The organism is Streptomyces sp. MUM 203J, assembly GCF_022414595.1.
Classification (GTDB): Bacteria; Actinomycetota; Actinomycetes; order Streptomycetales; family Streptomycetaceae; genus Streptomyces.
The window spans coordinates 1-57,671 of the sequence record NZ_JADWYO010000037.1 but is presented as its reverse complement, the minus strand read 5'-3'; the positions used below and the strand labels follow the sequence as shown (position 1 = coordinate 57,671).

Sequence of the window (57,671 nt, the reverse complement as noted above, 5' to 3'; positions counted from 1 at the left end):
CTCCTGCGGCGGCCGACCACGACGAGCCCGGCGCCGCGGCCGGCCTTCAGCAGATGCGGCACGGGGCGGCCCAGGCGGCAGTCGTGGGTCACCTCGACGTCGGGGTACCTGTGGCTCCACCCCCGCACCGACTGCGCCAGCGCCTCGTTCTTCGCGGCGGCCAGTTCCTCCTGGAGCGCGACCGCGGGCGCCACCGGCTCGGGGCCGTACAGCATCGGGAGGTGCCAGTCGTGCACCACGTGGAGTGCCGTGCGGTGCCGGTCGGCGTGGGCGAACGCGAACTCCAGCAGTTCGTCGCAGGGGTGGTCGATGTCCACGCCGAGCACGACCCGGCCGTCGGCGGGGCCGGGGCCGGTACGGGTGTCGTCCGCCGCGGCCGACACCCCGCCGACGGGCCCGTCGGCTCCGCCCGCGCGGACCAGGACGACCGGCCGCCCGCTGCGGGCCACCAGGGGCAGGGACACGGAGCCGGTGATGAAGCCGGCGAGGGCGCCGAGCCCCCGGGATCCGACGACCAGCAGCTCGGCGGCCTCGGCGGCCTCGCAGAGGACCTCGGCGGGGTCGCCGGGCAGCCACCGGGGCTCGACCTCCAGGTCCGGGTGGTCCTTGCGCACCCGCTCCGCCGTCTCGCGCGGGATGCGCTCGGTCCAGTGGCGCCGGGTGCCGGGGCTGACGACCGGAGTGTGCACGTCCGGTCCGAGGTCCCCCACGTGGAGCAGCCGCAGCGGCACACCTCGGGTACCGGCCTCTCGCGCGGCCCATTCGACGGCGGCGAGACTCTCTCGGGAACCGTCGAGACCGACGGTGACGGGACGGGACATGCGGGGACCTCCTGATCGCGGGCGGTACGACACGCCCAGCGTGGCGGCCCGCGCGGGATGGGCGGAGGGCCGCAGGTCCCCGATGGCGGGGCCAGGCAGGCCCGTGCCAGAAGGAAGGGCAAGAAGTCCCGCACTCCTCGCCACTCTCAACGTATAGCTCACCAGGGGGCTTGCGGCAAGGCCCCGGTGGTGGCGCAGAATCGTCGGCCGAAGCCAGGACCTGCGAAAACGGGGGCTGTTCATGCAAGACGTCATCATCGTCGGCGGCGGACCGACCGGCTTGATGCTGGCCGCCGAACTGCGGCTGCACGGCGTGCGGGTGCTCGTGCTGGAGAGGGACCCGGAGCCGTCCGCGTCCGTGCGCGCGCTCGGTCTGCATGTGCGCAGCATCGAGGTGATGGACCAGCGCGGTCTGCTGGAGCGGTTCCTCGCGCTCGGCACGCGGTACCCGGTCGGCGGGGTCTTCGCCGGCATCACCAAACCGGCTCCCGAGCGGCTGGACACCGCCCACGGCTACATCCTCGGCATCCGGCAGCCTGTCGTCGAGCGGCTGCTGGCCGAGCACGCCGTCGAGGCCGGCGCCGAGGTCCGGCGCGGCTGTGAACTCGTCGGGCTGAGCCAGGACGACCGGGGGGTGACCGCCGAGGCGGCCGACGGCACGCTGCTGCGGTCGCGCTATCTGGTCGGCTGCGACGGCGGGCGCAGCACGGTGCGCAGGCTGCTGGGCGTCGGTTTCCCCGGCGAGCCCGCCAGAGTCGACACGCTGCTGGGAGAGATGGAACTGACCGCGGATCCGGAGACGCTGGCCGCGGTGACGGCCGAAGTCCGCAAGACGCATGTGCGGTTCGGCGCCATGCCGCTCGGAGACGGCGTGTACCGGGTGATCGTGCCCGCCGAGGGCGTGGCCGAGGACCGTTCGGTCCCGCCGTCCCTCGACGCGTTCAGGCGGCAGCTGCGGGCGGTCGCCGGAACCGACTTCGGGGTGCACTCGCCGCGATGGCTCTCCCGCTTCGGGGACGCCACTCGGCAGGCCGAGCGCTACCGGGTCGGCCGGGTGCTGCTGGCCGGCGACGCGGCGCACATCCATCCGCCGACCGGCGGGCAGGGCCTGAACCTCGGCATCCAGGACGCGTTCAACCTGGGCTGGAAGCTGGCCGCCGAGGTCGCGGGCCGGGCGCCGGAGGGGCTGCTGGACAGCTACCACTCCGAGCGGCACCCGGTGGCCGCCGACGTGCTGGACAACACCCGCGCGCAGATGGCGCTGCTGTCCCCCGGTCCGGGTGCCTGGGCGCTGCGCCGGCTGCTGTCGGAGCTGATGGAAGTCGAGGAGGTGAACCGGCGCCTGATCGAGAAGGTCACCGCGATCGGGGTCCGCTACGACTTCGGTGAGGGCCACCCGCTGCTCGGCCGCCGGATGCGGGACGTGGCGCTGGGGCGGGGCCGCCTGTACGAGCTGATGCGCGGCGGGCGGGGGCTGCTGCTCGACCAGACCGGGCGGCTCTCGGTGGCGGGCTGGGCGGACCGGGTCGATCACGTCGTCGACGTGAGCGAGGACCTGGACGTGCCCGCGGTGCTGCTGCGGCCGGACGGCCACGTGGCGTGGGCCGGTGCGGATCAGCGGGAGCTGGAGGCGCGGCTGCCGAGGTGGTTCGGCGCGGCGGTCGGCTGAGCGCGGGCGAAGAGGGCCGTTCGGCGCTCCTCCACGGCAGGGAGGCCCTTCAGCAACTCGCCGCGCCGGGGCAGGGTGGTAATGGAGGCGAAGCGGCCGAGGAGGTTCTCATGAGCGCAGCACCCCGTGTCGTGAGCGACGTGATGACCCAGACGGCGGTGGCCGTGGGCAGCCGTGCGTCGTACAAGGAGATCGTCGAGCTGATGAGCCAGTGGGAGGTGAGCGCCCTGCCTGTGCTCGCGGGCGAGGGGCGGGTGATCGGCGTGGTCTCCGAGGCGGACCTCCTGCTCAAGGAGGGGTACCGGGAGGAGGACGCCGCAGTCCCGGACGGACGGCCGTTCGCCCGCGTGGCCAAGGCGGACGCGGTGTACGCCGAGGATCTCATGACGAGTCCGGCCGTGACCGTCCACGCGGACGCGCCGATCGCGGAGGCGGCACGGATCATGGCCCGGCGGCACGTCAAGCGGCTGCCGGTGGTGGACCGGCTCGGGATGCTGGAGGGCGTGGTCAGCCGGGGCGACCTGCTGAAGGTGTTCCTGCGCTCGGACGAGGACATCGCGGCGGAGGTCCGGGAGACGGTGCTGTCCGAGCTCCCGCGTGGGGCAGATGTGCGGGTGTCGGTCGAGAACGGGGTGGTGACGCTCGGCGGCAGGCTGCCGGAGCCGTCGTCGGCGCCGTTGCTGGCACGGGCGGTGCGGGCGGTCGAGGGTGTGGTGGACATCCGCGTGGCCCTGCGGAGCGGCGACGGATAGCTGGCGGGACAGACGCAAGCCGTCCGAGGGGCTGCCCCGCCCCTCGGACGAGCCGGGACTCCGCCCCGGACCCGGACGGCGCTCGCCCTCACACGCCGGACGGCCCGAAGAGACGGGTCCAGCCGGACTCAGCTCTCCCGGCGGGTGCGGCGCGGGCGCCCGGGGGCGGCACCCCCGGCTTCGGGACGGGCCGGGGCAGGGAGGAAGACCAGGTACGTCGGGCACCCGGCGTCCCAGTCCCGGTGCAGGGGGTCCCGTAGCAGCCGCACGCACGCCCCGGCAGGCGTCAGTACCGCGTAGTACAGGAGCGCCAGGGCCAGGTGCCCCGGCCGTCCGCGCCCCTCAGTCCATCGGGATCGCCGCACGCCAGTCGTCCTCCTCCCGCCACTCCGGCTGCTCCCGCTTGTCCAGCAGGAAGTCGCCGAGGACCAGCAGATCGATCCGGGTGCGCATGAAGCAGGCGTACGCCTCCCCGGGAGTGCGCACGATCGGCTCGCCCCGCACGTTGAAGGAGGTGTTCACCAGCACGGGGCAGCCGGTCCGGTCCCGGAAGGCCGTGAGGAGCGCGTGAAACCGCGCGTTGTGGTCGGCGGTCACGGTCTGTACCCGCGCCGACCCGTCGACATGGGTCACCGCGGGGATCGTGGAGCGCGGTACCCGCAGCAGGTCCAGGCCGGTCACCCCTGCGGCGGGCGCCTCTTCCTCCCGCCGCCGCGCCGCGGCGACCTGCGCGGTCAGCAGCATGTAGGGGCTCTCCTGCGGGAGGTCGAACCAGTCTCCGGCCTCCTCCGCGAGCACCGCCGGCGCGAACGGGCGAAAGGACTCGCGGAACTTGGTCTTGAGGTTGAGCGTGGACTGCATGGCCGGATCGCGCGGGTCCGCGAGGATCGACCGGTTGCCCAGGGCCCGCGGCCCGAACTCCATCCGGCCCTGGAACCAGCCCACCACCTTGCCGTCGGCCAGCTCCGCCGCGACCCGGGCCGCCAGTTCCGGCCCCGGCAGCCTGGTGGCCGGGGCGCCCCGGCCGTCCAGGAACGCGGCGATGCGCCCGGCCGGGTAGCCGGGGCCCAGCAGCGCACCCGCCATGGCGTCCGTACCGCGCTCCACGTGGGCCCGGGGCGCGCCCCGGCGGTGCGACTCGGCCAGGGCCGCGCCCAGCGCGCCGCCCGCGTCTCCGGCGGCGGGCTGCACCCACAGCTCGTCGCAGACCCCCTCGGCCAGTATCCGGCCGTTGGCGACACAGTTGAGGGCCACCCCGCCCGCCAGGCACAGCCGCCGCTCCCCGGTGCGCCGCAGCGCGGTACGGGCCAGCCGCAGCACCACCTCCTCGGTGACCTGCTGCACGGAGGCGGCCAGGTCGAACTCGCGCTCCGTCAGCGGGCCTTCGGGGAGCCGGCGAGGGCCTCCGAACAGTTCCTCGAAGGCCCGCCCGACCATGGTCAGCCCGTACTGGAAGGTGAAGTACCGCAGGTCCAGCCGAAAGGAGCCGTCCGGACGGACGTCGATCAGGCGCTCGCGGATGAGCGGCGCGTACCGGGGTGTGCCGTAGGGGGCGAGCCCCATCAGCTTGTACTCGCCCGAGTCGACCTTGAAGCCGCAGAAGTAGGTGAACGCCGAGTAGAGCAGGCCCAGCGAGTGCGGGAAGCGCAGCTCCGCGAGGGGAGTCAGCCCGGTGCCCCTGCCGTGCCAGAGGGTCGTCGTCGCCCACTCCCCGACGCCGTCGACACACAGCACCGCCGCGGTCGGGTAGGGGCTCGGGTGGAACGCCGACGCGGCGTGCGAGGCGTGGTGGCGGTGTGCCACCACGGGCGGAAGCGATCCTCGCGCCCGGTCCCGCAGCCGTGCCCGTACGTCGTCGAGGGCCCGGCGTTTCCAGGCCGTCCACTGCGGAAACGTCCGGCGGAACACGGGGAAGCCGTGCGGGGCCGTGGCCAGCCAGGTGGCCAGGACCCGGCGGAACTTGAGCGCCGGGTCCTCGTGGAACGCGATGGCCGCGAGGTCGTCCAGACGCAGCCCGGCCTCCGCCAGGCAGTAGTCGACGGCCTGCGCCGGGAAGCCCGGATCGTGGCGGCGCCGGGTGAAGCGCTCCTCCTGTGCCGCCGCGACCGGGACTCCGCCGGCCACCAGGGCCGCCGCGCTGTCGTGGTAGTAGGCGGAGATACCGAGGACCGGCCCGTCGGTGTCGGCGTGGCTGCCGGCTGAACGGCCCACGTCAGAAGAGCGGGTAGACGGAGGCGTCGTCCTCGGGCTGCCGCCGCAGCCGTGGGGCCGGGGCCACCCGCGCCCCGGTGGAGGACGGCCGTGCCTCCGCATCCGGCGACGGCTCCGGGCCGGAAGGCCCCGCCGTGGCGGATGGCGGCCCGGGCTGTGAGGTCCGCGTCGAGGCGGACGCCGACTCGGAACCGGGCGCCGGGGCGGAGGCCGGTGGCGGGACGGCGCGGCCGCCACCGGTGTGGTCCGGTTCGGCCGCCGACGCGGAGGGCGGTACCGGACCCGGGGGCCGGGGCGGGGTCGGCTTGCGGCGGCGCAGCCAAGGGACGAGGCTCCACCGCGCAGAGGTGTCCTCGGGCATCGGTCCGCTCCTCAGGTCAGGTCGAGACGGTGTGCCAGCTGCCGGGCGATCAGGTCATAGCCCAGGTCGGTGCAGTGCACGCGGTCGATGAACAGCCAGTCCTCGGGACCTGCGGCCTCGGCCAGCGCGGGGTTCATGTCCAGGAACGGCACCCCGAGCCGTGCGCACCCGGCGGCCAGCTTCCGCGCGTAGGAGCGGCCCACCGCCATGGTGGAGATGTCGTTGTGGAAGCGCCGGAAGTTGGACACCTCGTCCAGCTCCTCGAACAGCAGCCGCTCGCGGGTGAGCGGCTCCTCCCGCACCCAGGGCGCCAGCGGCTGGAGGACGAAGGCCAGCCTGGCACCCAGGGCGTCGGCGCAGAGCTTCCAGCCCCGTAGATGACGAAGCGTCAGTTCGCTGGCGTGCGCGACCCGGTGATCCGGTGGCGGTACGGCGTCGGGGGCGGGGCCGCAGTCGAAGAAGGCCCCGTGGCGTCCCTGCTGCTCCTCGGGGAGGCGGCTGAGTACCAGGTTGTTGACTCCCGACATCACCACGATGTCCGTGACAGCAGGGAGTTCGTGCTGGAAGAGAGTGAACAGCAGCAGCTCTTGTATGGAGTTGTGGCTCTGTCCCGCGAAGTTCAGCCATGGCAGCCGCGGCGCGTACCTGTTCCACAGCCGTGCGGTGACCGTGGCCGCGTCGCTCGTGGCGCCGACGCCGAACACCGCGGAGCTGCCCGCGAGCAGCCGCACCGGGCCGTCCGGGCGGTCGTCCCCGACGGTGGCCGGGTGCCCGCCGGGGCCGGGGGTGACCCGGAAGCCGTGCCGGTCGGTGGTGTAGACGGGGGTCTTCTCGTTGCCGTACTGGAAGTACCCCACATAGGGCTGGTCCTCCAGGACGAAGGTGTAGTGCTCCATATGCGGGGTGAACTCTGCGCGGGGCGAGGTCATCGCGGCGGGGCTCCCGTGTCGGAGGGCCTGTGGTGCCTTCTGGTGCTTCCGTGTGCTCAGGGCGCGGGCGAAGGCGCCGGGGGCGGGGGCTCGGGCAGCGAGCCGGGGCGGTCCTCGCGGATCAGGTCGGCATTGATGGCCATGCCCGCCAGTCCCCCGCTCGCCGCGGCCATGGCGGCCTGCTGCATGGTCCGCCCCAGGTCGCCGGCGACGTACAGGCGGGGCACGCTGGTGCGTCCGCGCTCGTCCGTCTGCACCGACTCCAGGTCGGGCGCCCGGAGCCAGGGGCGCAGCGGTTCCACACGCGGCTCGGTGTCCATGTGCAGGAACAGCGCCCCGTAACTCGCGCTCCGGCCGCCGTCGAAGACGACCTCGACGCCCTCGGGGTGCGGCCGGACCTCGTCGACCCCGTCGGTGACGACCGGGACCCCGGCGGCCGTCAGCCGGTCCCGCTCGCCCCCGGGCAGGTCGCGCCGGTCGGTGAGGTAGGTGAGGGAGTCCGACCACACCGTCAGGGTCGCGGCCAGGCACTCGCTGGGGACTCCGCCGCCGTACACGGCGAAACCGCGGTCGCGCACCTCCCAGGCGTGGCAGTAGGGGCATTCGAAGGCGGCCTTGCCCCACACCTGGTCCAGGCCCGGCACGGGGGGCAGCACCGAGCGCACACCTGCCGCGTACAGCAGGGTACGGCCCCGGAAGGTGCCCGACTCCTTGGTGGTGACCAGCACGTGGTCGCCGTCGGGTTCGGCGGACAGCACCTCGTCGTCCCGGAAAGTCACATCGTAGGACCCGAGTTGGGCACGCGCCCGGGCGCGGAAGTCGGAGACGGGCACACCGTCGTTGGTCAGCACGTTGTGCATGACGCCCGCGGCCATGTTGCGGGCGTCCCCGGAGTCGATCAGCAGGACGCGGCGGCGGGAACGCCCGAGGTAGAGAGCCCCGTTGAGGCCGGCCGGGCCCCCGCCGACGATCACCGCGTCGTAGGGCTGGGTGTCCATGGTCACTCCTTGTCGGGTAGGTCGCCGTGCGGAGAGGGGTCGGTGCGCAGGGGTGCGAGGAGCAGCAGGGCGCCCGCTGCCAGGACCGTGCCGCTCACCACGAAGGCCGCGGGCACGGACAGCCCCTTGGCCAGCAGCCCGCCGAGGGTCGCGCCGACCGGCATGGCGCCCCAGGCACACAGCCGGGACACGCTCATCACCCGGCCCTGGAGGTGCTCGGGGGTGAGTCGCTGGCGCAGCGACATCACGGGGATGTTCCAGCCCATCATGAAGACGCCGTTGGCGGTCAGGGCCAGCGCGGCGAGCACCGGGTGCCGGGCGAGTCCGAGCGCGGTGTACGCGAGCCCGGAGGCCACCAGGGACCAGCGGGCCAGCGGGACCACCGGGACCCGGTCCGCGGCGCGGGGGGCGAGCCAGCTGCCCGCGACGGCGCCCGCGGATCCGGCGGCGAGCAGCAGTCCGTACCCGGCCTCGCTCAGCCCCAGGGTCCGGGTGCTGAGCAGGACGAGCATGGAGAAGGTGGCCGAGAACACCAGGCCGTACAGGGTGCTGGCGGCCAGGGTGAGCCGGAGCGCGCGACGGCCCAGGACGAAGCCGATCCCCTCGCGGATGCCGTGCAGCACACCGCCGTCCCCGGCGCGGGGCGGCGCCCCGTCGTCACTCGTGCCCGCCCGGTCGCCGCCGCCCCCGCGTGCGAGCGGGGCGAGGCCCAGCAGCAGCAGTGCCGCCAACGCGTACAGCAGGCCCCCGGTGGCGAGGGCGACGGCGGCGGTGAGCCCTGCCAGGAGTCCCGCGACGGGGGGCCCGGCCGTCTCGTTCAGCACGATCTGCGCCGCCGAGAGCCGCCCGTTGGCCCGTTCCAGGTGCCGCCGGTCGACCAGGCGCGGCAGCATCGCGGGCGCCGCCGTGTCGGCCAGGGTCTCCGCGATGCCCAGGACGAAGGCCAGCGCGTACAGCGCCGGAAGCGGGCGGTCTCCGGTCAGCACCAGGGCGGCGCCGAGCAGCGCCGCGGCGCGGACCCCGTTGCTGACCAGGACGATCCCGCGGCGGTCCACCCGGTCCACGAGGACGCCCACGGGGAGGGCGAACAGCAGCCACGGCAGCATGTTGACCGCCGTGAGCCCGGCGACCGCGACCGGGTCGGGGTGGCCCGCGACCACCAGCAGGGGCAGCAGTGTACGGGTGATGCCGTCGCCCGCGTTGGAGGCGGCCGTCGAGGCCCACAGCCAGCGGAACGGGCGGCCCAGGTTCCCCCGGCGGGCCGGGCGGGTCCCGGAGGGGGCGGTGCTAGCCAACAACGCTCCCTTCGCCCCAGGTGCGCAGCCCGAGCAGCCGCTCGCCCAGCCCGGTCAGGCGAGCGGGCCCGTACAGCCGGGCCTCGTCCTTGCGTACGCCGCCCTCCGGCGGGTGCGGCGGGATCCGGTCACGCCAGAACCGCACCCTGGCCTCCCTGAGCCCGTCGTTGTCCTCCCAGGCCGGCGCCATGGTCAGGTACTGGGCCATGCGCACCCGGCGTTCGGACACATTGGGATGTACGCCGTGCGGCAGCAGGCTGTTGAAGATGACGAGGTCCCCGGATGCGACCCGGGGGGTGGTGATCTTGTATCCGGTGATGTCCGGGGTGAAGGGGTCGCGGTCCGCCAGCTGGCGGCTCACCCATGCGTCCCACTCGGTGAAGATCTCCGGCACACACTGGAAGCCGCCGATGTCCTCGTCGCCGTCGGTGAGGGACAGCACCGCCTGGCAGCTGACCGGCAGCGGGCGGGTGGAGGTGTCCACGTCCCAGTGGATGAAGCCGTCGAAGGCGCGCGGGCCCCGGTTGGGCGGGTTGACGTTGGCGAAGTCGATGGTCACCCACAGGTCGGTGCGGTCCCAGACGTCCACGAACGCCTCGTACACCCGCCGGGTCTGCCGGATGTCCCACTGGGCCTGGTGGTTGTACATCTCGACGAGCCCGCTGTGTCCGGGCAGCCGGTCGTTGCCGGTGTGCGGCGAGGTCCAGGTCGCGGGGTCGTCGGGGTCCATGTCCAGGAAGGAGCGCAGGCCCGCGGCGAGCGAGGCGGCAGTCGCGGCGGACACCGCCTGCCGGACGATCACATATCCCTGGGTGACCCACTGTTCCCAGTCCTGAAGGGACAGGACGCGCAGCGGTTCGGTCTTGCGGATGTCTCGCAGCTGAGCGGCGTGCGGCACGGGCACTCTCCAGGTGTGCGACGTCTGTACATGGTCCGTTGCGGCCGGCAGACGTGGACATCGCCGTTTCGGACAATCTGCCGGACCCGGGGACGGAGGCGGCGGAAGGCGTGACGGTACGGATCACTCGATGATCAGCCGGCTTCCGGGCAGCGCCACGGCGTCCAGCGCGGTTCCGTGGAGCAGCTCCAGTGCCTGGTCGAGGTGGTTGAGAATGGGACGGCCTCCGCTGTTGGCGCTGGTGTTGATCAGCACGGGCAGGCCGGTGCGCTCCCCCACCGCGTGGCAGAGCCGGTGCAGCAGGGGCTGGGTCCCGGGCCGTACGGTCTGGAGCCGGGCGGTGCCGTCGATGTGCCGCGCCTCGGCCAGCAGCTCGGCCCGGTCGGGGCGGACCCGCACGGCGAACAGCATGGCCTCGGTGTGGTCCAGGGGCCCGGTGAAGTACCGGTCGGCCAGCTCCTCGGGACAGATCGGCGCGACCGGCCGGAACCACTCCCTCTGCTTGATCGTCTCGGAGACATGGCGGCGGGCGCCGCTCCAGTGCGCCGAGACCAGCAGCGAGCGGTGCCCCAGGGCGCGCGGGCCGGTCTCCAGGCCGCCCTCCAGCCAGGCCACGCACCGCCGGTCGGCCAGCAGGCCGGCCACCGCCCGGACGAAGTCCTCGTCGTCGGCCGGGCGGCGGGTGCCCAGTCCGGCGGCCGAGGCTCGGAGCCGCACCGCCGGGTCGCCCGTCCGGCCCGCGGCGCCCTCGTCACGCTCCTCGCCGCCCTCCTCGTCGACTCCCTCCAGGGGCGGGCCGGCGTAGGCGAGCGGCGCCCACCCGGTGCGCCCGAGCAGGGCGGGCCGGTCGGCGGGGTCGGCGGCGGCGAGCGCCGCTCCCAGCGCGATGCCCGAGTCGTCGCAGCAGGTCGGCACGTACACGCGGGTGAACTGGCCGGACTCGACGATGCGGGTGTTCGCGGTGATGTTGAGCGCGCAGCCGCCCGCGTAGCAGAGCGTGGCGTACCCGGGGAAGCGGCGGCTGATGCCGGTGACCAGCCGGAGCAGGTCCTGTTCGACGGCCGTCTGGAGCGTGGCCGCCAGGTCCCGGCAGGTCCGGTCCTCGGGGCCGGTGCCGACCAGCGTCGTACGGCCGTCCCCGGTACGGATCTCGTCGGGGAAGACCGACCCGAAGGAGTGCACGACGTCATCGTCCGAGGAGTCGGCCAGGCCAGCGTCCAGGTATCCGCCGCTGTCCGGGTCGTACGTCCACCAACTGTCCGCGTACCGCAGGGCGGTGCCGGCCAGCCGGGCCTCGTCCAGCGGCTCGTACAGGCCGGGCGCGGCGCGGCGGGTGGACTGCGGCACGAGCATGGCGCGCAGCACCGGCAGCAGGGAGGGATCCGTCTCACCGGTGGCCGTGAGGCCGAGCAGCTTGCCGGTGTCGAACTGGCTGCCGTGGACGCGGCGGGCGAGCGCCTCGTAGACCAGGCCGAAGCGTGGGCCCGTCCGGTTGGTGAACGACATGACGGGGGTGAGCTGGTCGCCGTCGCCGAGACATACCATGCCGCACTCGGCGTAGTTGCCCGTCCCGTCCAGCGCCAGCACCAGGGCCCTGCGGGCGCCGGAGGTGTGGTAGGCGAGCGCGGCGTGCGCGTAGTGGTGACGGACGGCGGTGAGGGTGACGTCACCGAACTCCCGGGCCAGGGGCCAGTCCAGGGGCTTGATGACGCGGGTGACCGCGTCGGCCAGGCCGGTGCCGTCGGTCGCCGTCCAGCGGGCGTCCTCGTTGACCAGTTCGACGAGGGACGGGGGCAGTGTCCGGCACACCGGCGTGTACCAGTCGGCCACGGCGATCCCGGTGACCGGGGTCTCCGCCCGCTGCCGCAGCTCAGCGAGCCATGCGGCGGCGGCCTGCGGGAAGTCGCCGTTGCCGCCGCACACATGGCGCAGCCCGAGGCGCCGTTCGGCCTCGATGACGTGGTAACCGCCGGCCTGGGTGAGCGCGGCACCCGCGTCGTGGCCGAAGTGCATCCCTATGGTTGCCATGGGGTCGGTCATCCTCCGCCGGTCAGGACAGGGCCGCGAGGCTCTGGGTGTGGTGGCGTTCCAGCAGGCCCTGGACCACTTCGCGCATGTAGCCGCAGTAGCCCGGCGACATCACCTGGATCGAGCCGTTCTCCTCCTCCAGCGCGCCCGCCGAGCCGCCCGAGCAGGTGCCCTGGAGTTCGCACCCCTGGCAGCCGGGGCCGTTGGTGTAGGCCCTCATGCCGTAGTCCTGGTAGGCGGGTGAGGAGAAGATCCCGCGCCAGTCGTCGATGGTGCCGAGCTTGCGGGCGGTGGCCTTGCAGGCGAAGACGCTGCCGTTGGGCTCGATGGAGAGCTGGCGGCCGACGGCGGGGCAGGTCTTGTAGTCGGCCTGTTCGGCCCACTTGGCCTCATCGATGATCATCTGGAAGGTCTGGTACCAGTAGCCGCTGAGCTGCACGCCGCGTTCGCGTCCGTAGTCGACCGCGGCCAGCAGCCGCTGGGCGACCTCGTGCGGGCTGTGCTTGTCGAAGAACTCGCGGGCCTGGAAGGACACGATCACGTCCAGGGTGTCCAGACCCGCCTCCGCGACGAAGTCGATGAGCGGGGTGCCCCACTTGTCCCAGGTGTACTGGGAGAGGACGGTCGTGATGCTGACCGGGACGCCCGCTGCCTTCATGTCGAGGATCGCCTTGCGGACCACCGCCCACGGGGTGCGCTGCTGCTGTCCGCCGCGGAACTCCCCGGTCTCGGGGACCAGGTAGTCGATGGAGACGGTGGTGTCCACCCGGTGCCGGGCGAGCGCCTCCAGCAGTTCGTCGTCGATGCGCGAGCCGTTGCTGGTCAGGTCGTAGGAGAGGGTCACCCCGTCATGGCGGTCGCCGAAGGTGCGCAGCACGTGCAGGATGGTGCCTCGGGCGAGAGTCGGCTCGCCGCCGAAGAACGACACCGTCAGATGGCCGCCACCGTTGGCCTTGCGCAGCGCGATGGCCTCCTCGACGGTCTTCTCGGCCACCTCGCGCGACATGTGCATCGAGGGGTTGCGGCCCTCGTCCGAACCGTGGTTCCAGTCGCCCCTGGCCAGCGTGGGCCCCGAGTCCGGGCGGCCCGGCTCCGGGCGGGAGCGGCGCAGTTCGAGCAGGACGGGGCCGGGTTTCACGGATTCTCCGGAGGTGTTGCGCTCCTGGACACCGCCGTCGAAGTTGTAGGCGAAGCAGCCCTGACAGGAGAAGTTGCAGGCGTTGGTCAGCACCAGCTGGATCGAGGAGTGGAACACGCCGGTGCCGAGCGCGTTCTGCCGGTTCTCCAGCAGTTCGTCGATCTCGCGCGCCTCGTCGTGACCCGCCTCGACGAGGAACCTCGCTTCGAGGAGGTCGCGCAGCGAGTCCTCGTCGAGGCGCCCGCGCAGCCGCTCCCAGCTGACGCCCTCGGAGGCGTCCCGGAGAAGATCGACGACATCCCGGTCGATCAGCCGCGCATTCCCGAAGAGCGAATGGAAGGCCATGGTCCGGTCATCGCCCTCATAGGAGTCGAGCCGCCCTCCGAACGACGAGAAATCACGGTCGCCCGCGGCACGGAGAGTACGCACGTATCGCGAGGACTGATACAGGGAATTCTGCATGGCTGAAGACTTCTCCAATGCGGCATTGCGGCGACATAACGCCGGAGAAAAGGACCATGACGCGAAACCGCGCGAGACGGGCCGGTCCCCGGCCCGGGGCGCGCGGCTGAACCGGGGCCCGGCCGCCGGGCGGGGCCCCGGGGAACCTCAGCCCCTAGCGCTGCACGTGCGCTTTCCGCTGCTCAGCAGGGGCGGAGACGCTGTCCGCCTGTTTATGGACGGGCGTGATGGTCGGGGCGTTGCCCTTGTCCGGCGACACGAACGCGCACGGGCGGGACGACGCGGTGACCGCGGGTCGGGTGACCTTCTTGACTTCGGCCATGTGGCCTCCTCGGTAGGTGCGACACACGAGGCCATCAGTAAAGCAGCGGGTCGGATACGCGAAAAGGACTCCATCCGGACAAGAACGTAGGTCCGTCAGGGCCATTGATCCGCTTCCGCTTTCCGGAATCCCCTCCGGAGGGATTCCCGTCCGGGGATCATTTCCGGAGCCGCCCCGGAGGCCCCCGGACCTCCGCGAGCTGTGCCTTCTGCCCGGAGGGCGCCCGAACGGAACGGCCTTCGTGCCCGTACATGACGTCAGGCCGGCCCGGTAAGGACGGGGCGCGCGTGACGAGAGGCGTGATGGAGATGGCTGCGATCAACGGAACAGGGGTGCCCCGGCGGTGGCTCAGGAGCACCGCCCTGCTCGCGTGCGGAGCGGTGGCTGCCGGAGGCCTCACGGCGGCCGGCGTGGCCCTGGCGCAGCCGGAGACGGCGAGTGCCTCCAGCCACCGGGAGGCGCCGCTGATCTCCGCCCAGCCGCAGTTCGACACGACGGACCTGTACGCGTTCGTGAGCCCCGACCATCCCGACTCGACCACACTGGTGGCGAACTGGCTGCCGTTCCAGGAACCGGGTGGCGGGCCGAACTTCTACCCGTTCGCCCAGGACGCGCGCTACACGTTCCACGTCGACCAGGACGGGGACGCCCAGGACGACCTGGTGTACCGCTTCACGTTCGAGGACCATCGCAAGAACGAGGACACGTTCCTCTACAACACCGGTGTGGTGGAGAGCCTGGATGATCCGGACCTCAACTTCACGCAGACCTACGACATCGAGCTGATCCGGCTGAAGCACGGGAAGGCCGCCTCCCGGCATGTGCTCGGTCGGCGGCTGCCGGTCGCGCCGTCGAACGTCGGCAAGGCCTCCATGCCGGACTACAAGGCGCTGCGCGACCAGGCGGTGCGAGAACTCCCCGGCGGCCTCAAGGCGTTCGCCGGGCAGGCCGACGACCCGTTCTTCCTCGACCTGCGGGTCTTCGACCTGCTGTACGGCGGCGATCTGAGCGAGGTCGGAAACGACACGCTCCGGGGCTACAACGTGAACACGATCGCCCTCCAGGTGCCCAGCGCCTACCTCCGGGAGTCGGAGCGGCAGCCCGTCGTCGGTGTGTACACCACGACGGAGCGCAAGAACGCCCGGGGAGACTGGACGCAGGTCTCCCGGCTGGGCATGCCTCTCGTCAACGAGGTGGTCAACCCGCTGAAGGACAAGGACAAGTTCAACGCGTCCTCGCCGCAGGACGACGCGGACTTCCTGAAGAACGTCACGGAGCCGGAGCTGCCCAGGCTCATCGAGCAGATCTACGAGATCAAGGCCCCGGAGGAGCCGCGCAACGACCTCGTCTCGGTGTTCCTGACGGGAGTGGAGGACCTGAACCAGCCGCCGCACGTCACGCCTTCGGAGATGCTCCGGCTCAACACCTCCGTCAAGCCCGTCGCGGAGCCGAAACGGCTCGGTGTGCTGGACGGGGACAACGCGGGCTTCCCGAACGGGCGGCGGCTCACCGACGACGTGGTCGACATCGCACTCCAGACCGTCGAGGGCGAACTTCTCGGCGCGAAGAACGATCTGGGCGACGCGGTCGACGCCAACGACAAGGAGTTCCTCGGCCACTTCCCCTATGTGGCGCTGCCCCACGCAGGGTCCGACGTCCGGGACACGGCGGCGTCGGCGAAGTCCGGCGTCACGGGGCTGACGGGCGGCGGCTCGTCGGTCACGGCGGGCTGGGGGACCGACACGACGATGCTCGTGTCCGCGGCGTCGGGAGCCGTGGCGGTCCTGCTCGTCTGGCTCGGCGTGAAGGGGCTGCGGGGGCGCCGGCGGCCCGCGCGGCGGTCGTGGCTGGGCTGACACGGGGGTGAGTGAGGCGACGAGGAGGAAGAGAGGCCGGATGCTCCAGTGGAAACCGCGAGGTCCACGCGGGCCCGAACGGGACGCGGCGGCCAGGCGGCGGGTGCGGATCGCCGCAGTCGTGATGGTGGCGGCGGCGTTCACCGGCGCCGCCCCGGTGGCCGGGCCGCCGGGCGTCACCACAGCCGGGGACGGGCAGCCCGGGTCCGTGCTCGCGGCGCACGGGGCCGCCGCGTCAGCGGGGTCCGGGCGGCCGGACCACGACGTCCGGGCGCTCCAGCGGCACCTCGGAGAACGTCCCGGGGACGCCGCCGGATGGTCGGCGCTCGGTCTGGCATACGTCGAGCAGGCGCGGACCGGCGGCGATCCCACCCGGTACCCGCAGGCGGAGAAGGCGTTCGCCCGTTCCCTGCGGCTTCGCGCGGCCGAGGACAACGACGCCGCGCTCGCCGGACAGGCGGCGCTCGCCGCCGCACGGCACGACTTCACGTCCGCGCTGCGTCTCGCGGACCGGGCGCTGCGGGTGAACCCGTACAGCGAACGCGCCCTGTCCACCCGGGTCGACGCCCTCGTCGAGCTGGGCCGCTACGGTGAGGCGCGCGAGGCGGTGGAGCTGGCCGACCGCCGACGCCCCGGCGTCCCGGTGTTCACCCGGTACGCGTACGTACAGGAGCTGCACGGCGATGCGGACGGGGCCCGCCGGGTGCTGACGCGCGCGCTGGGCTCCGCGTTCACCACGGGCGACCGGGCGTACGTGGCGACGGAACTCGGGCATCTGGCGTTCGGCCGGGGCCGGTTCCAGGAGGCGCTGCGGCACTACGCCACGGCCCTGCGCGCGGAGCCCGGGTATCTCCCGGCGCTGGAGGGCCGCGGGCGCGCCCGGGCCGCTCTCGGGCGGACCGGGCCCGCTCTGCGCGACCTCGAGGAGGTCGTACGGCGCAGTCCGCTGCCCGGCAGCCTCGCCTCGCTCGCCGAGCTGTACGCGGCCGACGGGCAACGCGCACGGGCGGAGGAGCAGTACGCGCTGGCGGGTGTCTGGACCCGGCTGGCGCGGGCGAACGGAGTGGCCACCGACCTGGAGTCGGCGCTGATCGCCGCGGATCGGGGGGACGGCGCGGAAGCCCTGGCCGCCGCACGCTCCGAGTGGTCCCGGCGCCACAGCGTCCACGCGGCGGACGCGCTCGCCTGGGCGCTGCACGCGAGCGGGGAGGACGAGGAGGCCCTGGTGTACGCGCGGAGAGCGACGGCCGCGTCGCCCGGCTACCGGAACGCGCTCTTCCTCTACCACCGCGGCATGATCGAGCACGCGCTGGGCGACACGGAGGCCGGGAGCCGCCATCTGCGGGAGGCACTGGAGCTGAACCCGGGCTTCTCGCCGGTGAAGGCGCGGGAGGCGAAGAGCGTGCTCGCCGCGCCGGCCGGGCCGGGAGGGGGCGCGTGAACCGCCGCTCCGTGACCGCCCGTGCCGCCCTGACCCTGGTGGCGGGGTCCGCCCTGGCCGTGTTCTCCGCGGCGGCGGCACAGGCCCACCCACTGGGCGACCTCACGGTCAGCCAGTACGACGGACTCGTCCTCTCCCCCGGGAAGCTGACGGTGGATCATGTGGAGGACCTGGCGGAGATCCCGGCCGCGCAGGAGGGCGGCCGCGTCGACGCCGACGGGGACGGCCGTTCCTCGGTGCCGGAACTCTCCGCGTGGGCGCGGGCCCGCTGCGACCGTGCGGCGCGCGGGGCCCGGCTCACCGTCGGCACGGACTCCGGAGAGCGGAGGGCGGTGGGCGTCGAGGCGCGCGATGCGCGGGCCGAAGAGCGTCCGGGGCAGGCCGGGCTGCGGACCCTGCGGGTGACCTGTGAGCTGACGGCGGCGCTGCCGCGCGGCGCTTCGCTGAGCCTCGGGTACGAACCGGCCGCCGTCGCCGCCGGACCCGGATGGCGGGAGATCACCGCGCGGGGCGACGGCACGGTGATCTCCGGCTCGGACGTGCCGCGCGCCTCCCGCTCCCGACGGCTGGCCGCGTACCCGGACGACCTGCTGTCCTCACCGCCCGATGTCCGCTCCGCCTCGCTCGCGGTCCGTCCGGGGGGCGCCCCGCTCGAACGGACCTCACCCGACCGGGACGCCTCCCCGGCGGCGGGCGTACTGCCGCGCGCGGCGGACCGCTGGGCGGACACCCTGACAGGGCTGGTGGCCCGGCGCGAGCTGACCGCGGGGTCCGCGGCGCTGGCGATCGGCGTGTCGCTGCTGCTGGGGGCCGGGCACGCACTGGCCCCGGGCCACGGCAAGACGATGATGGCGGCGGCTGCGGCGGCGCGTGGCCGGGGGTCGCTGCGGGAGGTGCTGACCCTCGGCGCGTCGGTGACCCTCACACACACGCTGGGGGTGCTCGTCCTCGGCACGCTGATCGTGGCGGGTTCTGCGGCGGCGCCCACGGTGGTGTCCTGGCTCACGGTCCTGAGCGGCGCGGCCGTGGCCGCCGTCGGAGCACTGCTGGTGCGCCGGGCCTGGCGACGGAGGCATCTGCCGCACGGGCACTCACACGATCACGGGCACGGGCACGGGCACGACCACGGGCACGGGCACGGGCACGGGCATGAGCACGACCACGGCCGCCCGCGCTCCCCCGGTACGCGTGGGCTCGTCCTCATGGGGCTGGCCGGCGGTCTGGTGCCGAGCCCCTCGGCCGTCGTCGTACTGGTCGGTGCGGCCGGTCTCGGGCAGGCGTGGTTCGGGTTCCTGCTGGTGCTCGCGTACGGAGCCGGGCTGGCGCTCACCCTGTCCGCGGCAGGGCTGGCGGTGGTCCGGATGCGTGACACCGCGGCACGCAGGCTGGCCCGACGGCCCCGGGGCCGACTGCTGGACCGGGTCCACCGCCTGGCGCCGCTCGGCACCGCCGCGGTCGTCCTCGTGCTGGGCTGCGGGCTGCTGACGCGGGGCGTGACGGCCACGCTGGGCTGAGGCGTCAGCCCCAGGCCCGCGCGTACCGTCGCCGGTAGCTCCGGCGGTCCCGGGCGGAGCGCAGAGCACGGCCCACGACGAGCAGGGCGAGGCTCGCGGCGATCACCGACAGACCGGGCACGAGGCTCCGGGGGGTGGCGAACGGCAGGAACCCGGGCCCGCGCCCGTCCGCCGCCCCCACCGGCCCCGCCGCCCCCGGCAAGGTGTCTCGCGGGCCGCTTCCCGGGCCGGGAGACGGGGCCGCGGCGACACCGCCGCCGCCGGGGGCCCCGTCCGGCACCGCCAGCCGCACACCGAGCGCCTCCATCGCCGTGGTGACCGGCTGGAAGTACGTGGTGCCCCCGTCCGTGCAGTCGCCCGTACCGCCGGACGTCACCCCGAGCGCCATGCCCTCGGCGAACAACGGGCCTCCGCTGTCGCCGGGTTCGGCACAGACCGTGGTCCGGATCAAGCCGGTCACGGTGCCCTCGGGGTAGTTCACCGTCGCGTTCAGCGCGGTAACCCTGCCCGTGCGCAGACCCGTCGTGGCACCGCTGCGGAACACCTCCTGGCCGACGACGGGTTCGCCCGCCCCCGTGATCTGTATCCCCCGTCCGCCACCGACGTTCACGACGGTGCCGTTCGCCGGGGAGCCGGCCCCCGCCCCGGCGGCGAGCGACAGGTCGACGAGCGAGAAGTCGCCACCCGGAAAACGCCCGGCCACCGTACGCCCGACCGGCCGGGACCCGCCCGCGTCCTGCGACCACGCGGTGCCGACAGGCCCGCAGTGCCCGGCCGTGAGGATGAACTCCCTCCGCCCGTCCGTCACATGGAAGCCCGCGGAACAACGTCCACCGCTGGAGAACACGGGTTCCGCACCGTTGACCCGGGCGGACAGCACACCAGAGATCCGCTCCATGTGCACGACACCGCCGCTCTGTTCGGCGCGGCGCGACAGACTGGACCAGTCCGCGGCCGAGACGGTGCTGTCCGCCTGGACGAGGACCCGGTTGCCCGCGTAGTCCATCGCCCAGGCCGTGCCGGGCACACGGGGCGCCGCACGCAGACCGTCCACGGCCGACCGCAGCCGGACCATGCTGTGCCGCACGGTCTTCGCGCGCGCCCCGGCGCGTACCGCCTCGGCCCCGGCCTCCGCGTCCGTCACGGCGACGACGGGACGTCCGTCGGCTCCGATCCAGGTTCCGGCGGTACGGGAGGGGCCGAGTCGCTCCACCAGGTCGGCGCCCGTACGGTCCGGCCCGACGGCCGGCCTGCGCGCGGGCTCATCCGCCAGGGCGCTGGTCACCATCAGCGAGCCGCAGAGCAGCCCGCCGGCCGCCGCGAACCGGGCGGCCCTTCGCACGCTGCGCCGTGCACGGCTCATCGATCCCCCTGTTCTCCGCGGCGGCAGCTGCGCTCCCGCACAGCCGCGCGGTCGATCTGACACATCGTCACCTACACCGTCCTCCAGGGGACGACGGTGCGGTTATCCGTACGTATCGTTCAGCCGACCGGTTCAACCGGGTGCTCGGGAAGGGGCTGCTCCGTCCAGATGATCTTGCCGCCGCTGGTGTAGCGGGTGCCCCAGCGCCGGGCGAGCTGGGCGACGATCAGCAGTCCCCGCCCGCCCTCGTCGGTGGTGCGGGCATGGCGCAGGCGCGGCGAGGTGCTGCTGGCGTCGGAGACCTCGCAGGTCAGCGTGCGGTCCCGGATGAGGCGCAGGCGGACGGGCCCGGCCGCGTGCCGGATGGCGTTGGTGACCAGTTCACTGACGATCAGCTCCGTGCTGAACAGCAGCTCGTCCATGCCCCACTCGGACAGCTTCCGGCAGGCCAGGGAGCGGGCGTCGGCGACGGCGGCGGGATCGACGGGCAGGTCCCAGGAGGCGACCTGCTCCGGGCCCAGGACATGGGTCCGTGCGAGGAGCAGCGCCGCGTCGTCCGGCGGCGGACCGGTGAGCAGGGTGTCGACCGCGTGGCCGCCGGTCTCGTCCAGGGTCCTCCCCGGTGCCGCGAGCGCGTCGCGCAGCCGGGTGAGCCCCACGTCGATGTCCCGGTCCCGGGCTTCGACGAGGCCGTCGGTGTAGAGCGCGATCAGGCTGCCCTCGGCCAGTTCCCGTTCCGCGGACTCGAACGGGAGGGAGCCGAGGCCGAGCGGCGGCCCGGCGGGCAGGTCGAACAGTTCGGCTGCGCCGTCGGGACCGACGAGCACGGGCGGCAGATGCCCGGCCCGGGCCATCGTGCACCGGCTGGTGACCGGGTCGTACACGATGTACAGGCAGGTGGCCCCCAGGAGGGCGGCGCCCGTGCTCTCCTGCTCCGCGCCCGTCCCGGAGTCCTGGTCGTGCACCTCGGTGAGACCGATGACGAGGTCGTCCAGGTGGGCCAGCAGTTCGTCGGGCGGGAGGTCCAGATTGGCGAGGGTGCGGACCGCCGTGCGCAGCCGTCCCATGGTCGCGGCGGCGTTGATGCCGTGTCCGACGACATCCCCGACGACCAGCGCGACCCGGGTCCCGGAGAGCGGGATCACGTCGAACCAGTCGCCGCCCACGCCGCTCGGCGCGTCCGCCGGGTAGTACCAGGACGCGACCTCCAGCGCGGATCCGCCGGTCAGGTCCTGGGGCAGCAGGTAGCGCTGCATGGAGCGGGCCGCGGCGCGCTCGCGGGCGAAGCGGCGCGCGTTGTCGACGGACACCGCAGCGCGGGAGACCAGTTCCTCGGCGAGCCGCACGTCGTCCTCCGCGAACGGGCCGAGGCGCCGGGCCCGCACGAAGACCGCAGCCCCCAGGGTGACGCCGCGCGCCATGACCGGTACCGCCATCACGGCGTGCCGCTCCGAGGGGCGGACGAGGGCGCTCAGCGACGGGTCGGCGGTCACCCAGTCGGGCGCGACGGCGTCCGGGACCGTTTCCACGACGGTCCGGCTCTCCCGCAGACAGCGGGCCATGGGCGACGAGAGGACGTGCCGCACCGGCTCCTCGACGGCGGGTCCGGCCTCCGGGCGGCGGCCCGGCCGCGCCGCCTTCTGGCCGGCGCGGCGCAGGACGGGGGTGCCCTCGACGGGCCCGGGCGGCGGCTCCTCGCCGCCCATGACGGAGTCCAGGAGATCGACGACGGCCATGTCCGCGAAGGACGGCACGGTCTCGTCGGCCAGCTCCTGGGCGGTCAGCGACACGTCCAGCGCGCTGCCGATCCGAGCGCTGGCCTCGTTCAGCAGAGCCAGGCGCTCCTGGGCGAGCCAGCGCTCGGTGACGTCGATGACCATGTACCAGATGCCCACGTGCCGGCCGTGCCGGTCCTTCATCGCGAAGAAGGAGGCCGAATAGGCGAGCGTCCGGTGGGCGTCTCCGTCGTAGGGGGAGCGGAACTCGAAGTCCACGACCGGTGTCCCGGTCTCCAGGACCGCCCGCATCTTCTCGTGGAAGCCCTCCGCCTCCAGCCTCGGCAGCACCTCCCCCACCTGGCGGCCGAGCCTCCGCTCCAGGGGAATGAGGCGTTCCAGCACGTCGTTCACCCACACGTACCGCAGGTCCGTGTCGAGGACGGCGACGCCGACCGGCGCGTGGGCCAGGAACGGCTCCAGCATCAGCTGGTTGACCCCTCCGCCCGGCATACGCCAGAAGGCGCGTTCGGGGGGCCGGCCGACGAACCGGCCGAAGAGCAGTGCGGAGACGGCGGCGACGAGCACGCCCGGCACCATCTCGTAGATGTCCGACTCCAGCGGCCCGAGCAGCGGGTTGATCCGGTCCCAGAGGAACACGGTGCTCGCGCCGGACACGATGCCGGCCATGGCTCCGGCCCAGGTCATCCGGGGCCAGTACAGCGACAGGAGGACGACCGGACCGAAGGCGGCCCCGAAGCCCGCCCAGGCGTAGGCGACGATGTTCAGCACGCCGCCGCCGTTGAGCGCGATGGCACCGGCGACGAGGACCACCGCCACGACGGCGCCCCGGCCGACCCACACCAGCACCCGGTCCGGGGCCCGGCGGTCGAGGAACGCCCGGTAGAAGTCCTCGGTCAGGGCGGTGGACGACACCAGCAGCTGGCTGTCCGCGGTCGAGATGATCGCGGCGAGCACGGCGATCAGCAGGAACCCGGCGACCCAGGGGTCGAGCAGGGTCCGGACCAGGACGATGTACACGGTCTCCGGGTTGGCCAGGGGCGTGCCGAGCTGGGCGATGCCCACGAGCCCGACGAGTGTGGCACCCGCGAGCACCACCAGCACCCAGGCCGTTCCGATGCGCCGGGCCAGGGGGACGGCGCGGGGGCTGCGGATACCCATGAAGCGGGCCAGGATGTGCGGCTGCCCGAAGTACCCGAGGCCCCAGGCCAGCAGAGAGACGATCGCGACGGCGCCGAGCGGCCCGCCCGCCAACCACTGACCGTCCACGAACCTGGCCTGGGCCCCCGGGTCCAGCAGGCTCGGTGTCCGGTCGTCCAGGGCCCCGCCCAGTCTTCCGAAACCCCCGAGCGTCCCGATGGCGATCGCGGGGAGGAGCACCAGGGCGAGGGCCATCAGGACGCCCTGGAGGACGTGGGTCAGGCTCACGGCGAGGAATCCGCCGAGGCCCGCGTAGACGGCGATCACCAGGGCGGTGAGGATCACCGCGAGTTCGAAGTCGACATCGAACACTTGCTCGAACAGAAGGCCGCCGGCCACCAGCCCGCCTGCGACGTACACGGTGAAGAACACGACGGTGACCGCCGCCGAGACCAGCCGCAGCATCCGGGTGCGGTCCTCGAAACGTTCCTCCAGATAGGCCGACAGGCTGACGGCGTTACCGGCGCGCTCCGTGTAGGTGCGCAGCCTCGGCGCGACGAGCAGCCAGTTCAGGTAGGTGCCGACCGCCAGGCCGACGGCGATCCAGCCGGCGCCGATACCGGCCGCGTACACGGCTCCGGGCAGGGCGAGGAACAGCCAGCCGGACATGTCGCTCGCTCCGGCGGACAGGGCGGCGACCGGGGCACTCAGCCGTCGGCCGCCGAGGGCGAAGTCGGTGAAGGTGTGGGTGCGGGTGTACGCCCAGATCCCCGCTCCGATCATGGCGACGACATAGACGATGAACGTGGCCATGATCGGCGCGCTCAGATCGAACATGTCTTCCTCGCCTGCGAGGCTGGTAACCGGCGCACGGCCGTGGCTGGATCTGCGGCCCCGTGCCCTGGCTGCCAATCTACCGACGCGGGGCCCCGGAGGGCGAACGGTGCTCGTCCGCCGTGGGGCGGCGCGCCGCCCCACGGCGGACGAGCCGGGCCGGCCGGCCACGAACATCACCACGCCGTCCCCGAGACGGTCCTCCGTGTGCCGGGTCAGCGCCTGGTGCAGCTCCGGACGGTTCCCGGGCGTGCGGCCGACCCGTACCGCCGCCGCGGCCCCGGGGAGGGGGTCGACCGGTCGGCGGCGTCGCAGGCCCCGGCGGTGCGCGGCGGCATCCCGTCACCGGGCTTGAACCGACGACTCCCGGGCCGGGCACGTCACGGCTGATCGCCCGCGCGCGTGCCGCCTGCCGTCCGAGAACGACGGGCGCACAGCCGCCCGGCGACCCGGGCTCCGTCTCCCCGGCGGTGGACGGCCCGGCAGGGCCGCGTACGGCGCGGGTCGGCAGGGCGGCGGACGGGACGGCCGGAGCCGCACCTCTCCGTCAGGCAGGGCGCGGAGCCGTCGGGCGTGAGGGGCGGCTCGCACCCCTCGCACCTCCCTCCTGGCCGTCGGCCCGACGTCTTCCCCGCCCCGCGTCGTCCGGCGCACGGTCCGCGCGGACGCGCCCGGCGGCCGTACCCGTGTGCCCCGGCGCGACCGCGGGAGGCGGACCGGGCGCGGTGTCCGGGCCGGTACCGGCCCGGTGGCGAACCGGACGCGACCGGACGTCAGGGGACCGAGGCCGAGAGAATCGTGCCGTCTTCGAAGGTCAGGAAGAAGGAACGGCCGGACACGAGCGCGGTGCCCGGCCGGGCGCGGGGGGCGGTAGGGGATCCGCCCTCACGCGGCCAGTCCTGGAAGGTGGAGACATCCGGGCCGGGGGTCCCGTCGGCGAGTGCGAAGGTACGCAGGGTGCCCGCGCCGAACATCACGAACCGGTCACCCGCCGCCCCCACCCGGTCCCCGCGGCTCCAGGTGACGGCCCACTGCTCGCGTCCGGTGCGCGCGTGGAGTGCCCGGAGGTACGGGGAACCCTTCCGCAGGCCGGTGCCCTCGACGAAGAACAGCCCGTCGCGGCTCACGGCCTGCGGCGCGCCCACCCGTACACCGCTCACCTCCTCCAGGGTCCGCGCGTCCCATATCCCCCCGGATCCGCAGGACAGGTAGAGGGCACCCCGGGGCGGCAGGTCGCAGTACGACGGGGTCCTCGCCACGGTCTTCCCGGTCTCCGGATCGAGGACCAGCGTCTCGGCCGGGCCGGGCACCCGGACCCGACCGCCCGCGACATCCAGTTGCTGCGGGTAGGCCATGGGGATCACCCGTTCCCACTGCTGTGCGCCGCCCTCGACCGCGTACGCGCGGAAGAGCATGTTGATCGCGGTTCCCGGCCCGCCCTCTCCCGCGTACGAGGTGAAGACCCGTCCGGCGTGGACCCGGGCGACCTCCGGCCTGTATCCGATCCGCCCGGGCAGTCTGCCGACCTGCCTCCCGTCGTCGAGGTCCAGCACGTCGAAACCCGCCTCGTCGGACGAGCCGACGTAGACCTGCCGGGCGTCCAGGTCGAAGCTGCGCGCGCCGCCCCTCCCGGCCGCCGCGTCCTCGGCGGGATAGCGCCACAGGTGCGTGCCGTCGGCGGCGTTCCGCGCCTCCAGCCGCATCCGCTTCCCGCCCTCGTCCCACAGGCGGCAGACGAACACCGCACCGCTGAGCGCGCAGTCCTGTGCCTCGCCGGGGACGTCGAAGGAGGCGGCCCACGGACGCCAGCCCTCGGGCTGGCGCGTACGGTCCAGCGCGTCCGGCCCGAAGTCGCCCATGTCACTGGAGACCGCGGGAGCGGAGGGCGTTCCGGTGCGTGCGGGGCTCTCCTCCCGTGCCCGGCCCTCCTCCCGAACCGGGGTCTCCCCCGTCTTCCCTCCGGCCTCCGACGGCGTCCGCCGCTCTCCGTCCGGAAGGTTCACCAGGACGGCCGTCAGCGCACCGGCCAGCACCACCGCGAGGCCCGCGCCGACGGCCCAGCGCCGCCGGGCTCCCGTACGCGCGACAGCCGCGGCGGAGGCGGGTGTCGCGGGGGGCCCGGGCGGGCGTGGGGGCACGGGGCGTGCCGGGGGTGCCGCCAGCGCTCTCCCGGCGGCGGCCTGGTACGCGCCGATCAGGTCACCCACGCCGTCCGGCCAGGGAAAGGGACCCGTGCGGTGCGCCGCAGCCGCCCCGGGGCGGGCCGCGGCGGACGCCGGATCGAGCACGCGGACCAGTTCGCCGGTCGTCGGCCTGCCGCCCGGGTCCTGCCGCAGGCAGGCGGCCACGACGTCCCGCAGCTCCGCCGGCACGCGGGTCAGATCGGCCTGCCCCCGGGCGATGCGGTGGACGATCGCGGCGAGTTCGGTGTCCTCGAACGGGCCGTGTCCCGTGGCCGCGAAGCAGAGGACGGCGCCGAGACAGAACACGTCGGACGCGGTGGTCACCGACCGGTTGCCCGCGATGTGCTCGGGCGACATGAAGCCGGGTGAGCCGACCATGATGCCGGTCGCGGTGAGCGCCGTCGCGTCGTACGCCTGGGCGATGCCGAAGTCGATCAGCCGCGGGCCCCCGGTACCGAGGACGACGTTCCCCGGCTTCAGATCCCGGTGCACGAGCCGCGCGCCGTGCACGGCGGCCAGTCCGCGGGCGAGCGCCGCGCCGAGTTCCCGCACGACGGGAGCGGGCAGCGGTCCATGGCGGCTCACCGCCTCGTCGAGCGAGGGCCCGGCGACGTACCGGGTGGCCAGCCAGGGACTCGGGGCCTCCGGGTCGGCGTCGACGAGGGCCGAGACGTACGGGCCACGCACGGCCCGCGCCGCCTCCGCCTCGCGCCGGAACCGGAGCCTGAAGTCGCCTTCCAGCTCCAGGTCCGGGCGGACGGTCTTCAGCGCGACCAGGTCGTCGGGGCCGCCACCGTGCGGAACGGCGAGGTGCACACTGCCCATACCGCCGGATCCGAGAGCGGCGAGCAGCCGGTAGGGCCCGATGGTGCGGGGAGCGTCGGCGTCGAGCGGGCGCAGCACGTCGGTAGCTCCAAGTCGGTTGTCGGTCAGGGGTGTCGTTCCACACGGACGAGGCGGGGCGTCAGCCGGGGAGCTCCATGGAACGGACGGTTCCGTCGTGGAAGGCGATGTAGAGGGCGCCGCCGAGGGAGATCACCTCGGGCTTCCACGACCGCGGGGCGTCGAGCGGTCCGCCGTCCCGTCCGCCGGTCTCCTCGTTGCCGGGCGCGCCCTCGATCTCGTGGCGTTTCCCCTCGCCGCCGCTCAACGGCAGCGTGTAGAGGTGGCGGTTGTCGGCGAGCAGCGCCGTGGAGCCGACGATCACCGGTTCCGTGCTGACGTCCGCCGTCCCGGCGGTGATGTCGACACCACGCGGCGCCCGGTCCTCCCTGCCCGGCGTGAGGTCGACGAGTTCGAAGCGGCCGCGCCGGAAGTTCACACTCGCCTTGTACGAGGTCCCGCCAGCCGGAATCACATCCTCCGCCCCGATCTTCCCGGTTCCGGATCCCGGCGCGGCGGGGGGGACCTGCCGCAGCGTCACCGCGTCCAGGATCACGGGGTCCCGCCCCGCGATGTCGCAGTAGATCTGACCGCCGTGCGCGCGCATGGCGCCGCAGTAGCCTCCGTTCGGCACGTCCACCGCGGTCGCCTTCCCGCTCCGCGCCTCGAAGCCCGTCAGGCCGCTGTCCGTTCTGACGATGATCCTGCCCTCCGCGAACAGCTCGGCGCCCTGTGCCCCGTACCCGGCCATCGGCACGTCGTATGAGGTCAGCTCCTCGTTCCAGAGCTGCTTCCCCGTGACGGCGTCGAAGGCCAGCACGGTCGTGGCCCCGTGCGCCAGGGTGAAGAACGCGACCCCGTCCCCCAGCAGGGCGTCCCTGGAGTGGTCCGTCTCCTCCCCGGCTCCGGTGGGGTGTTCCCAGCGGACCGTGCCGTCCCGGGCGGACCTGCCGCGCACCGTCCCGCCCTCGGAGGAGACGACCGTGTCGCCGTGGATCAGGGGATTGCTGCCGCGCCCCGGGATGACGACGCCCCACCGGCCCTGGTAGGGCTCCTCGCCGGGGGCGGGCGAGGCGGCCTTCCACAGCGGTTTCCCGTCGGAGGCGCGGACCGCCTCCAGCCCGCCGTCGTAGGTCCGGCACACCAGTAGTTCGCTGTTCAGCGCGCAGCTCCAGGGCCGTCCTTCCAGTCTCTCCGTCCAGGGCTTCCAGCCGTCCGGGCGGGCGGCCGGGGCGACGGGGAAGTACCGGCTCCGTTCGACACCGTGCCGGTCGACGCCGGTCTGCGACAGGACGTCCGGTGCCGGGGGCGACGGGGAACCGGACGGCGCGCCGGAGGCTTCCCGGCCGCGGTCTCCGCCGTCCTCCCGGAGCGCCTTCAGCCCGAACGCGCCGAGCACGCCGACGGTGAACCCCGCCACCGCCAAGGCGACGAGGGTACGGCCGCGCAGACGGCCCGGTCGCGGGCCGGGCGGCGGGGCGGCGGGGCGCGGAGGCGCGCCGGTGACCGTGTCCGCGCTGTGGACCGGGGCGGCGCCCGGCATCGTCGGTACGGGTTCGGCGAGCGGACCGGCGGCCGCGACGACCCCACCCAGCTCGGCCTCGTCCGCGGCCACCAGGGCCTGCACCGGGGCGGGCCAGACGACGGCGCCGCCGGAGGCGTCCGCCGTGTCCGTCACCGCGCGGAACCGGGCCTCCAGTGCGACGGTGTCGGGCCGGGACGAGGGGTCGGCGTGCAGACAGTCCCCGATCAGCTCCCGCACCTCGTCCGGCACCCCGGTGAGGTCCGCTTCGGCCTGGAGGACCCGGTAGAGCACACCGGCCACCGGACCGTCCCCGAACGGGCCCTCGCCTGTGGCCGCGTAACACAGCACCGACGCCAGGCAGAAGACGTCGGAAGCGGCCACCACATGCCGCCCGCCCCGCACGTGCTCCGGCGACATGAAGCCGGGCGAACCGACCATGGCACCTGTCGCCGTCATCGTGCTGGCACCGAAGTAGCGGGCGATGCCGAAATCGATGACCTTGGGGCCGTCCGAGCCGAGCAGGATGTTCCCCGGTTTCAGATCCCGGTGCTGGACTCGGGCGTGATGGATGCCGCGCAGCGCCCGTACGAGACCGAGACCGAGGCTGCGCACCGTCTCCACGGGCAGCGGGCCCGCCGTGCGCACCGCGAGGCCCAGGGTCGGACCTGCCACGTACTCTGTGGCCAGCCAGGGCTCCGGCGCGTCCGCGTCCCCGTCCAGCAGCCGGGCCGTGAAGCGGCTTTCGACCGAACGCGCCGTCTCCATCTCACGGCGGAACCGGTCGCGCAGGGCACCGTCACCGACCAGCTCCGCCCGCACGGTCTTGACGGCCACGAGCCGTGGACCGGCATGGGCCGGGTGGGGCCGGGTGTCGGCACCCAGGTACACCTCGCCCATGCCGCCCGCGCCGAGCCGGGCCAGGATCCGGTACGGGCCGATGCGCCGCGGCGAACGGTCGAGAAGCTCACCCAGCATGCTGTCGCCCTCCGGCGCCCGGTCGGCTCCCGGCACACGCCCGGGCACCGAGTGCCCCGCGGTCCCTGGGTCGCATCACCGCTCCGGTCAGACAACTCCCCATGCTCCGCTCCCCCGTTGAGACGTATGTGACCGTCCCGGACACGTCCGTTGATCCACTTTCACATCCGGCCCGCCGACGGCGCCACCCCTCCTCGGAAGGTTCGGCGCCCCCGCCGCCTCGGCTCTGCCCGGGGGGTGTTCGGGCGCGGGGCATGAACCCCGTCAGGGATGAGCGGACCGTCGGCACCGGCCGGTGCCGCTGTCCGAGCCGCCGGGCCCGCGCGCACCGGCACCTTGTGAGAGCGGCGCCGCCCGCACCGGGACGGCGGGACGGCAGCGGCCGCCTCGGCGCGTCCACAGGTGCGGCGGCGAGCTTGACGACGCGCGGCGTCGCCCCGCCCGTGGGCTCTCCGAAGGGGGTTGACCGTCCCTGCCGGACCGGGCCGTCGGGCGGCTCCGTTCCCGGCCGGGGGCCGGCCGTTCCCTCCGGCTCGCCGCACCGGGCCCGGCCGTGTCACCTCCCGGGCATCCTCTGCGTCCCAGTCGGCGGCCGGTGCCTCCGCGGGCAGCCGCGGGTCCGGACGGGTCTGCCCGCGCCGCCGGACCGGCATGCCTGCGTGGTTCCGGAGCAGTTCGGCCGCGTCCGCGCGCAGCGCGTGAGCGGCCTGGGAGCACACCCCGGTGGACGTTCCGACTCGGGTTCAGCCGGATCAGCGTGACGCGGACGCCCCGGGGCCCGGCCTGCGCCATTCACGCGGACCCGTTTCCTTCTGGCGCTCCAGGGCGCCGTCTGCGACAATGACTGACCAGTCAGTCATCATTGGGGGGTGTGCGGTGCCCGAGAAGACGGACCGCACGCGCCGCGTGAGAAGACCCTCAGCGCCCGGCACGGGCCTTCGCCCCGCAGCGGACACCCCCGCGACCGGATCGAGGATGCCGTCCGGGAGGCGGGCTGAGCCGAGGGCGGCGTCCGTCCGCATCTCGGCAGCCGCGGGCAGACTCTGCGGGCCCGGGCCACCGTCCCGCGAGCGGGCCCTCGCCCGCTTGCCGCCGCCCCTCGTCGTACCAGGGCCGTCAGGCACTCGACGCCTCCAGGACGGGCAGACCCGGCCCTGCACTTATCCGTTTGTGACAATCAGTCGACTGGTTCAGGCTGACGTACCACCAGCGGTTCCCGCCCGGCTCGGACCACGGGGACCCGGCAGCCTTGGGGGGAGACAGAGCACATGCACCGACTCGGCCTGGGCATGGGCTGGCGGCCGGAGATCGCCCGTACCGTCGAAGAACTCGACGGCGTGGACTGGGTGGAGGTGGTCGCGGAGAACATCTGCCCCTCACACCTTCCTCCCTCACTCGTCCGGCTCCGCGGCCGAGGGGTGACCGTCGTCCCGCACGGCGTCTCCCTGGGGCTGGGCGGCGCGGAACGCCCGGACCCGGCACGCCTCGCCGCACTGTCCGCCTGTGCGCAAGCCCTCGGTTCCCCCCTGGTCACGGAGCACATCGCGTTCGTCTCCGCGGGCGGCGGACGGCCCGGCGCCCCGCGTCTGGAGGCAGGCCATCTGCTGCCGGTGCCCCGGACCCGCACGGCGCTGGACGTCCTGTGCGAGAACGTGCACATCGCGCAGGAGGCCCTTCCCGTCCCCCTGGCGCTGGAGAACATCGCGGGCCTCTTCTCCTGGCCCGACGAGGACTTCACCGAGGCCGAGTTCCTGACCGAACTCGTGGAGCGCACCGGGGTCCGGCTGCTGATCGACGTCGCCAATCTCCACACCAACCACGTCAACCGTGGCGAGGACCCGGCGAAGACGCTCGCGGCGCTGCCGCGTGACGCACTCGCCTATGTGCACGTGGCGGGAGGCGTCCTGGAGGACGGCGTCTGGCACGACAGCCACGCCCACCCCGTCCCCTCCGCCGTGCTTGACGTGCTGGCGGGCCTGTGCGCCCGCATGACGCCTCCGGGCGTGCTGCTGGAGCGGGACGAATCGTTTCCTCCAGCGGACGAACTCGCCGCCGAACTGGCCTCGATCCGCCGCGTGGTGGCAGACGGACGCCCGAGCCGGGAGGTCCCGGAGGGAGCAGGCCCGTCCGTCGAGCCGCGCCACCGCCCCGTGGCCGCCGACGGCCGCGAGGCCCTCGCGCACCAGCAGGAGGGACTGCTGTCCGCCCTGGTCGCGGGCGGCCCCGTCCCCGTGGGCTTCGACGCGGAGCGCGTCCGCCTCCAGGCGAGGCTCCTCACCGTCAAACGCTGCAAGGTCGTGGCCAAGGTGACCCCGGAGCTGCCCGCCCTGCTCGGTGACCGCTACCGCCCCCTGTACCTCGCCTACGCGCGCCGCACCCCGCTGACGGGCGGGCACCGCCGTGACTCCCTGCGCTTCGCCGAGCACCTGCTGCTCGACGGCACGCTCCTCGGCCCGCCGGAACGCGCGCGGCTGTCCGAGTGGTGGCTCCGCCAGGCCGGCGGGTCCCGGCCCCGTCCCGGAGCCCTGGCCAGGCTCACCCGCGCTTGCCGCCGGATACTCCGCAGAAAGTGACCACGTGTTCGTCATAGGGCTCCTCTACTATCTCGTCCTCCTCGGCCTCACCGGCGTGCTGCTCGTGGGCACCCGGCGGTCGACCGGGGGCGGCCCGGTCCCGCCCGGCCAGCACCGGGTGCGGGACCTCTTCGAAGCCGCCTTCCTCAGCGGCGGCCCCTCCCAGGTGGCGAACACGGTGATCGCCGCCATGCAGTCCGACGGCCTGCTGACCGTCGCGTCCCCCGGCGTCATGGCCGTTCGCGCGACGGTCCCCCGCAACGCCGTCGAGGCGGCCCTGCTCCACGTCCACACCACCGCGCCCATCGGTTCCCTCGCCTGGGTCCGCGCCAACGTCATGCGGAGCCCCGCCGTACAGGGCATCGGAGAGGAACTGGCGCGGCGCGGTCTGCTGCTGCGCCCTTCGGACAGGGCGGTATGGAAGCGCCGTGCACAGGCGCTCCAAGCACTGTCCGCCTTGGGCGGTGTGCTCGCCCTGTTCCTCACGCTGGAGCAGTACCTGGACATCTTCCCTCCCACCCACGAGGAGGACTACTCGGCGGGAGTCCCCCTGCTGCCCGCCGTCCTGCCCGCCGTCATCACCGCGCTCCTCGTCGGCGCCTGGTGCTCCGCCACGCCCGGGGAGCGGGTCAGCCCGGCGGGCAAGCAGGCTCTCGGCGAGTACTGGCTCCGGACCGGGCAGGTCACGGGGGTCGCCCAGGCCGTCGCGATGAACGGGCCCGCCGCCGTGCCCGACCCCGAACTGCGCGCCCTGCTCGTCAAGGCCAGGCGGGGCGGCAGCGCGCTGTGGGGCGGCCTTCCGCTGATCTTCACGCACCACACCACCGTCCACCGGGCGCCGCACACCGGGCCGGACGACTCGGTGCACAGGAGCCACCATGCGACGACGACCGACTGGTGCGGGGGCGGGGGCGCGGCGGGCGGCTGTGGCTGCGCCACCTCCTGCGGCGGCGGGGGCGCCTTCTGCTCCGCCGGCGGCGCGGGCGGAGGCTCGGGCGGCTCCGGCTGCGCGGGGGCCTCCGGCGGCTCGGGGTGCGCGTCCGGCGGTTCCTCCTGCGGCGGAGGCTCCTCCTGCGGCGGGGGCTCCTCCTGCGGCGGGGGCTCGTCGTGCGCCTCCGGCGGCGGAGGGTCGGTGAGCAGCTGCGGAAGCGGCTGTGGCAGCAGCACCTGAGCGGGACGCTGTGTCCGGCGCCCGGCCGCGAAGCGGAGCGGCCGGGCACCGGACACGGACCACGGGTGGCCTGCCTCGGCGGTCCACGGGACCTCACGGTGCACGGGGCCGTGCCACGGCCCGGGTGTCAGTGGGGGACCGCATGATGGACCGCATGACGGAACCCTCCCCCTTGTACGACGCACAACCATCCGAGTGGGGCGTGCGGTATGTGCTGTGCCTGCCCACCGAGGACGCCGCGTGCGCCGCCGCGGACGAGTGGGTGAGACTCGGGCACCGGCTCACGGCCGTGCGCCCGTTCGGCCGCCATCGTCTGGATCTCATGAAACTGCTGGGGGACGACCGGCTGAGCGGCCGGTTCGACACCCGTTGGCCCGATCCCGAGCTGAGCGGCTGGTGGCAGGTGGACTCGCTGGCCGTGTACGCGCGTCCCGAGGAGTCGGCGCGGGAGCGGTTCCTGAGGGACGCGCGGGTTCACGCCGCCAGAACCGCCCGGCGGCACGGCGGCTTCCGGCAGCACTGCCGGGAGGCCGACGACGCCTCCGTCTGCGAAGTGGGCTTCGACCGGGCCGGGTTGGTGCACGAGCAGGAATCGGCCCGGGCTCACCCTCCCGTACGGCTGCCCACCGCCGCCGTTCCGCCCCCTGCGGGGCCGCGATGGTCGTGCCCGGCGCCGGGGCCGCACGAGGAGACCCTGGCGGTGGCGGTGATGGTCGCCGAGCGGCTCTACTTCAGCTGGGAACTCGCCCCGCCGGCGATGGCGTGGCTGCTGCGGGACAACGAGTCCGCTTCGCACGACGGATGTCCGTACGAGAACACCGAGGACTTCGTGGACCTGCTGCTGCCTGTCGACATCTTTGCGGGCGAGTGCACAGCCGACACGGCCGACGCGGTGCCGCTCCTGGCCGAACTGGCCCGGGACGACGGCATGCCCGCGGGAACACGGGTTCTGCTTCTCGGCCTTTTCCTGCGGCTGACGGCCCTGGCACCGGCCGCGGCGGTCGCACGGGCGGACCGTGTGGCGGCGCTCGGCCGGGGGACGACGGCGCCGCCCGCTGCCGACGCCGCCGCCCGCCGGGCCGTTCTGCACGAAATGCCCTCGATGCTGGAGCGCTGGGCCGAAGAGAGCGACGCCGCGCGGTTCGTGCTCGCCGCGCTCGCCGCCGCCTACGGCAGCGGAGCGGTGGACGTCCTCCCGCGGCTGGGTGAGCTGCCCTGCCGACCCGGCACCGCCCGGGCCGATGTCGTCGCCCTGACAGCCGCGCTCCTCGGCGGCGAACGGAGCGCCCTGGCGGACGCGCTGCGCCGCCTGTCCGCCTGGTGTCCCCGCGTCGCGGAGGACACGGACAGCCCTCACGCCGACCCCCGCCTCGTGGCGCTGGCCGCACTCCCGGACCTCGTCATGGCGGAAGCCGGGCGGTTCGGCTGAGTCGTGCGCCGCGCCACCCGCCGGAGCGGTGCACGCCGCCTCCCCGCGGGGCCCGGAACGGGCGCGCCCGGGCCACCGCTCCCCCGGCAGCCGGTCCCTGACTCCGGAGGCCGTGGAGGGCGCCGGAGCCGTCCACGCGCTCGGATGGGCCTTCGGGGGCAGGGCACGTGTGCCGGTCAGCTGATGCGGCCGCAGGCCACCGCAGTCCCGGCACCCGTACCGCGGCCGGGACAGGCAGAGGCGTCCGGCATTCCCCGAGCCCTGACGTGCGGGCGGGCATGGGCCGGGCCGTCTGCCGCCACGAGTCCCGACCGCACGGCCCGGAGCCGGTGAGAGGCCGACCAGGCCGCACGGGCCCCGTTCAGCGGACCCTTCCGCGTGGTTTCAGTGCCCCGGCAGGCAGTTCCGGGGCACTGAGGCGGCCGCCGTCGTAGCCTTCCACCGTGCCGAGGCGAGTGCCGGTCGTCCAGGCCTCGCGGGCCTCCGTGATCTCGTCGCGGGTGCGGCCGACGAGGTTCCGGCACACATCGCGTTCCAAAACTGTCCGAGCAAGCGAGATGCCTCAACCGCCGTGAAGGACCAGCAAATCGTCGGCCTTGGCCGGTGAGGGCTCCCCGGGCCGGCGCCCCGGAACCATCGGTCTGGAGCTCGGCAGCCTTCGGAGACTCCGGCCACCCGATGCCAAGGCGCTCGAAGCGCACGTGGCAGAAGAAGATCACTGCTGCATGGAGCCGGTCCCACGACGCAACGTTCGGCTCGCCTTCCCGGAGCTGAACCAGCCGCCGCGTGGCGGGAAGCCATGACGTGAAGGAGACGGTTTCGGAGCCCCACGGGCCGACCCGCCCTCGGGTGAGGTCCCGACAGGGTGGCGGCGGAAATGCAGAGCCGCTGCCCTGCAGCACATCCTCACGCCCGGAGCAGCCTGCATGACAGACGCCGAGGCATCCCCACCTTCGCGGGCATGTCACCAGATGAGGACGCCGCCGGCCATCTCCTGCGCTCGACGGGCGGCATCCTCGACATTCGCCAACCGTTCGGAGAGCGCGTGCCTGTGCTCCTCGACCGTCCGCACAGCCCCGGAATCCGCCACGATCTTCTCCAAGTTCTCTCGCAGCAGGGCACACTCGTCCACGAAGAGCGGGACCTGGTCGGCCTCGACCCGCAAGTCGCCGTCAGCCAGGACCGGGAAGAACCGGGCCCCCAGTGAGCGGACCGCCCCCGAGCCCCACACGCGGGTGCGCCAGCTCTCGAACCCAGCCAGGTCGGAACAGCCTCGCGGCACGTCCAGCACCTGCATCCTCCCGTCCGCGTCGACGACGAAGACATCCACTGACAAGCTCACGAGCGCAGTGGATCACAGCGGCCCCGCGGCAGTCCACGTGATTCCGCCACGGGGCCGGGAGCGGCATCCCTTCGCCCGAACTGGTGAAGTGCAGGGAAATGCACGGGAGTTCACCGGCCGAGTCTCCCGCGTGGCCGACTCGGCCGACCACGCGGCGAAGTCGGGCGGAGGCAAGGCCGAACCGGCATACCCGGGAAGGCCAGCAGGCGCGCTCTCCGCGCGAGCGGAGGTGAGCCGCCCATTGCCGCCGAGGAACAAGGTCGACCTCCAGCGCACAGCCCCCGGCCCCGCCGTGCTGCCTGCATCGAGCAGAACCGGAAGGGCCTCCGTCAGCCGTGGGAGCCCTCTCGGACCTCTCTGGGACCTCCGGCTTCATCAACCGGCACAAGCATGAAGCAAGCGGAATTCTGTGCGAGACGACGTGCCCCGTAACCAGACCGCTTTCAAAGTGGACTGCCTCTTCATGATGCTGCGCGGAGCCCCTTACTTCAACCGCTGGAGGTCCCGGCCTGCCCGGTAATCGGCCGCCGACGCCGGCCACGAACGGTGAGCGTGCCTCAGACCGGCGGTGGCCCCCGGCGGAGTCCCGCCAGGTGCCACCGCTCCCAAGCCCGGGCCCTATCGTCGACCGGCCCCTCCGATGGCCATGCTCGTGACGATCGTCAGCGTCGCCGGTGCTCCGGTCGGAGCGTATCCGTCCACCTCGCCGCTGTGGGTGCCGCGCACGGACCACACGAACGCGACGTCGCCTTTGCCGTCCTCGACGCGCTGTTGCAGGGTGAACGTGGCGTCCGGGAACGCGGTACGGATCTTGGCGATCAGCCGGCGCGTGTTCTCCGGGCCCACGGCGCGGTACCGCCGGGGAATGCTCTGCTGTCCTTCTGTCGTCATTGCTGGTCTCCTGTCGGGATTGCGGGCACCGCACCGCTGGTCAGTGATGCGGTGTGCAGGGCTCGAAGCGCCGTTGCCGTGGTGAAGAGTCGCCGCCAGTCCTCGGTGACCACGTCGAGACCGGCGACCGATTCCCTCCACGACGTCTGTTCCCAGGGGGCCGTCAACTGCGGTCGAGGTACCCGCAGAATCGGCACGGTGGGCCAACTGCCATCGGCCCGTTGATGGTTCTCCAACCACTGGGCGCCTCGGGCGAGGGCCTCCGAGAGTGCCCGGGCGTCACCTGTGTGAGGTGCCGTCAGCAGCTCGCACAGCGCCTGGACGGCCAGCGCAGTCTCGAAGGCGGCGGAGGCACCGTCCGGTCCGTCCGCCCACCCCCCGTCCCGCCGCTGACTTCGCAGCAGCCACGCGGCGGCCCGAGCCCGAGCCGGTACGGCCCCGGGAAACTCGCCACAGCGGCTCGACTCCCCGACCGCCTGCACCGCGCGGCAGGTGGTGTACAGCCGGCCCGACCACCAGTAGGCCTCCCAGTAGCCCTCCGGTCGCTGACGGTCCAGCAGCCAGCGCACGGCCCGTAGCGCTCCGCGCCGCTCCTGGGCACCGTCCAGGCCGGCCAGCAGCAGGGCGACCACCGCCGTCACGCACGGGTGCGAGGAAGTCCACCCTCGCAGGTCACCGGCGTCCGAACGGAACCGCACGAGCCAGGGCTCCGGGTCCACGACGGTGCCGAAGCCCCCATCGGGCCGTTGCACCGACAGCAGCCACTCCAGCGCCGGCTTCCACCGCAGCGGCTCGGGTGCCCCGTACCTGGTCAGGAACAGCAAGGCGTTCGCTGTGGAGTCGACGTCCACCGGCCACTGGTCGTTGTATCCCCACCCCGCAGCTGGTTCGCGGTTCACGACCAGCCAGTCGGACGCCGCGGCCAGGGAGTCTGCGGCCATGCCGGTCGCCGCCAGATTCCAGCCGACGTAGCCGGTGACCCAGGAGGTGCTCTGCTGACCGAGTAGCAGGAAGTCGCCCCAGCGGCCGGCAGGATCCTGCTCCCGCCGGAGGTAACAGGCTGAGGCGGCAAGGGCATTAGCAGGCGTGGCGGCCGCCGGGGTGTCGGCCGCCGTACCCGGAGCCCTGCCGTCACAAGCCGCTGGGGAGCGGCCCGGGACTCCGGCGCGGCGAGCCCGGGCCAGCCCGTCCCGGCGGATCCGGTCGAGGTCCGTGCGCAGCCGCCGGATGTCCTCAAGGAAGACGACGAGCCGCTGCACCCAGGCTCCGGGCGGCAGGTCGGTCACCGCGGCCAGCGCCCGGCACAGCTGCTCGGCAGCGGCGTCGAGGGTCTCCTCGGCAAGCCCGCCGTAATAGAACCGGCGAGCCGCGTCGTTGAGCAGTGCTGCGCGTGCGGCGCGGGGCGTCTGCGGTGTCCCGTCCAGCTCCGCGAGCAGCCGGGGGACGAGCTGCGAGGGATGGCCTTGCAGGAAGTCCTCCTTCCAGCCGACACATTCCTGGAAGCGGGCCAGCCCGGCGTACAGGTGGCTCTGCGACTCCGTCACCGGTCCGGCGGGAGCCGGAGTCCCTGCCAGGACGGCGAAGGCCTCGGTGGTCGTGTGCACGAGCACCGCCCTGGCCGAGTCCGGGTCGGAGAGCCGTCGATATCCGGTGGACAGCGACTGCCAGAACACCGACCCGGCCGGCAACTCGTCCTGCAACTGCCGGGTGGCGAACCGCTGCAGCCACGCGCATTCCCGGTCGGCCCGGGCAGCTGTGCACTGGCCCCGGTTCTGCTGGTACCGCAGGAACCGGGCAGTCCCGCCCGCCCGCGCGGCCAGCGCCACCCGCCGGGCCGCACCCATCGGCACGGTGGCGAAGTACTCGTACAACAGGAACGGAAAGTGGTCGAACAGCGCCCCAAGGACCGGCCGCGCCACATCCCGCGTCCGGTCCCCGCAGCCGGGCCCGGCCAGCCAGTGCTCCGCGAACGCGCGGTCCGTGTCACGGGTCTCCATCAGAAGAAGAGTCACAGCCGCCCTCCCTATGTCACCGCGTGGACGCGGTAGGCGCGGAGCAGCACGGCAGGAGTCGGAACGGTGCCCGGCGGGTGCTCCTGAGCGGACCTGTCGACCATCCGGTGACCGAGATACCGGCCCACCGCCGGCGGGACCCAGCCCGGCACCACACCGGGCGCGTCGGGCTGGTCCGGGTGCCATGGCTCGGGCTCCTCGTCGAGGCCGAGCGCCAGCAGGCCGTCCAGCCACGGGCCATGTTGATCGAGCCAGTCCAGTTCAGCCGCGGACACTCCGAGGTGCTCGGCCAAGCCGTACTGCGGAAAGGCCCGGCGTGAGGCCGCGATCGCCATGCCGACCTGGCACAGCGCCTCGCCCGTGGTCCGCGCCGGGCCGGCTGCGTCCAGGGTCCGAAACTGTTCCTCCAGGACTGTCGGCCTGGGCGCACGCGGCGTTCGGCCGGCGTCGAGCCAGGGCCGCCAGGACGCCGCCACTGGAGTCGCGGGTGTCCGCCCGTCGCCCCGCCAACCGGTCGGCGTGGTCGGGACACCGGTCGGCGCCGCCGCGCTCCCCAGCGGACCGGCAGACGGGCCCAGGCCGAGGGTGGGGTCCTCGATCCGTTGCCGGGTGGTCCGGATGGCGGCGTGCCAGCTTCCGTCGCTCATCCGGTCAACCGCTCCCGCGGCCTGGTCCAGATGGTTAAGCGCGAGTGCGCGAACCTCCTCGATCACACCTTCGTGGGCGATCAGCTCCGCCACCTCGGGCGACGAGGGCCGCTCGGCGGACTCCACCCTCTGCTGCCAGCCCGCCCGCAGAAACGCCACCGTGAGGGGGTACGAGTAGTGCCCGCGCTCGTAGTCGATCCGCCAGTCGGCGAGATCGTCGGCAAGTTGGAACGCCACGTAGTAGGAATCGTGCGAGGCCTCAAGACCGGCCAGCGGCCGCTCGTTTCCACCGAGCACGGCGAGAGCGGCGAGACATGCCTTCGCGACGGCGGACTTGCCCGAGTAGACGAGCTCCAGCTCGTCCCTGGGATACGGCTGGAGCAGGCCGCGGTGCCGGGCCTCCTCACGCAGCACGGCCTGGCAGAAGTGCTCGAAGTAGCGGTCGAAGTGGCTCCAGAAGGGACTTCCGGGCGGCAGCAGCTCGTACAGCCCGTGCAGCGCCTCGCGCTGGAGCAAGCTGCCCAGCAGCAGGCTTCCTCCCACGCAGGACGACGGGCGGTCAAGTACCTCGTCCAGCGTCAGCACGTAGTCGAAGAGGTGGGATCCGGTGAGGGACAGCGCCCGCAGCTGTGTCAACGAAACATCGGGGAAGGAGGTGTAGAACAGCAGCGGATAGGTGTAGAAGACCCGGGGGTCAACCCCGGCGGCGATCCGCCGTTCGGACGGCAGACCGGCGGTCGCGGGCAGGCCGTCCACCTGCAGAAGGCGGGCGACCCGGCGGCGTAGCGGCCGCCGGGCATCCTCCACCAGGGCGCTGTCGCCCCGCCAGCCGACGTGCCGCTCGACCCGGACCTCACCGTTCACCCGTCCGGCTACCACTCGCCGGAGACGATCGTCTGAACCACGGTGACGTTGCGGACCCCCTGGGCCTCCGCCTCCATCCGCGACTCCAACTCAACGAGGCCCAGTTCGTCGACCGGCAAGTCCTCGAACGGGATATCTCCGAAGGGAAGCTCCTCGAACGTCAGGTCGCCGACGGGCCCGCTCCGCTCCTCTGCCTGGTGTTCGGCCATCGTGGTCCTCCTTCGTCTCGGTGTGCGTGACTTCGGTCTGCAGGGATATGAGGGGCCGGTCACCCAGTGGTGGCACCGGCCGGCTCCCGCCGCAGCCCCAACGCCGCCAGGTGACGCTCGGCCAGATGGTGTTTCGCAGCGAAGGCGCGCCGCTGCGAGATGTTGCGGATGATCAGCTCGGGCCGGGAGAGCAGCTGCCGGTTCGGGTCGCGGATCTCCAGCCGGTCACCGAGCCGGACCGGTGCGTCGGCGGTACGGGGGACGGCCACCTCCAGGAACGCGTACCCGCGCCCCTTGGGCGTCGTGAGGTTCACGAACAGTAGGTCGGACGCTACGCGCTCCACATCGAGCCCGCCACCGGTGCGCAGCGAGGCCGACAGGGCTCGGACGTCGCAGCCGAAGGCTCGGAACGCCGTCCTGTCCGCGGTCAGCCGGCGCTGGAGGGCGTAACGCACCTCGACGTATGCCATCAGGTCGCGCAGGATCGGCGTGACCGGTCCGAGGGACCCCAGGACCTCGGCCGTCACGTAGCGGCACAGATCCGGGACGAACGCGGAGAGGTAGTAGTCCGGCCGAAGCTGCTCCGGGCCGACGTGTCTGCGCTGCCACCGCGTCCAGCCGGTAAGCAGCTGTCGCAGGTCGACGTCGGCCTTGCGCAGCGCGATGATCAGCGTCGGGCAGGTGTAGGTGACCGCCGAGATCGCCTTTGCCAAGTCGCGGTCGAGGTGTGGCGTCGGGATGTGGTAGAAGCTCGGGAAGATGTCGGGGTGTCGTGTGACCGTCGCGATCTCCTCCTCGTCCAGCAGGAAGAGGGAGATGTCGGAGCTGTGCCCGTCAAAGCGGAGTTCATCGCGGTGCGACTCGTACAGCGGACTGCCCACCAACGGTGCCAGCAGGTGCATCTGAGCCTGAGTGTCCGGCGAGAGCTCCAGGATGTCCAGGGCGAGCTCGAGGGAGGCGACAGCGTCGTCGGGGGTCTCTTCGGGAAAGCCAACGATCATCGAGCCGGTGCAGGAGATTCCCCGTTCGGTACCGGCCTGAATGATCGGCAGCACCTCGTCGGTGCGCAGCCTCTTGCGCACCAACGGCTGCATCCGCTGGGATCCGGTCTCAACTCCGAAGAACATCCCCCGGCAGCCGGCGGCGGCCATGACGGCGAGCAGGTCGTCGTCCACCCGGTCGGTCCGCGCACTGCACGCCCACTCAAACCCGTACCCACCGTCGATCAGGGCGGTGCAGAACATCATAACCCACCGCCGGTCGACGGTCAGCATGTCGTGAACCAGGTCGAACCGCGTGAATCCATAGGTCTCCCGGAGGTGTCGCATTTCGGCGATCAGCCGAGCCGGCGACTTGATCCGGTAGTCCCGCTTGAAGAACACGTTGGTCGAGCAGAACGTGCAACCGTACGGGCAGCCCCGCCCCGCCTCCACCGGCGCGAGATCCACCCTGGCCCGCTCGAAGGGGTACAGGTCGTAGGCCGGGAAAGGCAGTTCGTCCAGGTCATGGAGCAACGGTGCTGCGGGTTCGCGCACCGGGCCTCCGTCCGGCCCCCTCCAGGTGGTGCCGGTAACTCCGGACAGGCCCTCCCCCGCCGCCCACCGATCGAGCACCTGAGGCAGGGACCGGTCTGCCTCGTTCCGCACGATCGCGTCGATCCAGTCGAACTCGCGCAGTGTCGCCACGTCCACCACTGAGGCCTGCGGGCCGCCCAGCAGGATGCGAACTTCGGGATCCAGCTCGCGACATCGCTGAGCCAGGGTCAGCGTCTGCGGGTAGGAGTTGCACATCGTGGTGAGACCGATGACGTCGGGTCGGGATGCGCAGATGAGTTCCGCCACCTGCCGATGGAAGTCGGGGCCATCGCTCACGCGGCCCTCCAGCAGGGCGAGCGTGGGATCCACCACCACCGGATCGTGCCCGCTGCGCCGAGCGACTGCGGCCAGGCCAAGCAGGTTCAGAGGCACGTACGGTGAGGGAACCCTACCGAAGTGCCAGTCGGCGTTGAAGCACGTCACGAGGGCCAGTCGCACTGTGTCTCACCACACCCTGTTCCAGCCCCGGGGGCCATCGTTGACGTCGTGTCGAAGAGTCGTTTACTTCGTCCATGGACGACGGGCCAGGCACCACGCCGACCGTACCGCCAAGGGAGTGCCACGCGACCGGCCGGGCGAGTGACAGCATCCCCGTCCAGACGGAGCTCGGCTGGTGACCTCATCCGGCGGCCCACGGTTGCGTCCTGGGAAGTGGTGTACGGGGTTCGACCTGATCCGGGGGTTTGCTCCGGCGTCACGGTGAGGCACCGTCCTTCACCGTGAAGCGGTACCGCGTGATCCGGCGCGGCACCGGGACGGGGAGGATCCGGCGGGCCCGGACCTGGTCGCGATTGACGTCGCTGTCGTAGCCGCGGTCGGCAAAGACCGACTCGGGCTTGCGGCGAGGCCGTCCTGGCCTGCCGCGGACTGGTGGGAAGGCGTCGAGCACCGGGGAGAACAAAGTCGCCCTGGGGAGCGGCTGAGGAGAATCGACCGCGTAAATCGGCATCACCGTGAAAGCGCCGGAAACACGCAACGACGAAGGTCGGCCCCAGACAGTGATCCGCGCAGGTCAGCCCATCGAGGGCGAGGACTTCAACGCGATCTCACTGCCAGCGAACAAGGCGTTCACCACGACCAGCACGGCGATCAGAGCAACTTCGAACCAGTAGCCGCCCATGGCCCCTACCGTGCCATCACGGACCGGCGCAGCCCCGTCAACGGCACGGCCAGGACGCGTCATCCCCATACTGAGCCGCGACCAACGCCTCGGCCCTCTTTCTGATGCCGCCGTCGCGAGCCTCTGCGTCGGCCGGGACAGTCCTTCGCCGCGACCACAATCTGCTTGCGGCGCAACAACTCCAGCGCATCCCGTGCAAGGACCGGGTCGTGCAAGTCGTCCAGGGGGGCAGGGCGCCTGCGACCCCCTCCCCGATCCCCAGGCGACAGGTTCCTCACCGACCGCGACGCCGCTCCGCCACACCGCGCCACACCGCTGCTGTTCGCTCTTCATGGAGCCGACCGTATGGTCATCGCTGGTGGGAGTCTTCTGGGACTTCTCTGGGACTTCCGGCTGAATCGACAGGCACGAACGTGAAACAGCCGAAAGGCCATCTGCGCAGGTCAGCAAGGCGCAGCCGCCCATCGTGGCAGGCCACCGGGCTGGCTGGTCCCTTCCGGGACGTCTGACCGGGCAGAGGCTGTGAGCGGGCAGCGCAGCCTTTTTCCGCCTGACGAGTCCGGCATCGAGTCGCCTGCCTGGTCGGGAAGCTTCTTTCCGTCACGTCATCGCTGTTCACCGGACCCTTCCGCGTGGTTTCAGCGGCCCCGGCGGGAGTTCTGGAGCCAGGAGACGGTCACCGTCGTAGCCCTCCACTTCCCCGAAGCGGGTGCCCTTCATCCACGCTTCGCGGGCCTCCGCGATCTCCTCGTGGGTGCGCCCGATGAGGTTCCACCACATCACCAGCTCCTCCGCGAAGGGTTCGCCGCCCAGGAGCATCAGCGAGGCGTCCGAGTGGGCGCTGAGGGGAAGTTCGGTGCGGCCGCAGCCGAGGTAGAGCATGGAGCCGGGCTGCAGGGGCACCCCGTCGACCCGCGTCTCGCCGGTCATGGCCAGGGCCGCGTACTCGAAGTCCGGCTCCAGCGGCAGGCGGGCGCCGGTGCCGTCGGTGAGGGTCAGGTCGGCGCCCATCAGCGGGCTGTAGGCGGTGCCGGGACTGGTCGCGCCGTCCACCGTGCCGAGGATGACGGTGGCCCTCAGGCCTGGGGCGGTGACCTCCGGGAGGTCCGCGTGGAACTCGAAGTGCGGCTCCACATGGCGGTGGGCGTCGGGCAGGGCGACCCAGAGCTGGGCGCCGTGCAGGAGGCGGGGGTGGGGGGCCGGGCTCTGCTCGGAGTGGGAGATCGCGCGGCCCGAGGTCATCAGGCCGAGCTGACGGGGGCGGATCGTCCGGACGCTGCCCGTGCTGTCGCGGTGCAGCACCTCCCCCTCGTGCAGCCAGCTCACCGTCTGGAGACCCATGTGGGGGTGCGGCGGGACCTGCATACCGGGTCCGTCCGCGATGTCGTCGGGGCCGTAGTGGTCGACGAAGGCCCACGCGCCGACCATGCGGCGCCCCAGGTTGGGCAGCAGGCGGCGGACCACGGTGGACTCGCCGAGCGGCACCTGCCGCGGGCTGAGGAGTTCGCGCACCGGCTCCGCCACGACGAAGCCGCGGCCTCCGCACAGGGACGGCACGGCCTGGCGGTCGAGATTGCTCATACGGGAACGCTAGCCAATCCGGGGACCCTCAGGGGCGTATCCCGGGCCGTGGCGGGCAGGCGGCGGGAGGAACAGTGCGTGAAGACCCGTATACGGAATAGCGAGGGCCCGGGCACCGTTGTGCCGGGCACCGACGAACTCCCGGAGAGGCAGACGGCATGAGCACGATCGAGCTCACCAAGGAAAACTTCGACCAGGTCGTGTCGGACAACGGCTTCGTCCTGATCGACTTCTGGGCGGGCTGGTGCGGACCGTGCCTGCGGTTCGCTCCGGTGTACGAGAAGGTCTCGGAGCGTCACACGGACCTGGTCTTCGGCAAGGTCGACACGGAGGCGCAGCAGGAGCTGGCCGCCGCGTTCGAGATCCGGTCCATCCCGACGCTGATGATCGTCCGGGACAAGGTGGCGGTGTTCGCCCAGCCGGGTGCGCTGCCCGAGCCCGCGCTGGAGGACCTCATCCGCCAGGCCCGCGAGCTGGACATGGACGAGGTCCGCAAGTCCATCGCGCAGGCTCAGGCGCAGGCCTGACCACGGGGGCCCGGCCCGAAGGCCCCCGCGGGCGTGAGGGCCTAGCGTTCCAGCACGAGCGCGATGCCCTGCCCCACCCCGATGCACAGCGCCGCCAGCCCCGTACCGGAGCCGGCCGCGGCCAGCTGGTGCGCCACGGAGCCCGCGAGCCGGGCTCCGGAGGCGCCCAGCGGGTGGCCGAGGGCGATCGCGCCGCCGCGCGGGTTGACGACGGCCGGGTCCAGCTCGGGCCACTCGGCGAGGCAGCCGAGCGCCTGCGCGGCGAACGCCTCGTTCAGCTCGAAGGTGGTGAGGTCCGCGAAGCCGCGCCCGGCCTTGGCCAGGGCCTTCTGCACCGCCTCCACCGGGCCCAGGCCGAACAGCTGCGGCTCGACCCCCGTCACGGCCGAGGCGCGGATCCGGGCGAGGGGCTCCCGGCCGCAGGCGCGCAGGCCCTCCTCGTCGACCAGGAGCAGCGCCGCGGCGCCGTCGTTGAGCGGTGAGGCGTTGCCCGCGGTGACCGTGCCGTCGGGGCGGAAGACCGGCTTCAGTCCGGCCAGGGCCTCCATGGACGTACTGTCGCGGATGCACTCGTCGCGGGCCAGGTCCACACCCTCGTAGGGGACGACCTCCCCGTCGTACAGGCCCTTCGCCCAGGCCTCGGCGGCCTTCCGGTGGCTCGCGAGCGCGAAGGAGTCCTGCTGCTCGCGGGTCAGGTCGTGCTTGTCCGCGACCAGCTCGGCGCCCTCGCCCAGCGACACGGTCCACTCGGCGGGCATACGCGGATTGGTCATCCGCCAGCCCAGGGTCGTCGACCACAGCTGCCCGTGCCCGGCCGGAAAGCCCCGCGCGGGCTTCTCCACCACCCACGGCGCCCGTGACATGGACTCGACGCCGCCCGCGATCGCCACCGACGCGTCGCCCACGGCGACGGCGCGGGCGGCCTGCACGACGGCCTCCAGGCCGGATCCGCACAGCCGGTTGACGGTCACGCCCGGCACGCTCACCGGCAGGCCCGCCAGCAGCACGGCCATCCGGGCCACGTCCCGGTTGTCCTCGCCCGCGCCGTTCGCGTCGCCCAGGTAGACGTCGTCGATCCTGGCCGGGTCGAGGTCCGGAGTGCGGTCTACCAGGGACCGTACGACGTGGGCGGCCAGGTCGTCGGGGCGTACCGGGGAGAGGGCACCGCCGAACTTGCCGATCGGTGTGCGGACGGCGTCGACGATATAGACGTCGCGGATGCTCATCGGGTCTCTCCCACGGCCTTGTGTGCTGTGTGTTCACGTGCGGTGAACAGACGTTCACCACCGCCGGGCCGAGTCTCCGGCCCGGGGGCCGCCACTGTCAACGGCCGCCGTGCTCAGTCGTCCGGCTCCGGGGTCCGGGGCCGGTCCGCCTGCTCGTCTCTCGGGACCACGACCCGGGCTGACAGGCCGTAGTCCAGTTCGAAGCCGTCCACGAGCAGGGCCTCGACCGTGCGGGTCTCCGGATCGATGTCCGCGACCATGCCGCTCCCGGCGTAGCGCGGGTATCCCGAGGCGCCCGTCTCGCCGGTGGCCTCCACCACGGCCGAGCGGATGGCGACCTCGGTCAGATGGGCCAGGTCGTGGCCCTCCGCGTGCTGCGGCACGACCAGGATCTCGAACCGCCGTGGGATCTCCCTCATGGTGCTCATGTCCGTGACGCTAAGGACGTCCGGGCCGGACCGCACCTCAGGCGGCCCGGCCCGGAGATGCGGGCCGGGGGCCGGAGGCTCTACGGTGTGCCGTCGTGACGACGTACTCCGGCTCCGACAGCCCGCTCGACGACATCCCCGGCCGTTTCGGCCCCACCGCCACCACCGAGGCCGCACCGCGCGAGGTCGGCCCTGTCCGCACCTCCTATGCACCCGAGCGGGACGGGGACCCCGACCCCGGCGAGATCGTCTGGACCTGGGTCCCCTACGAGGAGAACGACGGGCGCGGCAAGGACAGGCCGGTGCTGGTGGTGGCCCGTGAGGCGGCCGGGACCCTGCTGGCGGTCCAGCTGTCGAGCAGGCGGCGCGACGGCGACCACGAGTGGGTGGCGCTGGGCAGCGGGCCCTGGGACCGGGCCGGGCGGGACTCCTGGGTGGATCTGGACCGGGTGCTGCGGGTGCACGAGGACGGGATGCGGCGCGAGGCCTGCGCCCTGGACCGGGCCCGCTTCGATCTGGTCGTCGGCAGGCTGGCCGCGCGCTACGGCTGGACCTGACCCCCCGCGGGGAACGCGGCGCGGAACGCGCCCAGGGTGTGCTGCTCGCGCGTGCGGTCCAGGATCCCGAAGACCACCCGGTCGAAGTGGCCGGCGAACCGTCCCGCACCCGTGAGCAGCACCCCGAAGGCAGCCGCCACCCGGGCCGGGTCGTTGCGGAACACCCCGCAGCCCCACGCCCCCAGCACCAGCCGCCTGTATCCCTGTGCCACGGCCACCTCCAGCACCCGTTCCGCACGGGAGGCCAGAACGGCCGGTATCCGGTGGGCCTCGCGCGGTGTCCGGTTCAGGATCACGCCCGCGTTGGGTGCCGGTGACGTCAGGAATCCCACCTCGTACGGCTCGTCCAGCAGCCGGCCCCGGTCGTCACGGAAGACCGGGACGCCCGGCGAGTGGATGACCCGGTCGCTGTAGAACGGGTCACGGTCGGCACGGTGGTGGTCGTAGTAGCCGGGGGCGCCGAGCAGGGTGGTGTACAGCGCGGAGGCCCGGCACAGCGCCTCCTCCTGGGCCTGGGCCCCGTTGAGGTACCCGCCGCCGGGGTTGCGCGCGGAGGCGAAGTTCAGCACGGCGACCGGGGATCCGGCCTCCTCGGTCACGAGGCGGTGCGCCGCTTCCAGGCTGGACTCCGGGGTCACCTCGATCCGGGTGCGGCGGTCCGTGCCGGGTGCGGCCGGGACCGGGCCGGGGCCGAACAGGGCCGTGCCCGCGCGGGCTCGGGCGAGGGGGCCGGCCAGCGGGACCTCGTGGCCGCCGGGGGCCCGGTACCGGCCCTCCGCGACGATCTGCTCGGTCTGCCGGGCGATGCCCCGTAGTCGTGCGCTCATACCCCCATCGTCACGGATCATGCGGCGCCGAAGCCATCGGTTTTCCCGGCATCCGCCGTTCACCCGCGCGCTCTTGTGCTGGTGCGCGACGGTGGCTTAGGTGGAACGGTACATCTTCGACAGGAGGTACACCCATGCCACCGAGTGACAGCCTGGACGGCGGGCCTCCGCTGTCCGAGGGGGAGGCCGAGGACCTGCTGCGGTGCATCTGCTTCAAGACCGGTCCGCCCCGCGCCCTGGGGGTCGAGCTGGAGTGGTTCGTCCATGACCTGCTCCGCCCGCACCGTCCCGTCTCGTCCGGCCGTCTGCACTCCGCCTACACCGCGCTCCACTCCCTGGACCTTCGGTCCTCCCTCTCCCTCGAACCCGGCGGGCAGCTGGAGCTCAGCTCGCCGCCCGCCGCCTCGCTCTCCGCGTGCGTCACCGCCGTCTCCGCCGATCTGGCCGCCGTACGCACCGCGCTCGCCGCGCTCGGGCTCTCCCTCACCGGTTCCGGCACCGACCCCTGGCTGCCGCGCCGTGAACGGATCCTGCGCGAACCCCGCTACGACGCCATGGAGACGTACCTCGACCGCTGGGGCGCCTCGGGCCGGTCCATGATGCGGGATTCGGCCTCCATCCAGGTGTGCCTGGACTCCGGGCTCGAAGAGCCGGGGCCGCTGGGGTTCGCGCGGCGCTGGCGGCTGGCTCATCTGCTGGGCCCGGTGCTGGTGGCGTCTTTCGCCAACTCCCCTGTCCTGCACGGCCGTCGGAGCGGAATGCGGTCCACCCGGCAGTCGCTGTGGACGGACATCGACCCGATGCGGGGGCTCGCACCGCCCATGGGCCGCGAGCCGCGCTCCGCGTGGGCCGCGCATGTGCTGGACACCCCGGTCATGTGCGTGCGCGCCGCCAAGGGGCCCTGGGAGGTGCCGAAGGAGCTGACGTTCCGGCAGTGGCTCCGGGGCCCGGTGGACGGGCTGCGGGCGCCGGTCCGCGCGGACCTCGACTACCACCTGACGACGCTCTTCCCGCCGGTGCGCCCGCGGGGAGGGCATCTGGAACTGCGGATGGTGGACGCCCAGCCGGGCGAGGACGGCTGGATCGTACCGCTCGCCGTGACCAGCGCGCTGTTCGACGACCCGGAGGCGGCGGAGGCCGCGTACCGGGTGCTGGCGCCGCTGACCGAGACGGCGGGGCCGCTGCCCCCGCCGCGTGACGCGCACTGGCGGGCCGCGATCCGGGACGGGCCGGACGCGCTCGCGCTGCACGAGGCCGCGGTGGCCTGCTTCGGGCTGGCGCTGGAGTCGCTGCACCGGTCCGGGGCGCCGGCCGCCGTGCGGGACGCGGTGGCCGGGTTCCACGAGCGGTACGTGCTGCGCCGCCGCTGCCCGGCGGACGACCAGCAGGCGCCGCCGCCGACGCCGACGGCGCCTGGACCTGCGGCACCCGCTCCCGTCACCTCCGCGTCCGCCTCCGGGAAGGAGCCCCGCCCATGACCGAGTCCCCCGAGACCCTCAGGCGGTACGCGTACGACGCGCTGGTCACCGCCCGGGTCCGCACGGCCCGGCTCACCGACTGCGTCGACGACGGCGAACTGACGGCCCAGCACTCCCCGTTGATGTCCCCGCTGGCCTGGGACCTGGCGCACATCGCCAACCAGGAGGAACTGTGGCTGCTGCGGGCCGTGGGCGGGCACGAGCCGCTGCGTCCGGAGATCGACCCGCTGTACGACGCGTTCCGGCATCCCCGGGCGACCCGGCCGTCCCTGCCGCTGCTGTCCCCGCGCGAGGCGCGGGCGTACGCGTCCGAGGTGCGCGAGCGGGTCCTCGGCGTCCTCGACGCCGCCGTGCTGGACGGCGACCACCCGCTCACCGGCGCGGGGTTCGCGTTCGGCATGGTCGCCCAGCACGAACAGCAGCACGACGAGACGATGCTGATCACCCATCAGCTCCGCCGCGGCCCCGCCGCGCTGACCGCGTCCGCCCCTCCCCCGGCTCCCGCTGACGCCGCCGGGCTCCCCACCGAAGTACTGGTCCCCGGCGGCCCGTTCGTCATGGGCGTGTCCCACGAGGACGAACCGTGGGCGCTGGACAACGAGCGGCCCGCGCATGTCCGGCTGGTGCCGGACTTCCACCTCGACACCACGCCCGTCACCTGCGGCGCCTACCGCGCGTTCGTCGACGACGGCGGCTACCGCGACCCGCGCTGGTGGGCGCCCGAGGGATGGACGTTCGTCAGGGAACAGGACCTGAAGGCACCGCTGTTCTGGCGCCGGGAAGGCGGACAGTGGCTGCGGCGGCGCTTCGGCGTCGTCGAGCCGGTGCCGGACGACGAGCCGGTGCTGCACGTCAGCTGGTACGAGGCCGACGCCTACGCGCGCTGGGCGGGACGGCGGCTGCCGACCGAGGCCGAGTGGGAGAAGGCCGCTCGCCACGACCCGGCCACGGGCCGGTCCCGCCGCTATCCGTGGGGCGACACGGACCCGGGGCCGCGGCACGCGAACCTGGGCCAGCGGCACCTGCGGCCCGCGCCCGCCGGAAGCTACCCCGAGGGCGAGTCGCCACTGGGCGTACGGCAGCTGGTCGGGGACGTGTGGGAGTGGACGGCCAGCGACTTCCTGCCGTACCCGGGATTCGCGGCGTTCCCGTACCGGGAGTACTCGGAGGTGTTCTTCGGACCCGAGTACAAGGTGCTGCGCGGCGGCTGTTTCGGGGTGGCTCCGGTGGCCTGCCGGGGCACGTTCCGGAACTGGGACTATCCGGTCCGGCGGCAGATCTTCGCCGGGTTCCGCACCGCGCGGGACGCCGAACCGGGGACGCCGGGTGCGCCGGGGAACGGGACGGTGCGCTGATGTGCCGTCATCTGGCCTGGACCGGCGAGCGGCCCGTACGGCTCGGGGCGCTTCTCGCGGAGCCCCCGCACGCCCTGTACCGGCAGTCGTGGGCGCCTCGGCGGCAGCGGTACGGAACGGTCAACGCGGACGGTTTCGGCGTCGGCTGGTACGCGCCAGGCGACCCGGTGCCGGCCCGCTACCGGCGGGCGGGGCCGGTCTGGGCCGACCTGTCGTTCGCGGACCTGGCACGGGTGGTGCACGCCCGTGCGGGACTGGCCGCGGTGCGGGACGCCACCCTGGCGGGCGCGGACGGGGAGGCCGCTGCCGCGCCTTTCGCGTACGGCCCGTCGAAGACGCCGGGCCCCTGGCTGTTCAGCCACAACGGGGCCGTGACGGGCTGGCCCGAGTCGCTGGGGAAGCTGTCCGCCACGCTGCCCCCGGCGGCGCTGCTGTCCCTGGAGGCCCGCAACGACTCGGCGCTGCTGTGGGCGCTTGTGCTGCACCGGCTGCGGTCGGGCGAGCCCCTGCCGGACGCGCTGGCCGGGGTGGTGGCCGAGGTGGCCGCGGCGGCCCCGGGCTCCCGGCTGAACCTGCTGCTGACGGACGGGGTCTCGCTCGCCGCGACGGCGTGGGGCGACACGCTGTGGTACCTGGCGCCGGGCGGCGCGGACCGGGCGGTCGTGGCCTCCGAGCCGTACGACGACGATCCCGGCTGGTGCGAGGTGCCGGACCGGACGCTGGTCGCCGCGACGCCCTCGGGCGTGACGCTGACCCCGCTGGATCCACTGAACTCTCCGGACTCCCCGGACCTGCCGCCGGGGAACGATCCGACCGAACCGCTCAAGGAGTCCCCCGCGTGACCCGTTTCCAGCTGACCCGCACGCTGCCCGCGGGCACCGCCGACGCCGATCTGCGCGCGGACGTGCTCGCCGGTCTGACCCGCACACCCAAGGAGCTGCCGCCCAAGTGGTTCTACGACGCGCGGGGCAGTGAGCTGTTCGAGGAGATCACCCGCCTGCCCGAGTACTACCCGACCCGCACGGAGCGCGCCATCCTCCGGGAGCGGGCGGGCGAGATCGCGGAGGCGACCCGGGCCCGCACCCTGGTGGAGCTGGGCTCCGGCTCGTCCGAGAAGACCCGGCACCTGCTGCACGCGCTGCGCCCGGGCCTGGAGGACTACGTGCCGGTCGACGTGAGCGAGTCGGCTCTGACGGGCGCCGCCGAGGCCCTGACGGCCGAGCTTCCGGGGCTGCGGGTGCACGCCCTGGTCGCGGACTTCACCCGGGGGCTGCTGCTCCCCGAAACGGCCGGGCCGCGGCTGGTGGCGTTCCTGGGCGGAACGCTCGGCAATCTGCTGCCCGCGCAGCGCGCGGAGTTCCTCCGGTCGGTGCGGGCGCTGATGGAGCCGGGGGACGCCCTGCTGCTCGGCACGGACCTGGTGAAGGACGAGGCGACGCTGGTCGCCGCGTACGACGACGCGGCGGGGGTGACGGCCGCGTTCAACAAGAACGTGCTGGCGGTGCTGGCCCGGGAACTCGGCGCGGACGTGCACCCGGACGACTTCGATCACGTGGCCCGGTGGGACCGGGAGCACGAGTGGATCGAGATGCGGCTGCGGGCCCGGCACGCGCTGACGGTGAAGATCCCGGAGCTGGGGATCGCGGTGCCGTTCGCGGCGGGTGAGGACGTGCGGACGGAGGTCTCCGCGAAGTTCCGTCAGGAGGGCGTCCGGACGGAACTGGCGGCGGCCGGCCTCGCGCTGTCCCGGTGGTGGACCGACGAGCAGGGGTGGTTCGGTCTGTCCCTGTCGACGGCCGTCTGAGCGTCGTACGGCCGCACCTCCACGACGTCCTGCGCCGCGCGGGCGAGGGCGCGGCGGTCGGGGTGGCACCCGGGCGGGAACGGGTCGAGCAGCCTCAGCTCGGCCGTGAGCCGCCCGGCCGTCACGATCCGCCACAGCGAGGCGCCGAGCGTGTCCTCGCCTACGTACGGGGCCGGGCCCAGCGGCCGGTAGACGATGCGCACCGGCTGGACGGGCACACCCGCGTCCAGTGCGGCCTGGAAGGCGGCCGGGCGGAAGCGCCCCTGGGCCCGTCCGCACCAGGTGGAGCCCTCGGGGAAGACGACGACACGGAAACCGGCGTCGAGGGCGTCCGCCATGGTGCGGACGAGACAGGGCAGGGACCGCAGCCGGTCCCGGTCCAGGAAGAGCGTGCCGCCCCGGGCGGCGAGCGGCCCGAGCACGGGCCAGTGCCGTACCTCGCGCTTGGCGACCATGCGGCCGGGCAGGACGGCGGCGACGAGCGGGATGTCCAGCCATGAGATGTGGTTGGCGACGACGAGCTGCGGCCCGGGGCTCGGGGGCCCGCCGGTGACGTGGACGCGGACGCCGAACGCGCGCAGGACGGTGCGGCACCAGAGCCGGGTCAGCGCTCGGCGGGCACGGCGGCCGGCGGGGACGGTGAGGGGGGACAGGGCCACCCCGGCGAGCACGGTGGCCGTCCCGGCGGTGAGGCGCAGGACCGCCCGGGTGCGGGATGCGCGGGTGCGGTGCGGGGCGGCGCAGTCGCCGGGGGTGCAGGGGGCGGTGGGCATCCAGGGGCCGGGGCCGCCGGTCATGCGAGGGAGAGGAAGTGCCGCAGGTAGCGGGGGTGGATGCGGTTCATGGAGAGCAGCACGAAGAGGTCCGCCACGCGGAAGTCCGGGTCGTGGGCGGGTGCGCCGCACACCCAGGCGCCGAGCCGGAGGTAGCCGCGCAGCAGGGGCGGGAGAGGGGTGCGGGCGCCGGGGCGGGTGTCGTCCTCGGGGGTCCACAGGCGGTGCGGGGTGACCCAGTACTCCTCGGGGGCCAGGTGCTTGTCCTTCACGGTGTCCCAGGTGCCGGCGGCGAGGGCGCCGCCGTCACCGAGCGGGAGGGAGCAGCAGCCCGCCAGCCAGGTGTGGCCGGTGCGGGTCATGTAGCGGGCGATTCCGGCCCAGATGAGGGAGATGACGGCGCCGTTGCGGTGGGCGGGGTGGACGCAGGAGCGTCCCACCTCGACGAGCCGGTCACGCAGGGGGTGGAGCCGGGTGAGGTCGAACTCACCCTCGGAGTAGAGGCGTCCGGCTATGGCGGCCCGCTCGGGCGGAAGCAGACGGTAGGTGCCGACGACCTCGCCGGTGGCCTCGTCGTGGACCAGGACGTGGTCGCAGTACGCGTCGAACGCGTCGCCCTCCAGACCGGGTTCGGGCCCGTCGACGCGGGCGCCGAACTCGGCGGCGAACACCAGGTGGCGGAGGCGCTGGGCGGCGCGTACGTCCTCCTGCTCGCGTGCGAGCGAGAGGCGGTAGCGGGACGGCGCGGGTCCGGATTCGGGGGCGGGGGGTGTGAGGGTGGGCGTGGCGGTGGACGGTGCGGGCATGGCGGGCTCCTCACGGCCGGGCGTCGGGCACGCGCCGCGGGTGCGGCGGCCCGTCCCTCTCACTTCTTCCGTGGTGGCCTGGATTCGGCGTGACCGTGTGGCGGAGCGCGGGTGTGCGGTAGCTGAATGCCCGGGTGTCCCGGGCGGACACCGGCCGCTCAGCCGCCCAGCGACGCGGTGATGCGCTTCGACGCCGCCCGGGCCGCCGACTCGGGATCCTGGCCCTGGAGGACCGCCGTCATGTACGGCTTGATGGGGTTGTCGGCCTCCACGTCCGCCCACCGGACGGAGTTCGGTGTGGCCCGTCCCCGCGCCGCGCCGACAGCCATCGCCGCGGTGCCCTCCTGGCCCTCGACGACCTTGGCGAGCGAGGTCTTGTTGGGGACGTAGTTCATGGTGCGGGCGAGATCGGTCTGCCACTTCTCGCCGGCCAGGGCCTTGACCACGTCGATCGCGGCGCCGCGCTCCCGGGCCTTCGCGGGGACGACGAGGTCGGAGCCGCCGGTGAACACCGCGCACGGCTCGTCGGCGGTCCTGCCGGGGATCGGGAAGTATCCCAGCTCTCCGGACAGATCCGGGTTGAGCGCCTCGATCGCGGTCGCGGCGCCGGGGATCGCGATGATCTGTGCGACTTCGCCCTCGGCGAAGACCTCGGTCTGCGGCGGGTTCTCCTCGTCGGCGTTCCTCGGCCCGGAGCCGAGCGACTGGAGTTCCTTGTAGAACTCCATGCCGCGCAGCGCCGCCGGGGTGTGCAGTGCCCCCTGCCAGCCGCCGTCCTTCTCGACGGCCAGGTCGCCGCCCTCGTCCCAGACGAATCCGGCGAGGGTGTACCAGTCCTGGCCCGCGAGGTAGATGCCCTCGGCGCCGGTGCTGTTGACCGCCTCGGTGTCCTCCAGCCACTGCTCGCGGGTCGTGGGCGGCTCCTGGATTCCGGCCCGGGCGAAGAGGTCCTTGCGGTAGATGACGACCCGGTTGGCCGCGTACCAGGGGATGCCGAACTGGCTGCCGTCGATGCTGCCGGGCTGTGCGAGGCCGGGCAGCCACTCCTCCTGCCCGAGATCGCGCACGGACTCCAGGGTGAGGTCGTACAGCTGCTCCGTCTCGGCGTACTGGGCGACCTGGGTGTTGCCGACCTCGATGACGTCCGGCGGGGTCTCGCTCGCGAGGGCGTCGACGATCTTGTTGCCGATGCCGGACCACTCCTGGATGGCGATGTCCAGCGTGACGCCGGGGTTCTCGTCCTCGTACGCGGAGGTGAACCGCTCCAGGAACGCGTCCGAGGCGCTGCCCTTCATCAGCCACACGGTGACGGTGCGGGAGTCCGCGGCGTCGGCGGAGACGAGCCCGCAACCGGTGAGCGCGGTGGCGCACAGCAGGGCGACGGGGACGGCGAACGGGCGCTTCTTCACGGAGGTCACCTTCGGCGAGGCGGCAGGAGGACGGACCCGACGTGGGGGAGCGAACGTGTTCGCACGGGCGGATGGCTGGATTTTGGTATGTACCAATGCTCGGGTCAAGTCCCGGCCGCTCACCCCGGCCCGCTCCGGCGCCCCGCGCGGACCGCCCGGGCCGCTCGCCTCGCGGAGCCGGACGGGCTGGGGCACCGTGGAATGGACCGCGCCGGTGGGCGCGGTCCACGTAGGCGACGAGGAGGCCGCCATGTCCCATCACACGTACCGCGTCACCGAGATCGTCGGGACCTCGCACGACGGCCTGGACGAGGCCATCCGCAACGGCATCACCCGAGCGGCGCAGACGCTGCACAATCTCGACTGGTTCGAGGTGACGCAGATCCGCGGGCATCTGGAGGACGGGCAGGTGGCGCATTTCCAGGTCGGCATGAAGGTGGGCTTCCGGCTGGACGGCCCGGACCCGGCCGGGGACTGACCCGGCCGGGTCTCGGTGACGGGGTCCGGGGCGGAGCCCCGGGCGTTACGCCGCGTACGTGTAGAAGCGGGTGTGGTCGAGCATGTCCGCCGGGGTCACGTCGTTCCACGGCCGCATGGTGTCGTTCAGGTCCACGACGTCGGGCGTGCCGCCGGTGGGGAGGTAGCCGGAGTCCGGGTGGAGTGCCTGCCAGTCGGCCCACAGCTTGTCGACGAACGCGTGGTGCATCCAGAACACCGGGTCGTTCGGGGAGACGCCGGTGGCCATCTGGCCGCCGACCCAGACGTGGACGCGGTTGTGGAGGTTGACGCCGCGCCAGCCCTCCAGGTGGTTGCGGAAGCCGTCGGACGCGCTGTTCCACGGGGCCGCGTCGTACGTCCGCATGGCGAGGACCGAGTCGACCTCGGCGCGCGTGGGCAGCCGCATGCCGAAGCCGCCGCCCAGGTTGCGGCGCAGGTAGTCGCGGCCGTCGACGCGGACGCCGAGGGTCCAGTTGCCGCCGGAGCGGGCGAACGGCCCGTCCATGACGCGGCCGTCACGGCTGCGGCCGGTGCCGCCGAGGAAGTCGGGGGCCCAGAGGGAGGAGCTCGTGGTGCGGTCGGCGGTCCAGTCCCAGTAGGGCAGCGTGACCTCGGAGTCGACGGACTGGAGGGCCTCCTCGAACTCCAGGAGGAAGCGGCGGTGCCAGGGCAGGAAGGACGGCGAGCGGTGGCCGACGCGCTCGCTGTCGTCCCGGTCGCTCATGATGAACTGGTTGTGGGTGATGACGAAGCGGTCGTAGCGCCCGGTGCGCTTGAGCTCCAGCAGGGCGTTGACGAGGCGTCGCTTCTCGTCGGCGGTCAGGGTCGCCTGGTTCTTGCGGACGGTCATGGGGTGCGGGCTCCCGGATCAGTGGGTGGTGACGAGCTGGACGAGCGGGGCGCCCTGGAGTTCCACGACGGCGGCGCGGGCCGCCGCGTAGGGCGAGGGCACCGGGTCGTAGTGGGTGATGACGCTGATCCAGGTGCCGTCGGCGTTCTGCATGACGTGCAGTTCCTCGCCGTCTATGAGCACCGCGTAGCCGCCGTGGCCCCCGTGATGGCCGCCGTGATGGCCGCCGGAGGCGGGCCGGCCCTGGATGCGGCGGCCCCGGTAGACCTCGTCGAACGGCGCGAGGCCGCCGGACGGGGCCTTCGCGGCGGACGGGGCGGCAGGCGCGGCCGAGGCGTGCGCGGCCTCGTGCACGGCGCCTGAGCG

44 protein-coding genes and 1 pseudogene (1 of these 45 running past the window's edge) are annotated in these 57,671 nt (G+C 73.3%); 15 read left to right on the top strand and 30 right to left on the bottom strand.

Annotated elements, in window-relative coordinates; genetic code table 11:
• Positions 1-821, bottom strand: partial view of a universal stress protein gene (locus tag I3F58_RS19125; RefSeq protein WP_240109850.1) — the 5' portion only. It extends 91 nt beyond the left edge of the window; the window shows 821 of its 912 coding nt (coding positions 1-821); it begins with the start codon at positions 819-821; the stop codon falls past the left edge of the window.
• A 241-nt stretch (positions 822-1,062) separates the two neighbouring features.
• On the opposite strand from I3F58_RS19125, the gene rox reads away from it, so the two are divergent.
• Both rox and I3F58_RS19115 read left to right on the top strand, forming a co-directional pair.
• Positions 1,063-2,490, top strand: a complete 1,428-nt coding sequence (gene rox / locus I3F58_RS19120; protein ID WP_240109849.1) for a rifampin monooxygenase — start codon at positions 1,063-1,065, stop codon at positions 2,488-2,490.
• A 110-nt stretch (positions 2,491-2,600) separates the two neighbouring features.
• A complete protein-coding gene (locus tag I3F58_RS19115) occupies positions 2,601-3,242 on the top strand; it encodes a CBS domain-containing protein (RefSeq protein WP_240109848.1) in 642 nt (213 codons plus the stop codon).
• 128 nt (positions 3,243-3,370) lie between these two features.
• On the opposite strand, the gene I3F58_RS19110 is transcribed toward I3F58_RS19115, so the two are convergent.
• From I3F58_RS19110 to I3F58_RS19070, 9 genes are all read right to left on the bottom strand, one after another.
• Positions 3,371-3,607, bottom strand: coding sequence for a hypothetical protein (locus tag I3F58_RS19110; protein WP_240109847.1), 237 nt, complete (start codon positions 3,605-3,607; stop codon positions 3,371-3,373).
• Complete coding sequence (locus I3F58_RS19105; RefSeq protein ID WP_240109846.1) at positions 3,585-5,453, bottom strand: carbamoyltransferase N-terminal domain-containing protein; 1,869 nt, start codon at positions 5,451-5,453, stop codon at positions 3,585-3,587. Before I3F58_RS19105 ends, I3F58_RS19110 begins: the two co-directional genes overlap by 23 nt.
• A 372-nt stretch (positions 5,454-5,825) precedes the next feature.
• Positions 5,826-6,743: an SGNH/GDSL hydrolase family protein gene (locus I3F58_RS19100; protein ID WP_240109845.1), complete on the bottom strand. Its 918-nt coding sequence runs from the start codon at positions 6,741-6,743 to the stop codon at positions 5,826-5,828.
• 56 nt (positions 6,744-6,799) lie between these two features.
• Entirely contained in the window at positions 6,800-7,741 is a 942-nt protein-coding gene (locus I3F58_RS19095) for an NAD(P)/FAD-dependent oxidoreductase (protein WP_240109844.1), read from the bottom strand.
• Positions 7,742-7,743: 2 nt separating this feature from the next.
• Positions 7,744-9,036 carry an MFS transporter gene (locus I3F58_RS19090; RefSeq protein ID WP_240109843.1) on the bottom strand — a complete coding sequence of 431 codons (1,293 nt, stop codon included), beginning with the start codon at positions 9,034-9,036 and terminating at the stop codon, positions 7,744-7,746.
• A complete protein-coding gene (locus I3F58_RS19085; RefSeq protein ID WP_240109842.1) occupies positions 9,029-9,934 on the bottom strand; it encodes a phytanoyl-CoA dioxygenase family protein in 906 nt (301 codons plus the stop codon). Before I3F58_RS19085 ends, I3F58_RS19090 begins: the two co-directional genes overlap by 8 nt.
• Before the next feature lie 123 nt (positions 9,935-10,057).
• Positions 10,058-11,962 (bottom strand): carbamoyltransferase C-terminal domain-containing protein, encoded by a 1,905-nt coding sequence (locus tag I3F58_RS19080; protein ID WP_240109841.1) that lies wholly within the window; start codon positions 11,960-11,962, stop codon positions 10,058-10,060.
• A 22-nt stretch (positions 11,963-11,984) separates the two neighbouring features.
• Positions 11,985-13,445: a radical SAM/SPASM domain-containing protein gene (locus I3F58_RS19075; protein WP_240109840.1), complete on the bottom strand. Its 1,461-nt coding sequence runs from the start codon at positions 13,443-13,445 to the stop codon at positions 11,985-11,987.
• 271 nt (positions 13,446-13,716) lie between these two features.
• A complete protein-coding gene (locus tag I3F58_RS19070; RefSeq protein WP_240109839.1) occupies positions 13,717-13,884 on the bottom strand; it encodes a hypothetical protein in 168 nt (55 codons plus the stop codon).
• A gap of 308 nt (positions 13,885-14,192) precedes the next feature.
• On the opposite strand from I3F58_RS19070, the gene I3F58_RS19065 reads away from it, so the two are divergent.
• Genes I3F58_RS19065 through I3F58_RS19055 form a run of 3 tightly spaced genes read left to right on the top strand, consistent with a single transcriptional unit; the run spans position 14,193 to position 18,695 of the window.
• Positions 14,193-15,740: a DUF4331 domain-containing protein gene (locus I3F58_RS19065; protein ID WP_240109854.1), complete on the top strand. Its 1,548-nt coding sequence runs from the start codon at positions 14,193-14,195 to the stop codon at positions 15,738-15,740.
• Positions 15,741-15,780: 40 nt separating this feature from the next.
• Positions 15,781-17,181: a tetratricopeptide repeat protein gene (locus I3F58_RS19060; protein WP_240109838.1), complete on the top strand. Its 1,401-nt coding sequence runs from the start codon at positions 15,781-15,783 to the stop codon at positions 17,179-17,181.
• Complete coding sequence (locus tag I3F58_RS19055; RefSeq protein ID WP_240109837.1) at positions 17,178-18,695, top strand: nickel transporter; 1,518 nt, start codon at positions 17,178-17,180, stop codon at positions 18,693-18,695. The genes I3F58_RS19060 and I3F58_RS19055 overlap by 4 nt, the downstream gene beginning before the upstream one ends.
• Positions 18,696-18,699: 4 nt before the next feature.
• On the opposite strand, the gene I3F58_RS19050 is transcribed toward I3F58_RS19055, so the two are convergent.
• From I3F58_RS19050 to I3F58_RS19035, 4 genes are all read right to left on the bottom strand, one after another.
• Positions 18,700-20,058 carry a S1 family peptidase gene (locus I3F58_RS19050; RefSeq protein ID WP_240109836.1) on the bottom strand — a complete coding sequence of 453 codons (1,359 nt, stop codon included), beginning with the start codon at positions 20,056-20,058 and terminating at the stop codon, positions 18,700-18,702.
• Between the two features lie 119 nt (positions 20,059-20,177).
• Complete coding sequence (putP, locus tag I3F58_RS19045) at positions 20,178-23,771, bottom strand: sodium/proline symporter PutP (RefSeq protein ID WP_240109835.1); 3,594 nt, start codon at positions 23,769-23,771, stop codon at positions 20,178-20,180.
• Between the two features lie 770 nt (positions 23,772-24,541).
• A complete protein-coding gene (locus I3F58_RS19040; protein WP_240109834.1) occupies positions 24,542-26,854 on the bottom strand; it encodes a protein kinase in 2,313 nt (770 codons plus the stop codon).
• A gap of 61 nt (positions 26,855-26,915) precedes the next feature.
• Positions 26,916-29,333 carry a protein kinase gene (locus I3F58_RS19035; protein WP_240109833.1) on the bottom strand — a complete coding sequence of 806 codons (2,418 nt, stop codon included), beginning with the start codon at positions 29,331-29,333 and terminating at the stop codon, positions 26,916-26,918.
• Positions 29,334-30,601: 1,268 nt separating this feature from the next.
• Between I3F58_RS19035 and I3F58_RS19030 the strand changes: the two genes are divergently transcribed.
• From I3F58_RS19030 to I3F58_RS19020, 3 genes are all read left to right on the top strand, one after another.
• Positions 30,602-31,906 (top strand): DUF692 domain-containing protein, encoded by a 1,305-nt coding sequence (locus tag I3F58_RS19030; protein WP_240109832.1) that lies wholly within the window; start codon positions 30,602-30,604, stop codon positions 31,904-31,906.
• A 4-nt stretch (positions 31,907-31,910) separates the two neighbouring features.
• A complete protein-coding gene (locus I3F58_RS19025) occupies positions 31,911-33,077 on the top strand; it encodes a TIGR04222 domain-containing membrane protein (RefSeq protein ID WP_240109831.1) in 1,167 nt (388 codons plus the stop codon).
• A gap of 154 nt (positions 33,078-33,231) precedes the next feature.
• Positions 33,232-34,506 (top strand): hypothetical protein, encoded by a 1,275-nt coding sequence (locus I3F58_RS19020; RefSeq protein WP_240109830.1) that lies wholly within the window; start codon positions 33,232-33,234, stop codon positions 34,504-34,506.
• A gap of 361 nt (positions 34,507-34,867) precedes the next feature.
• Here the strand turns inward: I3F58_RS19020 and I3F58_RS19015 are convergent.
• The 8 genes and pseudogenes from I3F58_RS19015 to I3F58_RS18975 form a co-directional block, all read right to left on the bottom strand.
• A pseudogene (locus tag I3F58_RS19015) lies at positions 34,868-35,023 on the bottom strand (pirin family protein); the annotation flags it as partial.
• 447 nt (positions 35,024-35,470) lie between these two features.
• Positions 35,471-35,848 (bottom strand): hypothetical protein, encoded by a 378-nt coding sequence (locus I3F58_RS19010; protein WP_240109829.1) that lies wholly within the window; start codon positions 35,846-35,848, stop codon positions 35,471-35,473.
• 618 nt (positions 35,849-36,466) lie between these two features.
• The gene (locus tag I3F58_RS19005) at positions 36,467-36,739 is read right to left on the bottom strand and encodes an ester cyclase (RefSeq protein WP_240109828.1); all 273 of its coding nucleotides are present in this window, start codon (positions 36,737-36,739) and stop codon (positions 36,467-36,469) included.
• Positions 36,736-38,751 carry a prenyltransferase/squalene oxidase repeat-containing protein gene (locus I3F58_RS29665; protein ID WP_240109827.1) on the bottom strand — a complete coding sequence of 672 codons (2,016 nt, stop codon included), beginning with the start codon at positions 38,749-38,751 and terminating at the stop codon, positions 36,736-36,738. The genes I3F58_RS19005 and I3F58_RS29665 overlap by 4 nt, the downstream gene beginning before the upstream one ends.
• 11 nt (positions 38,752-38,762) lie before the next feature.
• Positions 38,763-40,262 carry a hypothetical protein gene (locus tag I3F58_RS18995; RefSeq protein ID WP_240109826.1) on the bottom strand — a complete coding sequence of 500 codons (1,500 nt, stop codon included), beginning with the start codon at positions 40,260-40,262 and terminating at the stop codon, positions 38,763-38,765.
• An 8-nt stretch (positions 40,263-40,270) separates the two neighbouring features.
• Complete coding sequence (locus I3F58_RS18990; RefSeq protein ID WP_240109825.1) at positions 40,271-40,471, bottom strand: hypothetical protein; 201 nt, start codon at positions 40,469-40,471, stop codon at positions 40,271-40,273.
• A 59-nt stretch (positions 40,472-40,530) separates the two neighbouring features.
• Positions 40,531-42,489 (bottom strand): B12-binding domain-containing radical SAM protein, encoded by a 1,959-nt coding sequence (locus I3F58_RS18985; protein ID WP_308355040.1) that lies wholly within the window; start codon positions 42,487-42,489, stop codon positions 40,531-40,533.
• 1,312 nt (positions 42,490-43,801) lie between these two features.
• Complete coding sequence (locus tag I3F58_RS18975) at positions 43,802-44,767, bottom strand: pirin family protein (protein WP_240109823.1); 966 nt, start codon at positions 44,765-44,767, stop codon at positions 43,802-43,804.
• A 158-nt stretch (positions 44,768-44,925) separates the two neighbouring features.
• Between I3F58_RS18975 and trxA the strand changes: the two genes are divergently transcribed.
• Positions 44,926-45,294: a thioredoxin gene (gene trxA / locus I3F58_RS18970; RefSeq protein WP_240109822.1), complete on the top strand. Its 369-nt coding sequence runs from the start codon at positions 44,926-44,928 to the stop codon at positions 45,292-45,294.
• Between the two features lie 41 nt (positions 45,295-45,335).
• Here the strand turns inward: trxA and I3F58_RS18965 are convergent, their stop codons facing one another.
• A complete protein-coding gene (locus tag I3F58_RS18965) occupies positions 45,336-46,520 on the bottom strand; it encodes a thiolase family protein (RefSeq protein WP_240109821.1) in 1,185 nt (394 codons plus the stop codon).
• Between the two features lie 113 nt (positions 46,521-46,633).
• Positions 46,634-46,939 carry a hypothetical protein gene (locus I3F58_RS18960; RefSeq protein WP_240109853.1) on the bottom strand — a complete coding sequence of 102 codons (306 nt, stop codon included), beginning with the start codon at positions 46,937-46,939 and terminating at the stop codon, positions 46,634-46,636.
• A gap of 104 nt (positions 46,940-47,043) precedes the next feature.
• Between I3F58_RS18960 and I3F58_RS18955 the strand changes: the two genes are divergently transcribed.
• The gene (locus tag I3F58_RS18955) at positions 47,044-47,505 is read left to right on the top strand and encodes a type II toxin-antitoxin system PemK/MazF family toxin (RefSeq protein WP_240109820.1); all 462 of its coding nucleotides are present in this window, start codon (positions 47,044-47,046) and stop codon (positions 47,503-47,505) included.
• On the opposite strand, the gene I3F58_RS18950 is transcribed toward I3F58_RS18955, so the two are convergent.
• Entirely contained in the window at positions 47,490-48,332 is an 843-nt protein-coding gene (locus I3F58_RS18950; protein ID WP_240109819.1) for a TIGR02452 family protein, read from the bottom strand. The two genes, I3F58_RS18955 and I3F58_RS18950, sit on opposite strands and share 16 nt — an antisense overlap.
• 134 nt (positions 48,333-48,466) lie before the next feature.
• Here I3F58_RS18950 and egtA point away from each other — a divergent pair, with 134 nt between their 5' ends.
• From egtA to egtD, 4 genes are read left to right on the top strand one after another with little or no spacing between them, the layout of a single operon-like run.
• A complete protein-coding gene (egtA, locus tag I3F58_RS18945; protein WP_240109818.1) occupies positions 48,467-49,810 on the top strand; it encodes an ergothioneine biosynthesis glutamate--cysteine ligase EgtA in 1,344 nt (447 codons plus the stop codon).
• On the top strand, positions 49,807-51,165 hold the full coding sequence (gene egtB, locus I3F58_RS18940) for an ergothioneine biosynthesis protein EgtB (protein WP_240109817.1): 1,359 nt from the start codon (positions 49,807-49,809) through the stop codon (positions 51,163-51,165). Before egtA ends, egtB begins: the two co-directional genes overlap by 4 nt.
• Complete coding sequence (egtC, locus tag I3F58_RS18935) at positions 51,165-52,007, top strand: ergothioneine biosynthesis protein EgtC (protein WP_240109816.1); 843 nt, start codon at positions 51,165-51,167, stop codon at positions 52,005-52,007. Before egtB ends, egtC begins: the two co-directional genes overlap by 1 nt.
• Entirely contained in the window at positions 52,004-52,969 is a 966-nt protein-coding gene (egtD, locus tag I3F58_RS18930) for an L-histidine N(alpha)-methyltransferase (RefSeq protein ID WP_240109815.1), read from the top strand. Before egtC ends, egtD begins: the two co-directional genes overlap by 4 nt.
• On the opposite strand, the gene I3F58_RS18925 is transcribed toward egtD, so the two are convergent.
• From I3F58_RS18925 to I3F58_RS18915, 3 genes are all read right to left on the bottom strand, one after another.
• The gene (locus I3F58_RS18925) at positions 52,864-53,766 is read right to left on the bottom strand and encodes a 1-acyl-sn-glycerol-3-phosphate acyltransferase (protein ID WP_240109814.1); all 903 of its coding nucleotides are present in this window, start codon (positions 53,764-53,766) and stop codon (positions 52,864-52,866) included. The genes egtD and I3F58_RS18925 overlap by 106 nt on opposite strands.
• Positions 53,763-54,548 carry a GNAT family N-acetyltransferase gene (locus I3F58_RS18920; protein WP_240109813.1) on the bottom strand — a complete coding sequence of 262 codons (786 nt, stop codon included), beginning with the start codon at positions 54,546-54,548 and terminating at the stop codon, positions 53,763-53,765. The genes I3F58_RS18925 and I3F58_RS18920 overlap by 4 nt, the downstream gene beginning before the upstream one ends.
• 158 nt (positions 54,549-54,706) lie before the next feature.
• Positions 54,707-55,957, bottom strand: a complete 1,251-nt coding sequence (locus I3F58_RS18915; protein ID WP_240109812.1) for an extracellular solute-binding protein — start codon at positions 55,955-55,957, stop codon at positions 54,707-54,709.
• A gap of 250 nt (positions 55,958-56,207) precedes the next feature.
• On the opposite strand from I3F58_RS18915, the gene I3F58_RS18910 reads away from it, so the two are divergent.
• Positions 56,208-56,435: a dodecin gene (locus tag I3F58_RS18910; RefSeq protein ID WP_240109811.1), complete on the top strand. Its 228-nt coding sequence runs from the start codon at positions 56,208-56,210 to the stop codon at positions 56,433-56,435.
• A 45-nt stretch (positions 56,436-56,480) separates the two neighbouring features.
• Here the strand turns inward: I3F58_RS18910 and I3F58_RS18905 are convergent, their stop codons facing one another.
• Positions 56,481-57,305, bottom strand: a complete 825-nt coding sequence (locus tag I3F58_RS18905) for a tyrosinase family protein (RefSeq protein ID WP_240109810.1) — start codon at positions 57,303-57,305, stop codon at positions 56,481-56,483.
• A gap of 18 nt (positions 57,306-57,323) precedes the next feature.
• Positions 57,324-57,659 (bottom strand): tyrosinase cofactor, encoded by a 336-nt coding sequence (locus tag I3F58_RS18900; protein ID WP_240109852.1) that lies wholly within the window; start codon positions 57,657-57,659, stop codon positions 57,324-57,326.
• Positions 57,660-57,671: the final 12 nt, after the last annotated feature.

Excerpts from the sequence above, each read along its gene's own strand:
- I3F58_RS18950 (WP_240109819.1), bottom strand. The coding sequence starts at position 48,332 with ATGAGCGCACGACTACGGGGCATCGCCCGGCAGACCGAGCAGATCGTC.
- putP (WP_240109835.1), bottom strand. The coding sequence starts at position 23,771 with ATGTTCGATCTGAGCGCGCCGATCATGGCCACGTTCATCGTCTATGTC.
- I3F58_RS19020 (WP_240109830.1), top strand. The coding sequence starts at position 33,232 with ATGACGGAACCCTCCCCCTTGTACGACGCACAACCATCCGAGTGGGGC.
- I3F58_RS19070 (WP_240109839.1), bottom strand. The coding sequence starts at position 13,884 with ATGGCCGAAGTCAAGAAGGTCACCCGACCCGCGGTCACCGCGTCGTCC.
- I3F58_RS19080 (WP_240109841.1), bottom strand. The coding sequence starts at position 11,962 with ATGGCAACCATAGGGATGCACTTCGGCCACGACGCGGGTGCCGCGCTC.
- I3F58_RS19030 (WP_240109832.1), top strand. The coding sequence starts at position 30,602 with ATGCACCGACTCGGCCTGGGCATGGGCTGGCGGCCGGAGATCGCCCGT.
- I3F58_RS18920 (WP_240109813.1), bottom strand. The coding sequence starts at position 54,548 with ATGCCCGCACCGTCCACCGCCACGCCCACCCTCACACCCCCCGCCCCC.
- I3F58_RS19100 (WP_240109845.1), bottom strand. The coding sequence starts at position 6,743 with ATGACCTCGCCCCGCGCAGAGTTCACCCCGCATATGGAGCACTACACC.
- I3F58_RS18960 (WP_240109853.1), bottom strand. The coding sequence starts at position 46,939 with ATGAGGGAGATCCCACGGCGGTTCGAGATCCTGGTCGTGCCGCAGCAC.
- egtB (WP_240109817.1), top strand. The coding sequence starts at position 49,807 with ATGACCGAGTCCCCCGAGACCCTCAGGCGGTACGCGTACGACGCGCTG.
- I3F58_RS19035 (WP_240109833.1), bottom strand. The coding sequence starts at position 29,333 with ATGCTGGGTGAGCTTCTCGACCGTTCGCCGCGGCGCATCGGCCCGTAC.
- egtA (WP_240109818.1), top strand. The coding sequence starts at position 48,467 with ATGCCACCGAGTGACAGCCTGGACGGCGGGCCTCCGCTGTCCGAGGGG.
- I3F58_RS19115 (WP_240109848.1), top strand. The coding sequence starts at position 2,601 with ATGAGCGCAGCACCCCGTGTCGTGAGCGACGTGATGACCCAGACGGCG.
- I3F58_RS19050 (WP_240109836.1), bottom strand. The coding sequence starts at position 20,058 with ATGAGCCGTGCACGGCGCAGCGTGCGAAGGGCCGCCCGGTTCGCGGCG.
- I3F58_RS19005 (WP_240109828.1), bottom strand. The coding sequence starts at position 36,739 with ATGACGACAGAAGGACAGCAGAGCATTCCCCGGCGGTACCGCGCCGTG.
- egtC (WP_240109816.1), top strand. The coding sequence starts at position 51,165 with ATGTGCCGTCATCTGGCCTGGACCGGCGAGCGGCCCGTACGGCTCGGG.
- I3F58_RS18925 (WP_240109814.1), bottom strand. The coding sequence starts at position 53,766 with ATGACCGGCGGCCCCGGCCCCTGGATGCCCACCGCCCCCTGCACCCCC.
- I3F58_RS18965 (WP_240109821.1), bottom strand. The coding sequence starts at position 46,520 with ATGAGCATCCGCGACGTCTATATCGTCGACGCCGTCCGCACACCGATC.
- rox (WP_240109849.1), top strand. The coding sequence starts at position 1,063 with ATGCAAGACGTCATCATCGTCGGCGGCGGACCGACCGGCTTGATGCTG.
- I3F58_RS18905 (WP_240109810.1), bottom strand. The coding sequence starts at position 57,305 with ATGACCGTCCGCAAGAACCAGGCGACCCTGACCGCCGACGAGAAGCGA.
- trxA (WP_240109822.1), top strand. The coding sequence starts at position 44,926 with ATGAGCACGATCGAGCTCACCAAGGAAAACTTCGACCAGGTCGTGTCG.
- I3F58_RS18910 (WP_240109811.1), top strand. The coding sequence starts at position 56,208 with ATGTCCCATCACACGTACCGCGTCACCGAGATCGTCGGGACCTCGCAC.
- I3F58_RS19095 (WP_240109844.1), bottom strand. The coding sequence starts at position 7,741 with ATGGACACCCAGCCCTACGACGCGGTGATCGTCGGCGGGGGCCCGGCC.
- I3F58_RS19060 (WP_240109838.1), top strand. The coding sequence starts at position 15,781 with ATGCTCCAGTGGAAACCGCGAGGTCCACGCGGGCCCGAACGGGACGCG.
- I3F58_RS18975 (WP_240109823.1), bottom strand. The coding sequence starts at position 44,767 with ATGAGCAATCTCGACCGCCAGGCCGTGCCGTCCCTGTGCGGAGGCCGC.
- I3F58_RS19065 (WP_240109854.1), top strand. The coding sequence starts at position 14,193 with ATGGCTGCGATCAACGGAACAGGGGTGCCCCGGCGGTGGCTCAGGAGC.
- I3F58_RS19075 (WP_240109840.1), bottom strand. The coding sequence starts at position 13,445 with ATGGCCTTCCATTCGCTCTTCGGGAATGCGCGGCTGATCGACCGGGAT.
- I3F58_RS18990 (WP_240109825.1), bottom strand. The coding sequence starts at position 40,471 with ATGGCCGAACACCAGGCAGAGGAGCGGAGCGGGCCCGTCGGCGACCTG.